The 56029-nt window shown below is 76.1% G+C and carries 46 protein-coding genes and 6 pseudogenes (1 of these 52 running past the window's edge); 30 read left to right on the forward strand and 22 right to left on the reverse strand.

All coding sequences use genetic code 11. The features are described from left to right. Positions 1 to 985 carry the 3' portion of a threonine aldolase family protein gene (locus tag VSR01_RS36645; protein WP_326453278.1) on the forward strand. Its footprint begins 107 nt before the window's first position, so only the last 985 of its 1092 coding nucleotides appear in the window; the start codon falls outside the window, past its left edge; the stop codon is at positions 983 to 985. A gap of 90 nt (positions 986 to 1075) precedes the next feature. Here the strand turns inward: VSR01_RS36645 and VSR01_RS36650 are convergent, their stop codons facing one another. Further along, the gene (locus VSR01_RS36650; protein ID WP_326453279.1) at positions 1076 to 1492 is read right to left on the reverse strand and encodes a DUF4395 domain-containing protein; all 417 of its coding nucleotides are present in this window, start codon (positions 1490 to 1492) and stop codon (positions 1076 to 1078) included. Between the two features lie 170 nt (positions 1493 to 1662). Between VSR01_RS36650 and VSR01_RS36655 the strand changes: the two genes are divergently transcribed. From VSR01_RS36655 to VSR01_RS36670, 4 genes are all read left to right on the forward strand, one after another. Then, entirely contained in the window at positions 1663 to 2085 is a 423-nt protein-coding gene (locus VSR01_RS36655; protein WP_326453280.1) for a thioredoxin family protein, read from the forward strand. Between the two features lie 244 nt (positions 2086 to 2329). Beyond that, entirely contained in the window at positions 2330 to 3115 is a 786-nt protein-coding gene (locus VSR01_RS36660) for an electron transfer flavoprotein subunit beta/FixA family protein (RefSeq protein WP_326453281.1), read from the forward strand. 145 nt (positions 3116 to 3260) lie between these two features. Further along, entirely contained in the window at positions 3261 to 4241 is a 981-nt protein-coding gene (locus VSR01_RS36665) for an electron transfer flavoprotein subunit alpha/FixB family protein (protein WP_326453282.1), read from the forward strand. A 181-nt stretch (positions 4242 to 4422) separates the two neighbouring features. Further along, positions 4423 to 5727, forward strand: a complete 1305-nt coding sequence (locus VSR01_RS36670; RefSeq protein WP_326453283.1) for a DUF6986 family protein — start codon at positions 4423 to 4425, stop codon at positions 5725 to 5727. 122 nt (positions 5728 to 5849) lie between these two features. Here VSR01_RS36670 and VSR01_RS36675 read toward each other — a convergent pair whose 3' ends face one another. Next, on the reverse strand, positions 5850 to 6839 hold the full coding sequence (locus VSR01_RS36675) for a LacI family DNA-binding transcriptional regulator (RefSeq protein ID WP_326453284.1): 990 nt from the start codon (positions 6837 to 6839) through the stop codon (positions 5850 to 5852). Positions 6840 to 7045: 206 nt separating this feature from the next. On the opposite strand from VSR01_RS36675, the gene VSR01_RS36680 reads away from it, so the two are divergent. Both VSR01_RS36680 and VSR01_RS36685 read left to right on the forward strand, forming a co-directional pair. Continuing rightward, on the forward strand, positions 7046 to 8023 hold the full coding sequence (locus tag VSR01_RS36680) for an ROK family protein (RefSeq protein ID WP_326453285.1): 978 nt from the start codon (positions 7046 to 7048) through the stop codon (positions 8021 to 8023). A gap of 296 nt (positions 8024 to 8319) precedes the next feature. After that, a pseudogene (locus VSR01_RS36685) lies at positions 8320 to 9353 on the forward strand (NUDIX domain-containing protein). A gap of 50 nt (positions 9354 to 9403) precedes the next feature. Here the strand turns inward: VSR01_RS36685 and VSR01_RS36690 are convergent. Next, the gene (locus tag VSR01_RS36690) at positions 9404 to 10777 is read right to left on the reverse strand and encodes a dipeptidase (protein WP_326453286.1); all 1374 of its coding nucleotides are present in this window, start codon (positions 10775 to 10777) and stop codon (positions 9404 to 9406) included. Positions 10778 to 10966: 189 nt separating this feature from the next. Between VSR01_RS36690 and VSR01_RS36695 the strand changes: the two genes are divergently transcribed. The 3 genes from VSR01_RS36695 (at position 10967) to VSR01_RS36705 (ending at position 14400) form a co-directional block, all read left to right on the forward strand. Next, positions 10967 to 12259 carry a geranylgeranyl reductase family protein gene (locus VSR01_RS36695; protein WP_326453287.1) on the forward strand — a complete coding sequence of 431 codons (1293 nt, stop codon included), beginning with the start codon at positions 10967 to 10969 and terminating at the stop codon, positions 12257 to 12259. A gap of 180 nt (positions 12260 to 12439) precedes the next feature. Continuing rightward, positions 12440 to 13738, forward strand: a complete 1299-nt coding sequence (locus VSR01_RS36700) for a sensor histidine kinase (RefSeq protein WP_326453288.1) — start codon at positions 12440 to 12442, stop codon at positions 13736 to 13738. Continuing rightward, positions 13735 to 14400: a response regulator transcription factor gene (locus tag VSR01_RS36705; RefSeq protein WP_326453289.1), complete on the forward strand. Its 666-nt coding sequence runs from the start codon at positions 13735 to 13737 to the stop codon at positions 14398 to 14400. Before VSR01_RS36700 ends, VSR01_RS36705 begins: the two co-directional genes overlap by 4 nt. Positions 14401 to 14618: 218 nt before the next feature. Here VSR01_RS36705 and VSR01_RS36710 read toward each other — a convergent pair whose 3' ends face one another. Further along, positions 14619 to 16142 (reverse strand): MFS transporter, encoded by a 1524-nt coding sequence (locus VSR01_RS36710; protein ID WP_326453290.1) that lies wholly within the window; start codon positions 16140 to 16142, stop codon positions 14619 to 14621. Between the two features lie 87 nt (positions 16143 to 16229). On the opposite strand from VSR01_RS36710, the gene VSR01_RS36715 reads away from it, so the two are divergent. Further along, positions 16230 to 16649 carry a MarR family winged helix-turn-helix transcriptional regulator gene (locus VSR01_RS36715; protein WP_326453291.1) on the forward strand — a complete coding sequence of 140 codons (420 nt, stop codon included), beginning with the start codon at positions 16230 to 16232 and terminating at the stop codon, positions 16647 to 16649. A gap of 74 nt (positions 16650 to 16723) precedes the next feature. Here VSR01_RS36715 and VSR01_RS36720 read toward each other — a convergent pair whose 3' ends face one another. The 3 genes and pseudogenes from VSR01_RS36720 to VSR01_RS36730 form a co-directional block, all read right to left on the reverse strand. Then, positions 16724 to 17458: a maleylpyruvate isomerase family mycothiol-dependent enzyme gene (locus tag VSR01_RS36720; RefSeq protein ID WP_326453292.1), complete on the reverse strand. Its 735-nt coding sequence runs from the start codon at positions 17456 to 17458 to the stop codon at positions 16724 to 16726. A 125-nt stretch (positions 17459 to 17583) separates the two neighbouring features. Further along, positions 17584 to 17868 (reverse strand): annotated as a pseudogene (locus VSR01_RS38175) (SCO4225 family membrane protein); the annotation flags it as partial. 73 nt (positions 17869 to 17941) lie between these two features. After that, positions 17942 to 19222, reverse strand: coding sequence for an MFS transporter (locus VSR01_RS36730; RefSeq protein WP_326453294.1), 1281 nt, complete (start codon positions 19220 to 19222; stop codon positions 17942 to 17944). Positions 19223 to 19239: 17 nt separating this feature from the next. Here VSR01_RS36730 and VSR01_RS36735 point away from each other — a divergent pair. Next, a pseudogene (locus tag VSR01_RS36735) lies at positions 19240 to 20459 on the forward strand (ROK family protein). 170 nt (positions 20460 to 20629) lie between these two features. Here VSR01_RS36735 and VSR01_RS38180 read toward each other — a convergent pair. Continuing rightward, positions 20630 to 21808: a DUF2797 domain-containing protein gene (locus VSR01_RS38180; RefSeq protein ID WP_442785621.1), complete on the reverse strand. Its 1179-nt coding sequence runs from the start codon at positions 21806 to 21808 to the stop codon at positions 20630 to 20632. Positions 21809 to 22145: 337 nt separating this feature from the next. On the opposite strand from VSR01_RS38180, the gene VSR01_RS36745 reads away from it, so the two are divergent. Together VSR01_RS36745 and VSR01_RS36750 are read left to right on the forward strand one after the other, a co-directional pair. Next, positions 22146 to 22451 (forward strand): SHOCT domain-containing protein, encoded by a 306-nt coding sequence (locus VSR01_RS36745; RefSeq protein WP_326453295.1) that lies wholly within the window; start codon positions 22146 to 22148, stop codon positions 22449 to 22451. Then, complete coding sequence (locus tag VSR01_RS36750; protein ID WP_326453296.1) at positions 22448 to 22717, forward strand: hypothetical protein; 270 nt, start codon at positions 22448 to 22450, stop codon at positions 22715 to 22717. Before VSR01_RS36745 ends, VSR01_RS36750 begins: the two co-directional genes overlap by 4 nt. 110 nt (positions 22718 to 22827) lie before the next feature. Here the strand turns inward: VSR01_RS36750 and VSR01_RS36755 are convergent, their stop codons facing one another. Then, the gene (locus VSR01_RS36755; protein WP_326453995.1) at positions 22828 to 23331 is read right to left on the reverse strand and encodes an ATP-binding protein; all 504 of its coding nucleotides are present in this window, start codon (positions 23329 to 23331) and stop codon (positions 22828 to 22830) included. Positions 23332 to 24084: 753 nt separating this feature from the next. On the opposite strand from VSR01_RS36755, the gene VSR01_RS36760 reads away from it, so the two are divergent. The 4 genes and pseudogenes from VSR01_RS36760 (at position 24085) to VSR01_RS36775 (ending at position 28820) form a co-directional block, all read left to right on the forward strand. Beyond that, positions 24085 to 24750 (forward strand): molybdopterin-dependent oxidoreductase, encoded by a 666-nt coding sequence (locus VSR01_RS36760; RefSeq protein WP_326453996.1) that lies wholly within the window; start codon positions 24085 to 24087, stop codon positions 24748 to 24750. Then, positions 24731 to 25345 (forward strand): annotated as a pseudogene (locus VSR01_RS36765) (cytochrome b/b6 domain-containing protein); the annotation flags it as partial. The gene VSR01_RS36760 and the pseudogene VSR01_RS36765, both read left to right, overlap by 20 nt. A 484-nt stretch (positions 25346 to 25829) precedes the next feature. Then, positions 25830 to 27239, forward strand: coding sequence for a hypothetical protein (locus tag VSR01_RS36770; protein ID WP_326453297.1), 1410 nt, complete (start codon positions 25830 to 25832; stop codon positions 27237 to 27239). A 339-nt stretch (positions 27240 to 27578) separates the two neighbouring features. After that, positions 27579 to 28820 (forward strand): hypothetical protein, encoded by a 1242-nt coding sequence (locus tag VSR01_RS36775; protein ID WP_326453298.1) that lies wholly within the window; start codon positions 27579 to 27581, stop codon positions 28818 to 28820. Positions 28821 to 28890: 70 nt separating this feature from the next. Here VSR01_RS36775 and VSR01_RS36780 read toward each other — a convergent pair whose 3' ends face one another. After that, positions 28891 to 29385, reverse strand: coding sequence for an SRPBCC family protein (locus tag VSR01_RS36780; protein ID WP_326453299.1), 495 nt, complete (start codon positions 29383 to 29385; stop codon positions 28891 to 28893). Between the two features lie 9 nt (positions 29386 to 29394). Further along, the gene (locus VSR01_RS36785; protein ID WP_326453300.1) at positions 29395 to 30297 is read right to left on the reverse strand and encodes a DeoR/GlpR family DNA-binding transcription regulator; all 903 of its coding nucleotides are present in this window, start codon (positions 30295 to 30297) and stop codon (positions 29395 to 29397) included. A gap of 279 nt (positions 30298 to 30576) precedes the next feature. Between VSR01_RS36785 and VSR01_RS36790 the strand changes: the two genes are divergently transcribed. Next, on the forward strand, positions 30577 to 32985 hold the full coding sequence (locus VSR01_RS36790) for a hypothetical protein (RefSeq protein ID WP_442785622.1): 2409 nt from the start codon (positions 30577 to 30579) through the stop codon (positions 32983 to 32985). On the opposite strand, the gene VSR01_RS36795 is transcribed toward VSR01_RS36790, so the two are convergent. The 4 genes from VSR01_RS36795 to VSR01_RS36810 all read right to left on the reverse strand — a co-directional run bounded on the left by VSR01_RS36795 (position 32955) and on the right by VSR01_RS36810 (position 37891). Then, positions 32955 to 35384: a right-handed parallel beta-helix repeat-containing protein gene (locus VSR01_RS36795; protein WP_326453302.1), complete on the reverse strand. Its 2430-nt coding sequence runs from the start codon at positions 35382 to 35384 to the stop codon at positions 32955 to 32957. The two genes, VSR01_RS36790 and VSR01_RS36795, sit on opposite strands and share 31 nt — an antisense overlap. A gap of 180 nt (positions 35385 to 35564) precedes the next feature. Beyond that, positions 35565 to 36215 (reverse strand): Rv1733c family protein, encoded by a 651-nt coding sequence (locus VSR01_RS36800; protein WP_326453303.1) that lies wholly within the window; start codon positions 36213 to 36215, stop codon positions 35565 to 35567. 50 nt (positions 36216 to 36265) lie between these two features. Beyond that, the gene (locus VSR01_RS36805) at positions 36266 to 37201 is read right to left on the reverse strand and encodes an MOSC domain-containing protein (RefSeq protein ID WP_326453304.1); all 936 of its coding nucleotides are present in this window, start codon (positions 37199 to 37201) and stop codon (positions 36266 to 36268) included. A 132-nt stretch (positions 37202 to 37333) separates the two neighbouring features. Further along, positions 37334 to 37891 (reverse strand): DUF6643 family protein, encoded by a 558-nt coding sequence (locus VSR01_RS36810; protein WP_326453305.1) that lies wholly within the window; start codon positions 37889 to 37891, stop codon positions 37334 to 37336. 206 nt (positions 37892 to 38097) lie between these two features. Here VSR01_RS36810 and VSR01_RS36815 point away from each other — a divergent pair, with 206 nt between their 5' ends. Next, complete coding sequence (locus VSR01_RS36815) at positions 38098 to 39387, forward strand: TerD family protein (protein WP_326453306.1); 1290 nt, start codon at positions 38098 to 38100, stop codon at positions 39385 to 39387. A gap of 67 nt (positions 39388 to 39454) precedes the next feature. Here VSR01_RS36815 and VSR01_RS36820 read toward each other — a convergent pair. Then, positions 39455 to 40693: pseudogene (locus VSR01_RS36820) on the reverse strand (glycosyltransferase); the annotation flags it as partial. 94 nt (positions 40694 to 40787) lie between these two features. Here VSR01_RS36820 and VSR01_RS36825 point away from each other — a divergent pair. From VSR01_RS36825 to VSR01_RS36845, 5 genes are all read left to right on the forward strand, one after another. After that, positions 40788 to 41606, forward strand: coding sequence for a glutamate racemase (locus tag VSR01_RS36825; RefSeq protein WP_326453307.1), 819 nt, complete (start codon positions 40788 to 40790; stop codon positions 41604 to 41606). A gap of 45 nt (positions 41607 to 41651) precedes the next feature. Then, complete coding sequence (locus VSR01_RS36830) at positions 41652 to 42197, forward strand: hypothetical protein (protein WP_326453308.1); 546 nt, start codon at positions 41652 to 41654, stop codon at positions 42195 to 42197. Between the two features lie 54 nt (positions 42198 to 42251). Beyond that, on the forward strand, positions 42252 to 42740 hold the full coding sequence (locus tag VSR01_RS36835; protein ID WP_326453309.1) for an NUDIX hydrolase: 489 nt from the start codon (positions 42252 to 42254) through the stop codon (positions 42738 to 42740). A 144-nt stretch (positions 42741 to 42884) separates the two neighbouring features. Further along, a complete protein-coding gene (locus VSR01_RS36840; RefSeq protein ID WP_326453310.1) occupies positions 42885 to 44618 on the forward strand; it encodes a DHA2 family efflux MFS transporter permease subunit in 1734 nt (577 codons plus the stop codon). 100 nt (positions 44619 to 44718) lie between these two features. Further along, positions 44719 to 44991, forward strand: coding sequence for a hypothetical protein (locus tag VSR01_RS36845; RefSeq protein ID WP_326453311.1), 273 nt, complete (start codon positions 44719 to 44721; stop codon positions 44989 to 44991). A gap of 70 nt (positions 44992 to 45061) precedes the next feature. Here VSR01_RS36845 and VSR01_RS36850 read toward each other — a convergent pair whose 3' ends face one another. From VSR01_RS36850 to dhaK, 3 genes are all read right to left on the reverse strand, one after another. After that, positions 45062 to 45526, reverse strand: a complete 465-nt coding sequence (locus tag VSR01_RS36850) for a PTS-dependent dihydroxyacetone kinase phosphotransferase subunit DhaM (RefSeq protein WP_326453312.1) — start codon at positions 45524 to 45526, stop codon at positions 45062 to 45064. Further along, on the reverse strand, positions 45523 to 46188 hold the full coding sequence (gene dhaL / locus VSR01_RS36855) for a dihydroxyacetone kinase subunit DhaL (RefSeq protein ID WP_326453313.1): 666 nt from the start codon (positions 46186 to 46188) through the stop codon (positions 45523 to 45525). The genes VSR01_RS36850 and dhaL overlap by 4 nt, the downstream gene beginning before the upstream one ends. Before the next feature lie 230 nt (positions 46189 to 46418). Continuing rightward, complete coding sequence (gene dhaK, locus VSR01_RS36860; RefSeq protein WP_326453314.1) at positions 46419 to 47411, reverse strand: dihydroxyacetone kinase subunit DhaK; 993 nt, start codon at positions 47409 to 47411, stop codon at positions 46419 to 46421. Between the two features lie 450 nt (positions 47412 to 47861). On the opposite strand from dhaK, the gene crcB (VSR01_RS36865) reads away from it, so the two are divergent. From crcB (VSR01_RS36865) to crcB (VSR01_RS36875), 3 genes and pseudogenes are all read left to right on the forward strand, one after another. Further along, positions 47862 to 48284, forward strand: a complete 423-nt coding sequence (gene crcB / locus VSR01_RS36865) for a fluoride efflux transporter CrcB (RefSeq protein WP_326453315.1) — start codon at positions 47862 to 47864, stop codon at positions 48282 to 48284. Beyond that, positions 48275 to 48604, forward strand: a pseudogene (locus VSR01_RS36870) (DUF190 domain-containing protein); the annotation flags it as partial. The gene crcB (VSR01_RS36865) and the pseudogene VSR01_RS36870, both read left to right, overlap by 10 nt. A 212-nt stretch (positions 48605 to 48816) precedes the next feature. Next, entirely contained in the window at positions 48817 to 49191 is a 375-nt protein-coding gene (crcB, locus tag VSR01_RS36875) for a fluoride efflux transporter CrcB (protein ID WP_326453316.1), read from the forward strand. 54 nt (positions 49192 to 49245) lie between these two features. On the opposite strand, the gene VSR01_RS36880 is transcribed toward crcB (VSR01_RS36875), so the two are convergent. Together VSR01_RS36880 and VSR01_RS36885 are read right to left on the reverse strand one after the other, a co-directional pair. After that, positions 49246 to 50034 (reverse strand): SDR family oxidoreductase, encoded by a 789-nt coding sequence (locus VSR01_RS36880; RefSeq protein WP_326453317.1) that lies wholly within the window; start codon positions 50032 to 50034, stop codon positions 49246 to 49248. Between the two features lie 148 nt (positions 50035 to 50182). Next, complete coding sequence (locus VSR01_RS36885; protein WP_326453318.1) at positions 50183 to 51733, reverse strand: LCP family protein; 1551 nt, start codon at positions 51731 to 51733, stop codon at positions 50183 to 50185. 181 nt (positions 51734 to 51914) lie between these two features. On the opposite strand from VSR01_RS36885, the gene VSR01_RS36890 reads away from it, so the two are divergent. Further along, positions 51915 to 52781, forward strand: coding sequence for an oxygenase MpaB family protein (locus VSR01_RS36890; RefSeq protein ID WP_326453319.1), 867 nt, complete (start codon positions 51915 to 51917; stop codon positions 52779 to 52781). Between the two features lie 79 nt (positions 52782 to 52860). Next, complete coding sequence (locus VSR01_RS36895) at positions 52861 to 55227, forward strand: serine/threonine-protein kinase (protein WP_326453320.1); 2367 nt, start codon at positions 52861 to 52863, stop codon at positions 55225 to 55227. Positions 55228 to 55252: 25 nt separating this feature from the next. Here the strand turns inward: VSR01_RS36895 and VSR01_RS36900 are convergent, their stop codons facing one another. Next, positions 55253 to 56008: an SGNH/GDSL hydrolase family protein gene (locus tag VSR01_RS36900; RefSeq protein WP_326453321.1), complete on the reverse strand. Its 756-nt coding sequence runs from the start codon at positions 56006 to 56008 to the stop codon at positions 55253 to 55255. Between the last annotated feature and the right edge of the window lie 21 nt (positions 56009 to 56029).

Consider the following 56029-nt stretch of genomic DNA (forward strand, 5'->3'; position numbering starts at 1 on the left):
CGAGGTGCTCACCGCCCTCGCCCTCGCCAACGGCGGCCACCAGATCTCCTACGGCGGGGACGTCTACACCGCCCACCTCCAGGACCTGTTCCGCGACCGCTTCGGCCCCGACACCGAGGTCTTCCCGGTCTTCAACGGCACCGGCGCCAACGTCACCGCCCTCCAGGCGGTGACCGAGCGGTGGGGCGCGGTCATCTGCGCCGAGTCCGCGCACGTCCACGTCGACGAGTGCGGCGCGCCCGAGCGCGTCGGCGGCCTCAAGCTGCTCACCGTGCCCACCCCGGACGGCAAGCTCACCCCCGAGCTGATCGACCGGCAGGCGTACGGCTTCGACGACGAGCACCGCGCCCAGCCGCAGGTCGTCACCCTCGCCCAGACCACCGAGCTGGGCACCTGCTACACCCCCGAGGAGATCGCGGCGATCTGCGCCCACGCCCACCAGCTGGGCATGACCGTGCACATGGACGGCTCGCGGATCGCCAACGCCGCGGCGACCCTCGGCGTCCCCTTCGCCCGCTTCACCAGCGAGGCGGGCGTGGACATCCTGTCCTTCGGCGGCACCAAGAACGGGCTGCTGTTCGGCGAGTGCGTGGTGGTGCTCAGCCCCGAACGGGTCCGCTCGATCCGCTACCTGCGCAAGATGTCCATGCAGCTGGCCTCGAAGATGCGGTTCGTCTCCGTGCAGTTCGAGGCGCTGCTGGCCGGCGACCTGTGGCAGCGCAGCGCCGCGCACGCCAACGCGATGGCCCGCCGGCTGGCGGACGCCGTCCGCGCCGTCGACGGCGTCACGGTGAGCTACCCGGTGGAGTCCAACGCGGTCTTCGCCGTCCTGCCGCGGGAAGTCACCGAGCGGCTGCAGAAGCGCTTCCGGTTCTACACCTGGGACGAGTCGACCGGTCAGGTGCGCTGGATGTGCGCCTTCGACACCACCGAGGCGGACGTCGACGCGTTCGCCGCCGCGGTCGCCGAGGAGATGGCGGCCTGAAGGCCCGGCACGCGGGCCCGCGGTGGGCCGGCCCGCGATGCCCGGCCGCCGGTGTCCGGGCATCGCGCCCGGGCCGTCAGGGCCCGGCTCTCAGCGGGCAGGACTCGTCGCACGCCTGAGCAGCAGATACATCTCGCAGCCCAGGCAGTACGCGAACACCGTGTTGAGGAAGGCGGCGGCCAGGGCGCACCCGGTCGCCGCCAGGCCCAGCCACCGCGGCCCGGCCAGGTAGCCGACCGTGCCGAGGGCGGCGAAGAGCAGGCCCACGCCCTGCGCGAAGCGCGGGGGCGCGGCGTCCTCGGTGGCCGGCGGCGGCCCCAGCCGGGGCCGTACCAGCGTGCGGAACACCCAGCCGTACGGCGACCGCTGCACCCCGGCCACGGCGCCCACCGCGAACACCGCGGTCTGCGCGAGCAGCAGCCAGCCGCTGCCCGTCAGCAGGACCGCGACCAGCACCACGGTCGTGAGGGCGGCGCCGAACCGCGGCCCCCGGACGTCGATCTCCATGCCGTGCATCATCCCCCGGGGACGGCCCGCCGCCGCCCGGGGAATCATTGCGGTCGTGTGAACGCTGGACGTGCGGGGATGGACGGGAGGTCCGTCCCCGGGGTGAGGTGGACCGAGGCGCCCGCGCACGCGCCCGCGACGAGGCGCTCCGGCGCGAGGAGAGGACGGCGATGACGGGACTGGTCGTCTGCGCCGCCGTGCTCGCCCTCGCCACCGCCTTCGGGATCGTGCACCGGCGCGGGAACGGGAGGGTTCGAGTGCGGGCCAAGGACAGCGGCGAGCGGCTGACCGCCGCGGAACTGGGCGGACCGCTGGGGGAGCGGGCCACCCTGGTGCAGTTCTCCACCGCCTTCTGTGCGCCCTGCCGGGCCACCCGCCGGGTGCTGTCCGACGTGGCCGGCATGGTCGACGGCGTGCGGCACGTCGAGATCGACGCGGAGGCGCACCTCGACCTGGTGCGCCGCCTCGGCGTCGTGAAGACCCCCACCGTCCTGGTGCTGGACGCGGGCGGCGAGGTGGTCCGCCGCGCGGCCGGCCAGCCGCGCAAAGCCGACGTCATCGCCGCGATCGCCGCGGCCCTGCCGGCCGCCTGACCGGCCGCATCACCGACCGCCTCACGGGCTGTGGGCCGTGCCGTGCCCGACGCCGTCGCGGCGTCGGGCACGTCACAGTCCACAGCCCTTGCACGTGCGGCGCCGCCTCGATGTACTGACGAGTAATATATCCGTCGGGGCACTCGCCGCGTCCCGGTCGGGACCCGCGGTGGCGGACGCCTATGCTGCCGATGACCGGGCAGTGGACGAACACGTGCAGGACGACGACGCAGTAGGAGCTGACGTGAGCTTGAGGATCGTAGTGGCTGTGAAGTATGTGCCCGATGCCACGGGTGATCGTCGTTTCGCTGAGGATCTGACGACTGATCGTGAGGCTGTGGACGGTCTGCTGTCGGAGTTGGACGAGTATGCGGTGGAGCAGGCGTTGCAGATCGCGGAGTCGGCGGGGGATGCCGAGGTGACCGTGGTGACGGTGGGTCCTGGGGATGCGCGGGACGCGGTGCGCAAGGCGTTGTCGATGGGTGCGGACCGGGGTGTGCATGTGGAGGACGAGGGGCTGCACGGTACGGATGTGATCGGTACGTCGTTGGTGCTGGCCAGGGTGGTCGAGCGGGTGGGGTTCGATCTGGTGGTGACGGGGATGGCGTCGACGGACGGGACGGGGGGTGTGGTGCCGGCGTTGTTGGCGGAGCGGTTGGGGGTGCCGCAGGTGACGTTGCTGTCGCGGGTGTCGGTGGCCGGTGGGGTGGTGTCGGGGCGGCGGGACGGTGATGCGGCCAGTGTGGAGTTGGAGGCGGCGTTGCCGGCGGTGGTGTCGGTGACCGATCAGTCCGGTGAGGCGCGGTATCCGTCGTTCAAGGGGATCATGGCGGCGAAGAAGAAGCCGGTGGAGTCGTGGGGTCTGGCCGATCTGGGGATCGATGCCGGTGAGGTGGGGCTTGCGGGGGCGTGGAGTGCGGTGGAGTCGGTGGCGGCGCGTCCGGCGCGTACGGCGGGCACGATCGTGAAGGACGAGGGCGAGGGCGGTAGGCAGCTCGCGGAGTTCCTGGCGAACCAGAAGTTCATCTGAGCCGTCGAGGCCGACGGCCGAAGCCGGCCCGTTCGGCCCGGCTGATCTGTCTCACCCCGATCCATCCCCCGTATGGCCCGACCCCGAGTTGGCTGCGGCGGCGCAGGCCGCCGGCCCTCCCTGAATGCGCAGGAGAACGATTCTGATGGCTGACGTGCTGGTTGTTGTCGATCATGTTGATGGTGTGGTGCGTAAGCCGACGTTGGAGTTGTTGACGTTGGCGCGGCGGTTGGGTGAGCCGGTGGCGGTGCATCTGGGGCCGGGGGGTGGGGCTGCGGCGCGGGTGCTGGGGGAGCACGGGGCGGTGCGGGTTCTGGTGGCGGATGCGCCGGAGTTCGCGGAGTTCCTGGTGGTGCCGAAGGTGGATGCGTTGCAGGCGGCGGTGGAGGCTGTGGGGCCGGTGGCGGTGTTGGTGTCGTCGTCGGGGGAGGGCAAGGAGGTCGCGGCGCGGTTGGCGTTGCGGCTGGGGTCGGGGGTGATCACCGATGCGGTGGACGTGCGCCCCGGTGACGGTGACGGTGGGGGTGGGGGTGGTGTGGTGGCGGTGCAGTCGGTGTTCGCTGCGTCGTTCACGGCGGTGTCGCGGGTGACGCGGGGGGTGCCGGTGGTGGCGGTGAAGCCGAATGCGGCGCCGGTGGAGGTTGCTGCTGCCGCGGGTGTGGTGGAGGAGTTGGCGGTGGAGTTCGGGGAGTCGGCGCGGGGGACGCGGGTGGTGTCGCGGACGCCGCGGGCGTCGACGGGGCGTCCGGAGCTGACGGAGGCGGCGATCGTGGTGTCGGGTGGTCGGGGGGTGAACGGTGCGGAGAATTTCGCGGTGATCGAGGCGTTGGCGGATGCGCTGGGGGCTGCGGTGGGTGCGTCGCGGGCGGCGGTGGACGCGGGGTGGTATCCGCATGCGAACCAGGTGGGGCAGACGGGTAAGTCGGTGTCGCCGCAGTTGTACATCGCGAATGGTATTTCGGGGGCGATCCAGCATCGTGCGGGGATGCAGACGTCGAAGACGATCGTGGCGGTGAACAAGGACGCGGAGGCGCCGATCTTCGATCTGGTGGACTTCGGGGTGGTGGGTGACCTGTTCCAGGTGGTCCCGCAGCTGACCGAGGAGATCACCGCCCGCAAGGGCTGACCCCACAACACGCCACCCGGGCACACCACCGCCCGTGTGCCGCACGGCCCCCGTACGCCTCCCGGCGCACGGGGGCCGCGGCATGTCGCCGAATCCGCCCGCGGCCAGTTGACCCGCCTCCGGGCCCCGGCTAGCGTCCGCTTCAACGAACTGTTGAAGTTCTTGAGAGGCGGAGGCACCCATGGCCCAGGCGGGCGGCACCACGCTGGCGGATTCCGTACGCGAACGGCTCGGCGCGGCGCTCGCCGCCACCGACGCCGAACTGGCCCGCCGCTACCCCGGCGAGCCGCCCACCCGGCAGCCCGTGCACACCGTCTACGTGCCGGCCGACGTCTACACCGCCGCCACCGTGCGCTCCTGGGGCGACCAGGCGCTCGCCGCGCTCGACGCGCACGCGCCCGACGCCGCGGCCCTCGCCGCCGTGCTCGGCCTGCCCGACGCCCTCGCCGCCGAGGTCCACGACCGGATGCGCGCCAAGCTGCGCCGCGAGCCCGTCGAGGACCTGCGCATCGACTTCGAGGACGGCTACGGCCACCGCCCCGACGCCGACGAGGACGCCGCGGCCCTCGCCGCCGCCCACGCGGTGGCCGCGACGAGCGCCGACGGCACCGCGCCGCCGTACGTCGGCATCCGTCTGAAGAGCATGGAGGCGGCCGTCCGCGACCGGGGCATCCGGACCCTCGACCTCTTCCTGACCGCCCTGCTCGACCACGGCGGCCTGCCCGGCGGGCTCACCCTGACGCTGCCCAAGGTCAGCTTCCCCGCCCAGGTGGCCGCGATGGCTGAGCTGTGCGCGCAGTTCGAGCAGGCCGCCGGCCTGCCCGAGGGGCGGATCGGCTTCGAGATCCAGATCGAGACCCCGCAGGCCGTGATCGGCCCCGGCGGTACCGCGACCGTGCCGCTGCTCATCGACGCCGCGCGGGGGCGCGCCACCGCACTGCACTACGGCACCTACGACTACAGCGCGGCCTGCGGCGTCGGCGCCGCCCACCAGTCGCTCGACCACCCCGCCGCCGACCACGCCAAGGCCGTCATGCAGGTCGCCGCCGCCGGGACCGGCGTACGGCTGTCCGACGGCTCCACCAACGTCCTGCCGATCGGGCCCGCGCGACAGGTGCACGCGGCCTGGCGACTGCACTACGGCCTGGTGCGGCGCTCCCTGGCCCGCGCGTACTACCAGGGCTGGGACATGCACCCCGGCCACCTGCCGACCCGCTACGCCGCCGTCTACGCCTTCCACCGCGAGGGCCTGCCCGCCGCCGCGGCGCGCCTGGCGGCCTACGTCGCCAGGACCGCGGGCGACGTCATGGACGAGCCCGCCACCGCCCGCGCCCTCAGCGACCAGCTGCTGCGCGGCCTGGACTGCGGCGCGGTGGACGCCGCCGAGGTCGCCGCCGCGACCGGACTCGACCGGGCCGCCCTGGACGACCTGGCCGGCCGCCGGACCGCCTCCCGGCCCGCCGCCGCCCGCGCCGACGGCCGGTGAGCCGCAGGCCGGCCGGTCGCGGACCGGCGGCCCCTGGATCGACGGCCCCTGGACCGGTGCCGTGTGGACCGGTGCCCTGTGGACCGGTGAGGGCGCGGCCGGTCAGACGGCGGCCCGCCCCCTCACTCCGCCGGCGGGATCTCGCCCGAGCCGCGGGCGATCAGCCGCGCCGGCAGCTCGGTGCGGGTCGGGGCGTCGGTGGTGAGGCCGTCCAGCCGCCGGAAGAGCAGCTGCGCCGCGGTGCGGCCGAGGCCGGGGGAGTCCTGCGCGACCACCGTCACCGCCGGGTTGAGCAGGTCGGCCAGCTCGAAGTCGTCGAAGCCGACCAGGGCGACCGGGCGCGGCCTGCCCGACAGCACCCGCACCGCGGTGACCGTGACGCGGTTGTTGCCGGCGAACAGCGCGGTCACCGGCTCGGGTCCGCTGAGCATCGAGTTGAGCACCGCGCGCACCCGGTCCGGGGTCGTCGGCCCCATCGCGTACCACTCCGGCCGGACGTCGATGCCGGCGGCGGCCATCGCCTCGCGGTAGCCGCGCAGCCGCTCGCTCGCGGTGTGGATGCCCGGCTGGTCGCCGATGAAGCCGATCCTGCGATGGCCGTGGGCGATGAGGTGCGCGACGCCGTCCCTGGTGCCGCCCGCATTGTCGGTCAGCACCACGTCCGCGTCCACCCGGCCGGCCGGGCGGTCGACGAACACCGTGGCCACCCCCGCGTCCATCTCCGGCACCAGATACCGGTGGTCCTCGCTGGCGGGCACCACCACCAGGCCGTCCACCCGGCGCGCGCAGAACGCCAGCACCAGCTCCTGCTCGCGCCGCGGGTCCTCCGCGCTGGAACCGGTGAACAGCAGTGCGCCGTGCGAGCGCGCCACGTCCTCCACCGCGCGGCTCAGCGGCGCGTAGAAGGGGTCGGCGAGGTCCTCGAGCACCAGCCCGACACTGGAGGTGCGCCGGGTGCGCAGCAGGCGGGCGCTGTCGTTGCGCCGGAAGCCGAGCGCGTCGATGGCCGCCTGGACCCGGGCGACGGTGTCGGGGGTGACGCCCGGCTCCTCGTTCACCACACGGGACACCGTCTTGAGTCCGACGCCCGCGCGGGCGGCGACATCCTTCATGGTGGGCCGGGGGGTACGTCCAGGTGTTTGGGTCACGATCGTAGTATTCCCTGCGGCAAGAGATGGACAACGTTGTCAGGGACAGGCGAGACTACTCCTGGGTTTTCCACTGGGGAACCCTGGCGGTACGAAACCGCTTACCGGCATGTTTTCCGCGGTATGCCAGCGGCTACAGACGGATGACGGAAGAAGGAGAACCCCGAGCGATGCACCCCCACGGCGCGACCGGTCCACTCGTGGCCGCATTGGACATCGGCGGCACGAAGATCGCCGGGGCGCTCGTCGACGCCGAAGGGCAACTCCTGGTCAGAGCGCTGCGGCCGACGCCGGTGACGCCGGACGGCGAGACCGTGCTCGGCGCGGTCACCGAGGTGCTGGACGAGCTGCGGGCCGCGCCGGTGTGGCCGGCCACGATCGCGGTCGGGATCGGCAGCGCGGGCCCGGTGGACGCCCAGCACGGCACGGTCAGCCCGGTCAACGTGCCCGGCTGGCGCGACTTCCCCCTCGTCTCCCGGATCGAGCACGCCTCCGGCGGGCTGCCGGTGGCGCTCACCGGCGACGGCGTCGCCATGACCGCGGCCGAGCACTGGCAGGGCGCGGCGCGCGGCTACGACAACGCGCTGTGCATGGTCGTCTCCACCGGGGTCGGCGGCGGTCTGGTGCTCGGCGGCGCGCTGCTGCCCGGTCCGACCGGCAACGCGGGCCACATCGGGCACATCAGCATCGACCTCGACGGGGACCTGTGCCCGTGCGGGTCGCGCGGCTGCGTGGAGCGGATCGCCAGCGGGCCGAACATCGCGCGGCGCGCGGTGGGCGCGGGGTGGCGCCCGCCGGCGGGCGTCGCGCCGACGGCCGCGGCGGTCGCGGAGTCGGCGCGGGCGGGGGACCGGGTGGCGCTCGCGTCCTTCGACCGGGCGGCGCAGGCGCTGGCGGCGGGGATCGCGGCGACGGCCACGCTGGTGGAGATCAACGTGGCGGTGATCGGGGGCGGGGTGGCCAACGCGGGGCCGATCCTCTTCGATCCGCTGCGGGAGCATCTGACGCGGTACGCGACGTTGTCCTTCGCGGCCGGCGTGGAGGTGGTGCCGGCGAAGCTCGGGACGGATGCGGGGATGGTGGGGGCGGCGGCTGCCGCGGCGGAGTCGCTCCGCCTGGACGGGTTCACGCCGGCCGCCGCGGCCTGACCTCCCCGACCGCCTCGGCGTCGCGCCCCCGCCCCGGGGCGGTGTCCGCGCTGCCTGCGCGTCGAGCCGCCGCTCCCGGGCGTCGCCCGTTTTTTCCTGCCCCCGCCCGTTGAACTCGCGGGTCTGGTGCGCCTGGTTCTCGCAGGGGTCGGGCCCGACCGGCACAGGGGGGCGTCAGCAGAACGCTGGATGTTCCAGGGGGTGGGCGGGCGGCCGGGGACCGGCGAGACGAGCGCGGCGTTTGGTGGGGCCGATGATCCGGGCAATTCGTAGGGGTCTACGGAGAAGGGGGCACCGTGATCATCTGGCTGAACGGGGCGTTCGGCGCCGGCAAGTCCCACGCCGCGCGCGAGCTGCTGGACCTGGTACCGGACAGCACGCTCTACGAGCCCGAGGCCGTCGGCGACTGCCTGCGCCGCCTGCTGCCCGAGAAGCGGCTCGAGGACGTCACCGACTACCAGGACCTCCCCGTCTGGCGCCGCCTGGTGATCGAGAGCGCCGCCGCGCTGCTCGACGAGGTCGGCGGCGTGCTGGTGACGCCGATGACCCTGCTCGCCCAGGAGCACCGCGACGAGATCTTCGGCGGCCTCGCGGCGCGCGGCATCGATGTCCGGCATGTGCTGCTGGAGCCAGGAGAAACGATTTTGCGCGAGCGGATCGCGGCGCGGCCGGCCGATCCCGGCCAGGCCCCGGCCGCCGCGGAGGCGGCGCGCCGGTGGGCGCTGGAGCGCATCCCCGACTACCGGGCCGCGCTGGGCTGGCTGGCCCGCGACGCGTACACCGTGCGGACCGCGGACCTGACCCCGGCGCAGACCGCCGCGCGGATCGCCGAGGCGGTGGGCGGCGGGGAGGGCTCGTGCGGAATCGTGCAGACGCCGCAGCCGCGCGCCGAGACGCTGGCCGCCGGGGTGCTGCTGTTCGACGACGACGACCGGGTGCTGCTGGTCGACCCCACCTACAAGCCGGGCTGGGAGTTCCCCGGCGGCGTCGTCGAGCGCGGCGAGTCGCCGCTGCGGGCCGGCGGGAGGTCGCCGAGGAGCTGGGCCTGGAGCTGACCGGCGGCCTGGAGCTGCTGGTCGTGGACTGGGAGCCGCCGCGCCCGCCCGGCTACGGGGGGATGCGGCTGCTGTTCGACGGCGGCCGGGTGCCCACCGCCGACATCGGCCGGCTGCTGCTGCCGCGCTCGGAGCTGCGCGACTGGCGGTTCGTCACCGAGGACGAGGCGGCGGACATGCTGCCGCCGGTGCGCCTGGACCGGCTGCGCTGGGCGCTGCGCGCCCGCGAGCAGGGGCGGCCGCTGCACCTGGAGGCGGGCCACCCCGCCGAGTGATCGGCTCGGGCGGCGTCGGTCCGGCCGCCGGACCGGCGCCGCCCGCGGCCTCAGACGCCCTGGGTCGCGGAGTGCGCTGCGGCGTAGCGGCGCAGGAACAGCGCCTCGGTGAGCGCGAGCTTCTCCAACTCCTGCGGCGAGACGCTCTCGTTGACCGCGTGGATCGCCGCCTCGGGCTCGCTCAGCCCGATCAGCAGGAACTCGGCGCGCGGGTAGAGGCCCGCCAGGGTGTTGCACAGCGGGATCGAGCCGCCGTTGCCCGCCTCGGCCATCTCCCGCCCGTACGCCTCCCGCATCGCCTCGGCCATCGCCGCGTACGCCGGGCTGCCGGTGTCCGCGGCGAACGGCTGGCCGCTGCCGCCCAGCGTCACCTCGACCTTGGCGCCCCAGGGGGCCGCGGCGGTCAGGTGGGCGCGCAGCGCCTCGCCGGTGCGGACCGCGTCCACCCCCGGCGGGATGCGCACGCTGACCAGCGCGCCCGCGCTGGCCTGCACCGACGGGGTCGCGCCGACCACCGGCGGGGCGTCGATGCCCAGGACCGTCACCGCCGGGCGGGCCCACAGCCGGTCCGAGACGCCGCCGGTGCCGATCAGGCCGACGCCGTCCAGCACCTTGGCGTCCTGCCGGAAGTCCGCCTCGTCGTAGGCGATGCCGGGCCACTCGCCGCCCCCGTCGAGGCCGTCGATGGTGGTGGCGCCGGTCTCGTCGCGCAGCGAGGCGAGCATGTGGATCAGGGCGGCCAGCGCGTCCGGCGCCGCGCCGCCGAACATCCCCGAGTGGAGGTTGCCCTGGAGGGTGTTCACCCGCACCTCGGCGACCACCATGCCGCGCAGCGCGGAGGTCACCGTGGGCAGGCCCAGCCGGAAGTTGCCCGCGTCGCCGATGACGATCGCGTCGGCGGCCAGCAGCCCCGGGTGCTGCTCGGCGTAGCGTTCCAGGCCGCCGGTGCCCTGCTCCTCGGAACCCTCCACGATCACCTTGACGTTGACCGGCACGCCGCCCTGCCCGCGCAGCGCCCGCAGCGCGGTCAGGTGCATCAGCACGCCGCCCTTGCAGTCCGCCGCGCCGCGGCCGTACCAGCGGCCGTCGCGCTCGGTCAGTTCGAACGGCGGCGACAGCCACCGCGACTCGTCCAGCGGCGGCTGCACGTCGTAGTGCGCGTACAGCAGGACCGTCGGCGCGTCGGCGGGGCCGGGCAGGTAGCCGTAGACCGACTGGGTGCCGTCGGGGGTGTCGAGCACCTCCACGTCCCGGAAGTCCTCCGCGCGCAGCGCGTCGGCGATCCAGGAGGCCGCCTTCTGCGACTCGCTCTTCGGGAACTGCCGCCAGTCGGCGACCGAGGCGAACGCCACCAGTTCGGCCAGTTCGGTCTTGGCCCGCGGGATCAGCGCGGCCACGGCCTCGGAGAGCGGAACGGACGACATGAGAACTCCTTGCACGGTGGGCCGGGTGGGGCGGTCCGGGGAATCCCCGGGGCGCCGCGGCGGTTGGCGTCCGCGACGGCACCCTGCCGATGGTGCCACAGCGAGGAGTTCTCCTCGGGCGCATAGGATGCGTGAACAGCCAGGTCAGCACGAGGCGGCCGAACGGGCCGATCAGGAGCGGAAACAGACGTGAGCGGTGAGCAGGCGGCGCAGGACGGCGGCACGGAGGACGGCGGGGCCCCCGTGGTCTGGGACGTCGTGGTGATCGGCGCGGGTCCCGCCGGAGCCTCGGCCGCACACGCGGCCGCGGTGACCGGCCGCCGGGTCCTGCTGCTGGAGAAGTCCGAGCTGCCGCGTTACAAGACCTGCGGCGGCGGGATCATCGGGCCGTCCCGGGACTCGCTGCCGCCCGGCTTCGAACTGCCGCTGCGCGACCGGGTGCACGCGGTCACCTTCAGCCTCAACGGCCGGCTGACCCGCACCAAGCGCTCCCGGCAGATGCTCTTCGGGCTGATCAACCGCCCCGAGTTCGACGCCGGGCTGGTCGACGCCGCGCGCGAGGCGGGCGCCGAGGTGCGCACCGGCGTGACCGTCTCCCGGGTCGAGCAGCACGGACCGGGCGTCCCCGACCGGCGCACCGTCGCCGTCGTCCTGACCACCGGCGGGAACGGCCGGGCCGACGGCGAGGAGGACGCCCCGGCCGACGGCCGCAAGGACGGCCGGCAGGAGGAGATCGTCTACGCCCGCGCGGTGGTCGGCGCCGACGGCAGCGCCAGCCGGATAGGAGCCCATGTCGGGGTCAAGCTCGACCAGGTCGACCTCGGCCTGGAGTTCGAGATCCCGGTGCCGCCGTCGGTCGCCGACGACTGGGCCGGCCGGGTGCACATCGACTGGGGGCCGCTGCCGGGCAGCTACGGCTGGGTCTTCCCCAAGGGCGACTCCCTGACCGTGGGCGTGATCTCGGCCCGCGGCGACGGCGGCGCCACCAAGCGCTACCTGGACGATTTCATCGCCCGCCTCGGCCTGGCCGGCTTCGAGCCGAGCGTCTCCTCCGGGCACCTGACCCGCTGCCGCACCGACGACTCGCCGCTGTCCCGCGGCCGGGTGCTGGTCTGCGGCGACGCCGCGGGCCTGCTCGAACCGTGGACCCGCGAGGGCATCTCCTACGCGCTGCGCTCCGGCCGGCTCGCGGGGGAGTGGGCGGTGCGGATCGCCGAGTCCCACGACGCGGTGGACGCCCGCCGGCAGGCGCTCAACTACGCCTTCGCGGTCAAGGCGGGCCTCGGCGTCGAGATGGGCGTCGGCCGCCGCATGCTGGCGCTGTTCGAGAAGCGGCCCGGGCTGCTGCACGCGGTGCTCACCAACTTCCCGCCGGCCTGGCGGGCCTTCGCCGGGATCACCCGGGGCAAGACCTCGCTCGCGGAGCTGGTCCGCACCCGCCCGCTGGCCCGCCGCGCGCTGGAGGCGTTCGACCGCGCCTGACCCGGCCGCCCGCGGGGGTACGACGCGGCACGCCGCTGTCGCGCCCGCGCCGGTCGCCCGCGGAATCCGGCCGCCGTGCCGCGGTCGGCGCGCGCCCGGGCCCGTACTCTCCGGGTAGTAGCCGGGAAGCCCCCGGCCGGCGGACGCCACGCGGGGCCGGGCACGTCTAGCGTGAGAGCCATGACCTATCAGGAGCCGGCCGCCCCGCCGCGGCGTCGCCGGGGGTCGGCGGGGCGGCCGGTGTGGCTCGCGCCGCTCCTGCTGGCCGTGCTCCAGGTGGTCGGCAGCAGCGTGGCCGGCCGCCACCAGAGCCAGCGGGTGCCGCTCGACGGCCTCGGCTACGCCCTGCTGCTGGCCGGGCCCGCGCTGCTGCTCCTGCGCCGCCGCCGGCCCGTCCTGGTGACCGCGGGCGTCGGCGGGGCGACTTTGCTGTACGTCGCGCTCGGCTACCCGTGGGGTCCGGTGTTCGCGAGCTTCGTCGTCGCCGTCTTCACGGCGGTCGCCGCCGGGCGGCGCAGGGCCGTGTTCGCGGTGGCCGCGGCGGTGCTGGCCGGTCATGTGGCGGTGGGCGCCTGGCTCTACCGCTGGCTGCCGCCCGCCCACGACCGGGCCGCGTCGTGGACCACGCTCTCCGGCGGCGCGGCCTGGCTGCTGGCCGTGCTCGCCGCCGCCGAGCTGTACCGGGTGCGGCGCGAGCGGATCGCCCGCGAACGCCGGGAGCGCGCGGAGGCCGAGCGCCGCCGCGCCGACGAGGAGCGGCTGCGGATCGCCCGGGAGCTGCACGACGTGCTCGCCCACAGCATCTCGCTGATCAATGTGCAGGCGGGCGTCGCATTGGCCCTGATGGACGAACGCCCCGAGCAGGCCCGCACCGCGCTGACCACGATCAAGGCCGCGAGCAAGGAGGCGCTCGGCGAGGTCCGGCAGGTGCTGGGCACGCTGCGCGCGCCGGGGGACGCGCCGCGGGCGCCCGCCCCCGGCCTCGACCGGCTGTCCGAGCTGACCGAGCAGGCCGCGGCGGCGGGTCTCGTCGTGGACGTCGCGGTCGAGGGCCGGCGCGGGCCGCTGCCCCCGGGCGTCGACCTGGCCGCCTTCCGCATCGTCCAGGAGGCGCTGACGAACGTCGTGCGCCACTCGGGGTCGCGCACCGCGCGGGTCCGGATGCGCTACGACGCCGGGTGCGTCGAGGTGCGGGTGGACGACGACGGTCCCGCGGCGGCCGGCGGGGACGGCGGCGGCGGGAACGGCCTGGTGGGGATGCGCGAGCGGGCCGCGGCGCTCGGCGGGGCCGTCGAGGCGGGCCCGCGCGCCGACGGCGGCTTCGCCGTGCGGGCCACGCTTCCGTTCGCCCGGCCCGAGCCGGCCCCTGAAGGGCCCGGGCCGGAGCCGGAGCCGGTTCGGGCGGAGCCGTCACCACAGCCGTGGCAGGAACCGGAGCCGGGGCGGCCGGAGCCGGGCGACACCGAGGAGCGACGATGATCCGCGTCGTGCTGGCCGACGACCAGGCGCTGGTCCGCGCCGGGTTCCGGGCGCTGCTGGACGCGCAGCAGGACATCGAGGTGGTCGGCGAGGCGGCGGACGGCGAGGAGGCGCTGCGCCAGGTGCGCGCGCTGACCCCGGACGTCGTGCTGATGGACATCCGGATGCCGCTGACGGACGGGCTGGCCGCGACCCGGCGGATCACCGACGACGCGGCGCTTGCCGCTGTCAGGGTCGTCGTCCTGACCACCTTCGAGCTGGACGAGTACGTCTTCGAGGCGATCAGGTCGGGCGCCTCCGGCTTCCTGGTCAAGGACACCGAGCCGGCCGAACTCCTGCGGGCCGTCCGCGCGGTGGTCGCCGGCGACGCCCTGCTGTCGCCCGGAGTGACCCGCCGGCTGATCGCCGAGTTCGCCGCGCGCTCCAAGGAGCCCGCGGCGGCGGCCGGCCTGGACCGGCTCACCGAGCGCGAACGCGAGGTGATGGCCCTGGTCGGCATCGGTCTTACCAACGAGGAGATCGCCCGCCGGCTGGTGGTCAGCCCGCTCACCGCGAAGACCCACGTCAGCCGGACCATGGTCAAGCTCGGCGCCCGCGACCGGGCGCAACTGGTCGTGCTCGCCTACGAGTCCGGCCTGGTCCGGCCCGGCTGGCTGGGCTGACGGGGCCCGGCTGGACGGGCTGACGGGTGCCGCCTCGCGCGGACCAGGGACCCTTCCGGTCGCCCGGGGGTCCCGCCTCCCGCCGGCCCCGGACATGCGCGGTCGCCGCCGCGGGGGACCGCGACGGCGACCGGTGGAACGGGACGGATCAGGTCACATCAGGGACGGATCAGGGACGGACGGGAGGGTGCGGGCACGCCTCCCGCGCGGGCGCCGGGTCAGTCGCGCGCGGCCACCTGCGCGTCGTCGCGCGTCGCGTCGACCTGCTGCTCGCGGATCGGCTCGGTCGCGGAGGAGGCGACCAGCAGGCCGTACGAGGGACGCCGGCGGCGCAGGCCGGAGACGGTCACCAGCAGACCCAGCACTCCGATCCCGGTGATCACCCACAGGCCGGGCCGGTAGCTGTCCAGGACGGCCTGCTTGCCGCCGCCGTGACCGGTGTGGGCGGTGACCACGGCGGTGACGACGGCGAGGAAGATCGCGCCGCCGACCTGGAAGGAGGTGTTGAGCAGGCCGGAGACCATGCCCTGCTCGTTGTCCTTGACGCCGTTGGTGGCCTGAATGTTCAGGGACGGGAAGGCCGTGGCGAAGGCGGCGCCGAGCAGCAGCATCGAGGGCAGGATGACCGCGGCGTAGCTCGGGTGCAGGTTGATGCGCAGGAACAGCACATAGCCGACGACCAGGGCGGTGAAGCCGAAGGTGATCACCCGCGGGGTGCCGAAGCGGTCGACGATCGGGCCCATCCGGGTGGACAGGATCGCCACCAGCGCGCCGGCCGGCAGGAACGCCAGGGCGGTCTGCATCGCGCTGTAGCCCAGGACGTTCTGCAGGTACTGCGTGACCAGGAACTGGAAGGCCACGTAGGAGCCGAAGAAGGTGGCCGCGCCGATGTTGGCCCGGACCTGACCGGCGACGCGGAACACACCGAGCCGGATCAGCGGGTGGGACGACCGCTGTTCCACGGTGACGAAGGCGGCGAGCAGCACGGCCACCGCGGCGAAGGAGCCGAGGGTGCGCAGCGAGGCCCAGCCGGCGTCGGCCGCCGAGACGACCGTGAACACCAGGAGCAGCATCGCCCCGGTGCCTGTGACCGCCCCCGGGAGGTCGTAGCCGCGGCCCTCACCGCGCTCGCGGGGGCTCTTCGGGATCAGCTTCAGACCGGCGAGCAGGGCGATGACGGCGACGGGGGCCGGCAGCAGCATGGTCCAGCGCCAGCCCGCCTCGGTGAGGAAGCCGGAGAGCACCAGGCCCATCGAGAAGCCGGTGGCGCCGCAGCTGGAATAGATGGTCAGCGCCCGGTTGCGGACCGGGCCCTCGGCGAAGCTGGTGGTGATGATGGACAGGCCCGCGGGCGCGGTGAACGCGGCGCTGAGGCCCTTGATGAAGCGGGTGGCGATCAGCAGCTCGCCGGAGTCCACGAGGCCGCCGAGCAGCGAGGCGACGGCGAAGACCGCGAGCGCGGTCAGGAACACCCGGCGCCGGCCGAGCAGGTCCGCGGCCCGGCCGCCGAGCAGCAGCAGGCCGCCGTAGCCGAGGACGTAGCCGCTGACGACCCACTGGAGGGAGGACGTGGACAGGTCCAGGTCGTGGCCGATGGAGGGCAGTGCGACGCCGACCATGGAGACGTCGAGGGCGTCGAGGAACAGGGCTGCGCACAGCACGAAGAGGGTGCCCCACTGCAGGGCGGTCCAGCGCTCTTCGGCGCGGGGGACGGTGGTTGACGTTGATGACGGAGAGGTCATGGGTGACACACTTACATGCACGCGCATCGAATGCAAGCGCATTTAATTCTCGTGCATACGGGTCCGTTTTCTGCTACCCTCGGCGACATGACCGGCGACAAGGGTGCGCGTTCGCTTGAGGCGGAGTGGCGGGAGATCCTCGCCGTTCACGCCCGCACGGCATGCGAGATCGACCGCGAGCTGCACAGGTTCGGACTGGGCGCCAGCGACTTCGAGGTGCTCGACGTGCTCGCCGCCGGAGACTCGGCCGACTCCGAGGACTGCTCCTTCCGCGTGCAGGAACTCGCCGACCGCGTCCATCTGAGCCAGAGCGCGCTGTCCCGCCTGGTCGCCCGCCTGGAGAAGGAGGGCCTGGTCGAGCGCTGCATATGCAGCGAGGACCGGCGCGGCGTGCGGGTCGCCCTCACTCCGGCCGGCCGCGAGCGCTACGAGAAGGCGCGCCCCGGCCACCTCGCCGTCCTGGAGCGGATGCTCCCCGGCGGCCTGGCGGCAGCGCCCCGGGGCTGACGGCCCGGAGCCCTCGCCGCGGTAGCCGGCCGCCGGGCGCGCCCGTGGGTGCTGCGCCGGGCGCGCCCGCGACTTCAGTTGATCGCGCCGGTCCGGCGGAACGCCTCCAGCAGCGCCGCGTCGCCCTCCACCGTCAGCGACTCGCCGGGCGTCCTGTTCCACAGCGCGACGTACAGCTCCGCCGCCGTGCCGCTCACCGTGCAGTCCGCGTGCCCGCCCGCGCCGGGCTCGATCACCGGGGACTGCGGCGACAGCCGCATCAGCCAGTCGGCGCCGGTGTCCGTCGCGCGTACCCGCAGCGTGCCCGGATGCGGCGTGCGGAGCTTGCTGTGCCTCCTGCCGTGGAAGCCGCTGAGCAGTTCGTCCACGCCGTCCGAGGCGAAGTCCGCGTCGACCGGGGAGATCGGGTCGCCCAGCGCCGCCTGGGCGTCGGCCCGGTGGACGGTCACCTCGTGCGCCTGACGCCGCGACCAGAAGGCGAGCGCGGACGGCGCCCGCAGGAAGTACCAGCACTCCAGGTCCTGCGGGGCCGCCCCGAGCGCGTCGACCAGCTCCTCCAGTCGCTCCCGGTACCACCGCGTCAGCTCCGCGTCGCCCGGGGCCGAGTCGTCGAAGGCGCCCGGTTCCTTGCGCCCCTCCGCGACGAACCCGGTCGCCCAGCGGTGCACCGCCCCGGTGTGCCGCACCAGGTCCCGCACCCGCCACCCCGGGCAGGGCGGCACCGGTGCGTCCAGCCCGGCCCTGTCGGCGGTGTCGGCCAGCAACAGGCCCTCGCGGCGCAGCACTTCGATGAATCCGGCAGTCTCCATGAGCGCGGATCCTGCCGGCTGCAGGAACGGGCACCGGCGGAGTTCCGCCGAGTTCCCGCCACCGGCGCGCGCCGCCGCCGCACCCGGGCGGCCCAGCCCAGCAGCACCGCGTTGAGCAGCGCGGAGACCACGGCCGCGACCAGCGTCACGGTCCAGCCCGACCAGCCGTACGCGGTGGACTGCGCCGAGGCGCCGCTGACGGCCGCGTACAGCGCGAAGAGCGCCGGCGTCCAGGGCAGCGTCAGCAGCAACAGCAGCACACCGGTCAGGGACGTGCCGCTGCTGGAGAGCACCGCGCTGTCCAGCAGCATCAGCACCAGGGCGACCGCCACCACGCCCAGGTAGATTCGGGACACGCGCTCGCGGTGGACGGGCCGGACGGCGTGGACCGCCCAGGCGGGTAGGCGCATCGCTCCTCCTCGGGCCTGCGGGTGGGTTCACCAGCATGCCGCCGGATCGCCGCCCGGGCGCCTGTGATGTTCGTCAAACCCGGACGTGCGCGGCGGACCGGCGGCGTGCCGCGGCGCCGCCGCCCCGCGTGGTGAAGGCTATGAGGGCGGCCAGCGCGGCCAGCGCGGCGACCGTCGTCAGCGCGGTCGGCAGGCCGAACGCGTCGGTGAGGAAGCCGATCGAGGGCGGGCCGAGGAGCATGCCGCCGTAGCCGAGGGTGGAGGCGGCGGCCACCCCGCTCGGCCCGGTCAGCTCGCCGGCCCGCGCGATGGCGGTGGGGAAGAGGTTGGCGAGGCCGAAGCCGGTCACCGCGAACCCGGCCATCACCAGCGGGGTGTACGGCGCGAGCGCGCCGACCAGCATCCCCGCGCACGCGGTGAGCCCGCCCAGCACCAGCGCCCGGGTCTGCCCGAACCGTTCGAGCAGCGCCGTGCCCGACAGCCGCCCGATCGCCATCGCCAGCGCCACGCACGCGTAGCCGGCGGCGGCGACCCCGGGGCCGCCGTGCAGGTCCTGCTGGATGTGCAGCGGCCCCCACTCCGCGAGGGCGCCCTCCCCGTACGCCGTGCACGCGGCGATCAGGCCGAAGACCGCCACCAGCAGCGTCGCGCCCGGCACCCGCGCGCGGGTCGCCGCCCCGGCGGCGGCCCCCTCCGGGGCGCCGGCCGGCCGCGACCGTCCGCGCGCGGCCGGCCCGCCCAGCGGGTTCGCTAGCAGGACCCGCCCGGCCCAGGCCACCGCCAGCAGCCCGACCGGCGTGAGCAGCAGCAGATGGGTGCCGGGGGACAGGTGCGGGGCCAGCAGGCCGCCGATGCCCGCGCCCAGCAGTCCGCCCAGGCTGTAGGCGGCGTGGAAGCCGGACATCACCGGGCGGCGCAGCGCGGCCACCAGGTCCACGGCGACGCTGTTCATCGCGACGTTCAGGCCGCCGTAGGCGACGCCGAAGACCAGCAGCACCAGGCCGAGGGCCGGCGCGGTGTGGGCCCTGGGCGGCAGCGCGATGCTGAGCGAGAGGAGCACGCCCGTGCCCACCGTCACCCGCTCGCTGCCGAACGCCCGGCACAGCCGCCCGGTGAGCACCATCGTCGCCACCCCGCCGGCCGACACGCCGAGCAGCGCGAGCCCCAACTGCCCGGCGGACGCGCCGACGTGTGCCTTGATGGCGGGAATGCGCACCACCCAGCCCGCGAAGAGGAAGCCGTCGACCGCGAAGAAGACCGTGAGCGCGATCCGCAGGCGGCGCAGTGCGGGATCGGCGGCGGGAGTGTGGTGGGATCGGGACAGCGCTGTCCCTATTTTGTTTAGTGTCGGCACAAAGTCAGAATAGAGGGGTGACACAGATTCGGACAAGGCTGGAGCGGGGACGAGGCGCACTCGGCCCGGCGCTCTCTTTGGTGCACACCGGACGCGCCGCCACCCGCGCGCTGCTCACCGCGGAACTCGGGGTCACCCGGGCCACCGCGGGCGCGGTCGCCGCGGAACTCGAGGCCCTCGGCCTGATCCGGGTCGACACCCGGCCGGCCCCTCCGGCGCCCAGGGGCGGCCTTCGCACCGGCTGGAAGTCGCCCCCGAGGGGCCGGTGGCGCTGGCCGCGCAGGTCCACGCGGACGGCTTCCGCGCGGCCCTGGTCGGACTCGGCGGCGAGATCGTCGCCACCGCGCCGGTCTCCATGACCGTGCCGGCCGACCCCGCGCACGTGCTCGGCGCGGTCGTGGATGCCGGGGCCCAACTGCTGCGCTCCTCGGGGCGGGTCTGCGTCGGCGCCGGCCTCGCCGTGCCGTCCGCCGTCGCGGAACCCGAGGGCACCGCGCTCAACCCGCTGCACCTGGCCTGGCCTGCGGGCGCGCCGGTCCGCGAGGTCTTCGCCGGACAGGTCGCCCGCGCCGGCATCCTCGCGCCGGACGGCACGCCCGTGCCCTCCTTCGTCGGCAACGACGTCAACGTCGCGGCGCTCGCCGAGCACCGGCACGGCGCCGGGCAGGACGCGCAGCACCTGCTGGTCGTCGCCTCGGGCCACCGAGGCGTCGGCGGCGCGCTCGTGCTGAACGGACGCCTGCACACCGGGAGCGCCGGGCTCGCCCTGGAGGTCGGCCACCTCACGGTGGTGCCGGACGGGCGGCCCTGCCACTGCGGCTCCCGCGGCTGCCTCGACGTCGAGGCCGACCCGCTCGCCTTCCTGGAAGCGGCCGGACGCGAACCGGGCCCCGAGGTCTCGCTCCTGGAGCAGGCCCGCGACCTGCTCCGCACGGAGTACGACGACCCGGCGGTCCGGCACGCCGCGGGCGTCCTCGTCGACCGCCTCGGACGCGGGCTCGCCGGCCTGGTCAACGTCCTCAATCCCGACCGCATCCTGCTGGGCGGCCTGCACGGGAACCTGCTGGACGCGGACGCGGAGAAGCTGCGCGCGGTGGTGGCCGACCACAGTCTGTGGGGGCGCAGCGGCAGCGTGCCGGTGCTGGCCTGCGCGCTGAACCACAACAGCCTCGTGGGAGCGGCCGAGTTGGCGTGGCAGCCGGTGCTGGACGACCCGCTGGCGGTGCTGGGCGGCTGACCGACCGGGCCGCCGCTGTGTGCGGCGCCGGTACGGTGCCGGCACGGCGGTGATCCGGCGCCGGCACGGCGGTGGTCCGGCGCACGGCCCGGTCGGGCGGTCCGCGCGGCTGGGCGCCGGCCGCGGGCCGCCGCGGGGAGACGGGTCCGCAGGGCCGCGGGTCCGCGGGGCTAAGGGTGGGCGCGGGGGAGCGGCGTCGGCAGCGCGAACAGCGGATCGGGCGCCGGCGCGGGCACGGCGAGCGGACGGGTGGACGGCAGCCGGGCAGCAGCGGCGCCCGGCGCGTCCGGCGGCCGCGGCGAGCGCAGGAACGTCCAGCCGGACAGCAGCCGGGCGTCCACGAGCAGCACCCGGCCGTCGTCGGCCAGCACCTCCAGGTCGTGGCCCACGGCCGCCGTCACCACGCCGGCCAGCGTGTCGCCCGGCCGGAGCGCGGTCACCTCCGCCACGGGAAGCCGCCGCCCCCGCCCCCGCCCGGACGCCGCCGCGGCACCGGCCTCCGGCCCGGACGTCACGCCGAGCCCCGGACCGGGCGCTACACCGGCCCCCGGCCTCGACGGCGCATCGGCCCCCGGCCCGGACGCCGCATCGGACCCCCGCTCGGGCGCCACGCCTGACCCCCGCCCGGACGCCGCCGCACCGGCCGCCGGCCGGGACCTCGCGACGGTCTCCGCTCCGGGCCCGGACCCCGCACCGATCTCCGGCCCGGGCGCAGACTCCGCGCCGAGCCCCGGCCCCGCATCCGGCCGGCGTTCCAGGCCGAAGCGCTCCGCGTGGTCGGTGACCGCGAACGGGCGGGGCCGCAGCGCACCGGGCAGTGACCCGTCCGACGCCAACTCCAGCGCCGCGGCGTGCAGCCTGCGCAGCGCCGCCGCCCGGTCCGCCGCGGGCGGCAGGTCGAGCCGGGCGGCGCGCTTGGCGGCCGAGCGGACCCGGTCGGGGACGCCGAGCGCCGCGCCGAGCACCGCCTCGGTGCGGCGCGCCGCCATCAGCGGGCCCTCCCCGAGGAAGGCGAACGCCACCGCGCCCTGCTCCAGCAGCCGCGCCGAGCCGCGGGCCACCGCGGTGATCCCCACCTTGTGCAGGCCGGGCCCGAAGTACGCCAGATAGACGGCGTACGGGCGCGGGTCGTCGGCGCGGGTGTCCGCGGCGACCGACCAGGAGCGGTCCAGCGCCGCGCAGGCCTCGCACTGGTCGCGCCGCGCGTCGTACGGCAGCGCCGCCGCGTCCGCGCACGCGATGCGCCGACCGGCCCGCCACACCCCGGCGCAGCGCCGGTCGGCGTCCGGCGCCAGGGCCGTGGTCAGCCGGCCGCCCACCGGCTGCGCGCTGGTCCGCTCGCCGTGCACCGGATGCCACCACGACCAGACCGGCCCGCCGTCCCGCCACCGGAGCCCCGCACACCGCCACATCCCCCTCACCCTAGGCGCCGCCTCCGACAACGCCCCCCGGCAGCGGCCCGGCCCGCGCCGTCCGCCGGCTCCACGCGCCGTCGTCACCGCCTGCCGCGCCGTGGAGCCGCCGGGCCCTGGTTCGCGTGCCGCCCGCGGAAGCAGGCCGCTCGCCGCCGCGTACTCCCCGCGGAGCAGGCCGGATGCCGCTGGCCGTACGACGATTCCCGGACGCCGGACCGCCAGGCTCGGACGTATCGGAAACACCCCGCACCGATGGAGGAGATGAGTGGCGATGACCACGCTGGCATGGCACGACGGCGGACCCGGGCCGTGGATCCTGTTCTTCCCGCTGATCTGGGTGGCCGCGATCGCGCTCGTGGTCACCGTGCTGCGGCGGACCGCCTGGCGCGGCGGCCGGGGACCGTGGCACATACGCGCCGCGACCGCCGAGCACTCGCCGATCGCCGTGCTGGGCCGCAGGTTCGCAGCCGGCGAGATCGACGAGGACGAGTACTGGCGGCGGCTGTCGGTGCTGGACGAGCAGTTCGGCCGCGACGTCCGCGGCGAGTCCCGCGGCGGCAAGGGCGGCGCGGCGTGAACGGCGCGACCGCGGACCCCGGGCCCGCCGCCGCGCGGGTGTCGGACGCCTCGATGGCGCACGGCGCCGGCGACGCGCGGGTCCGGGTGCTCGACGCGGTGAGGGTCGGCTTCCCGGCCACCGGCGGGGACGGCGCGTTCGCCGTCGCGCCGCTGCGGCCGGCGGTCGTGCTGGTGGCGGGCGTCGTCGCCGGAGCGCCAGCCGGCCGGCGCTCCGGCGCGGCGGTCGGCCCGGCCGACGTGCTGCGGGCGATCGCGGCGGAGTGAGGACGCGGTGAACCCCGGAGCGCCGGGCGCGACGACCGGCCGCCGCCCCCCTCGGCAGGGGGGCGGCGGCCGGTCGGGTCAGCCGCTACGGCCGGGCCCGGCGCCACGCGTCAGGCGACGGAGGCCACCGCCGCGACGCGCTCGGGGGCGGGCCGCTCGATCGGCAGCACCGCGGTCCGCAGCGGCACCAGCGTCGGCGCGGCGACCGGTGTGCGCAGCACGAACCAGACCACCTTGCCGGCGTCCTGCGGCAGCAGGTCGGTGCCCCAGCTGTCGCTCATGGCCTCGACCAGGGTCAGCCCGCGGCCGGTGGTGGCCGTCGGCTCCGTCGGCTGCACGAACGGCAGCCGGGGGTCGTGGTCGGCGACGGCGACGGTCAGCCGGTCGCCCGCCAGGGTCAGCTTCACCGCGCACTGCTTGTCGGGCTTGGCGTGCCGGTGCACGTTGGCCAGCAGCTCGCTGATTCCGGTCGACGCCGCGTCGATGAGCGGGTCGAGACGCCAGTAGCGCAGTTGCGCCGACACGATGCGGCGGATCTGCTGGATGCGGTAGGGATGCGCCTCGAGTTCGAGCGCACACTCCCTGGCCGCTGGATCGGCTTGGTCTTCTTGCATGATCACGGCTGCGACTCCCTCCGCGGCGAGGGCCGGACACCGCGTCTGAACGCGGCCCGGGGCCTGTGCGCCGCTCCGATGGGAACACCTGAGCGAAAATGCGTAGAGTCACTGCGGCAGTACTCCGTGATGCGTCTTCAGGGTGACCCGGGGGGAACCGGAGCGCAAGTCGTCACATTGCCCGGCGCGCCGGGACCGGGGGCGCGCGGGGCGGTCGGCGTCCCCCGGATGCGCCGGGAGCCGCCCCCCGTACGGATGGCGCACGGGCACCCCTTCGACCGCGGCACGTGGGCCCCGCAGGTGCGGACGCCGGACGGCCGGCGCCGGCCGATCGCGCCCGACCTGCGCGGCTCCGGGGAGAGCACGGTCGTGCCGGGCACCACCCGGCTGGACGCTTGCGCCCGCGATCTCGCCGCGCTCCTGGACCACTTGGGGATCGCGGGCGCCGCGCCGTGCGGGCTGACCATGGGCGGCTGCGCTGCGCGGCCGGGCCGAACGCCCCGACCACACCCCGACGCCGCCGAGCGCTCGGCATGCCGCCGGCACAGACATGCCCCCGCATTTATGACGGATTGCTGACGTCCACCGCGGGGCCTGGTTCCCCGGGCTTCCGCGTGTTCGAATCGAACCATGGACGACACCACGGCCGGACCCGCGGCCGGACTTGGGCCGAGGGACACAGCCGAGGGCGCGAAGGACACGGCCGAGGGCGAGGGGCGCGGCTCGCCGGTCGGCCGCCGCGTGGTCCTGGGCATGCTCGGCCTCGGCGCGCTCGGCGTCGCCTTCGGCAGCGGCGTCCAGGACCGGATCGACAACGTGCTGGCGTCGGTCAACGCCAAGGACCCCACCGGCGTGACCGGGCTGCTGCCGGGCGGCGGCGGGTTCCGCTTCTACTCGGTGTCGAACAGCATCCCGCACCGCGGTGAGAACGACTACCGGCTGACCGTCGGCGGCCTCGTCGACCGGCCGGCCACCTACACCCTCGCCGACCTGCGCGCGCTGCCGCAGACCCGGCTGGTGCGCGACGTGCAGTGCGTCACCGGCTGGCGGGTGCCCAAGACCGCCTTCTCCGGGGTGCTGCTGTCCACCCTGCTCGACCACGCGGGCGTCAAGGACAAGGGCGCCGCGCTGCGCTTCACCTGCTTCGACGGCGTCTACACCGAGAGCCTGACGATGGACCAGGCCCGCCGGCCCGACATGCTGGTGGCGCTGACCATGAACGACAAGCCGGTCTCCGCGGCGCACGGCGGCCCGGTGCGGCTGTACGCGGCGCCGATGTACTTCTACAAGTCCGCGAAGTGGCTGTCGGGCATCGTGGTCACGCCGGACGTCCAGCCCGGCTACTGGGAGCACTACGGTTATGACGTCGACGGATGGGTCGGGAAGTCGAACGGCCGCGATGACGAGCCGACGTCGTGACCCCCGCGGCGCCGAGGCGGTGCGCCGCTTCGCCCGCGCCGAGACGTGGGCGCACCGCGGCCTCGCGGTGATCATGGACGTGTGCGTCGGCACCGCCGCGATCCTGTACCTGCCGCCGCTGGCCGAACTCGTCGGCCGCCGCCGCCTCGTGGTCACCGTGCACGAGTGGTCGGGCATCGCGCTGCCCGCGCCGCTCCTGGCGGCGCTGGTCTCGCGGGCGTTCCGCGCGGACGCCGGGCGGCTCGGCCGGTTCTTCCCGCACGACTGGCGCTGGCTGCGCACCGCCCTGCGCACCCGCCGGCGCGAGCCGGGCCTGGCGGGGAAGTTCAACGCGGGCCAGAAGCTGTACGCCGCGTTCACGGTCGGCGCGATCCTCGTCATGATCGGCTCCGGGCTGCTGATGTGGTTCCCGAGGCTGACGCCGCTGGTCTGGCGGACCGGCGCGACCTTCGTGCACGACTGGCTCGCGCTGGCCATCGGCCTGGTCATCGCCGGCCACGTGTGGTTCGCCGCCGCCGACCCCGAGGCGCGCCGCGGCCTGCGCACCGGCTACGTGCCCCGCTGGTGGGCCCGGTCCGAGCACGCGCTGTGGCGGTTCGAGGCCGAGCAGGAGCCCCGGCGCGGCCGGCCTGCGCACGCGCCGCAGCGCCGTCGACCGGCGGACGAGGCGTCGCAGCGCCGAAAGACGGCGGACGAGTCGCAGCACCGCGAAGCGGCGGACGAGGCGTCCGGCCCGACCGGCCACGCGCCCCAGCCCTGACCGGGGCCGGCCGCCACGGACCCGGCCCGTCACACGCTCCAGCCGTCACACCCCAGGGCGCATGTCAACGCCGCCCGCACCCGTCCCGCGCCGCCGCCCGCGCACCCACGGTCCGCCGCCCGCGCGCGTCCCGCCCGCACCGCCCGCGCGCGTCCCGCACACGCCCGGCACACGCCCGGCCCGCACCGCCCGCCTGCACCGCCCGCGCGCGTCCCGCCCGCCGTCGGCCGACCCCCCCGTGTCGTTCCGTTACATCACGGACACCCGCCGTCCGTTCAGGGGCCACCGCGGCGTGGCCGCCCGCTCCTAGCGTCGTGGCATGACGACCTCTCAGGTGGCGACGATGCCACCGGACGCGCAGCCGCGGCCCGCCGGCCGGGTCGCGGGGACGGCCGCGCCGCCGCCCCCGCTGGAGGCGTACCGGGCGGGTCCGCGGTCCGCGCCCGGCCCCCGGCGGCTGACGGCGCAGGCGCTGGTGGCCGTCGCCCTGGTCGTGCTGCTGGGCGTGCTCGCCGCGGTCGCCGCGGTCACCGTGCGCGCGGACGCCGAGGATCTGCGCACCGTGGTCACCGGGCGCGCCGCGGTCGCCGCCGACCTGCGCTTCGCCCTCGCCGACCTGGACGCGCAGCGCGCGGACGCCCTGGCGCCGGGCGAGGCCGCGGACGACCCCGACACCGTCGTCGGGAACGAGCTGAACGCCCTGATCACCGCGCAGCAGCGGCGCGCCCAGGTCAGCGATCTGCTGCGGCGGTTGGGCGGCGACGGTTCGCAGAGCGCGCGGGTGCGGGCGCTGCTGGACGGGCTCGGCCGCTACGACGACCTCAGCGGCCGCTCGGCCTTCGTCAGCGAGCAGGACCCGAACCGGGTGGCCGGCCACCCGCCGGTCGTCTCGGTCTCCATGAACGTGCAGGCCGGCGCGCTGATGCACGACACGCTGCTGCCCACCGCCGCCGCGCTGTCCGCCGTCTACGCGCGACAGGCCGACGCCGCTCACGCGCACGCCCACGACACCGCGGTGCGCTGGGCGCTGGTGCTCGGGCTGCTGGCCGCCGTCACCCTCCTCTACCTGCTGTGGTGGCAGCGTGCGCTGGCGCGCGCCTACCGCCGGCTGCTCAACCCGCCGGTGCTCGCCACCACCGCGGCGGTCCTGGCGATCGCGCTGGCCGGGCTGGTGGCGCTCGGCGCGACCGCGAGCGCGGTCGACGCGGCGAGCCGCGAGGGCCTGCGGCCGTGGTCCAGGCTCGCCGAGGCACGCGCGGTCGCGGCGCAGGCCGCGGCCGCCGAGAGCCGCTGGTTCGTCCACGAGTCCTCGCTCGCGGTCGGCGACGAGCAGGAGTTCACCGAGCTGACCCGCAGGCTCGACACGCTGCTCGCGCCCGGCGGCGACGCCGACGCGCGGGAGCGCGCCGCCTACCGGGACGTGTCCGCCCGCTACGGCCACTTCCGCGCCGACGACCGCAGGCTGCGGTCGCTGAAGGACGCGGGCAGGACCGAGGAGGCGGTCGCGGTGCTCACCGAAGTGGGCCGCGGCGACGTGGCGTTCGACTTCTGGGACTTCGCCACCACCCTGGACGGCCTGGCCGCCCGGCAGCTGGCCGACTTCGACGCGCACGCGCGGGACGCGAGCGGCTCGCTGGCCGGCTGGCCGGGCGTGCCCGCGGGCGTGCTGGCGGCCGGCGCGCTGCTGGTCCTCGCCGGCATCCGTCCCCGGCTGGCCGAGTACCGCTGAGCCGGCGCGCCGCCGGGCGCGCGGCCCGGACCGTGCCGCCGGGCGCACCCCGCCGGCGGGAGGCGTGTGGCCCGGTGCACCCCGCCGGCGGGCGGCGTGCCGCCGGGCGGCGTCCGTACCGCCCGGCCCCCCGCCACCTCGCACCCGAGAGCCGTCTCCTCCCGTGCCGTTCCGCCGGATCGGGCAATCCAGCGACCCCATAGAGCAATAAGGCGACTAGCGGGGGGTCCCCGGCGGACGCCTCAATAGGTGCCGAAGCTGTCGATCGCCCGCGGGGGCGGCGGCGGAACGCTGCCTCGCCGCCCCCGTTCCTGCCCGGACGAGACGGGGGAGTGCATCGTGACGCGCGGATCTTGGCCCGGCCCCGAGGACGGGTCGTCCGGTTCGGCCTATCCCGAGGAACTGTGGGAGCGGTTCCTGACCGACAACGAGCGGAACATCGCCGCCACCGCCCCCAAGGAACTGTCCGCCCGGGCCCGCGTCGCCGCCCGGCGGATCAGGGAGGAGAAGGAGCGCGCCGCGGCGAGAGGCGACCGGCGCCCAGGACCACCCGGCCGTCCCCGTCCCGCGCAGGACCGCCTGGACCTCTCCTCCGCCACCGCGGCCGCCCGCCGCGCGGCCCGCGCCGCCGAGGACGCCAAGGAGCGCCGCAAACGGCGCTGGATCAACGCCGTCGGGGTGCTGCTGGTGCTCGCCACGCTGGCCTTCGCGCTCACCGCCGGCCGCGTCTGGCCGGTCGTCACCGGCGAGGGCGGTCGCGGCTCGACGGCCGCGCCGACCTCGACCCTGCCGCCCGAGACCGCCCGGCCGGCCGGGCCGCCCGCCGCCGTGCCCGAGCAACGCGCCACCCTCCAGCGGCCGTTCGCCGGATCACCCGCCGAGGTGTGGGGCGACGGCGCCGCCGCCATCGTGCCGCCGGCCGCGATCCCGTACTTCGCCGTGACCAGGGACCGCGTCGCCGACGGCCTGCGGCTGGCCAAGGACCTGATGGTGGCCACCGGTCTCGACCCCGCGGTCCTCGCCGGCGGGAGCACCGACGCGGTCAGCAAGCTCATCGACGCGCACTCCGGCGGCGCGCGCGGCACCCTGGCGGACGGCCTCGCCCACCCGACCGCCGCCGACGACCCGACCGCGCTGCTCAGCAGGTTCGGGCCCGAGGCGCGCCTGGTCGGCGACACGGTGAAGGTGCGCGGCCGGATGACCCTCGGCGTCGGCGACACCTACGGAGGCGCCCGCATCCTGGCCGACTACACCTTCGTCTACCCGGTGCGCAGGGCCTCCGACACCGGCGCGTCCCCGGAGATCACCAGGACCGTGGTGCGGCGCACCGTCACCGTCGAACTCCCCGCCGACGTCCAGCGCCCGGCCCGCATCGACTCGCTGCTGCTCGCCGGCTGGACCGCGCAGATCGCGGGCGTCGACTGCGGCGTCCACGACGGCTTCCTGCACCCGCGCTTCGACGGCGGCGGCGCCCGCGTCGCCGCGCCCGCGCACGGGCCGGGCGTCGATCCCTACGACCGCAGCAAGCCGGTCGCCGACGGCACGGGCACCCTCGACTGCGTGCGCGCACTGCGCGTCTGACCGTCCCCGCCCCCCGGCGCCGCCCTCGCCGGGGGCTCCGGGGCGCCACGCGTGCCAGGGCGTCGGCGTGTCAGGGCCTCCGGGCCGTCAGCGCCGCGCAGCGCAGGTCCAGGCCGTGGGCGGTGCGGCGGAAGACCGACCGCAGGCCGGGGCGCAGCGCGCGCAGGAAGGCCCGCGCCACCGGTGTGCCGTCGGCGGCGATCGTCCACCGCACCATGGCGCCGCCGGCCACCGGCTCGATCCGCCACTCCTCCATCAGCGCGCAGAGCCCCGGGCGGTTGACGGTGTCGGCGCGGTAGGCGTAGCGGCGGGGGCGCTCGGCGACGAGCACGGTCTCCTCGGTGCGGGTGCCGCCGGACACCACGACCGTGCGGCGGCCGTCGCCGTGGGCCTCCGCCCGTTCGACCCCGGCGAACCACGACGGCCAGGCGCCGGTCTCGTCGGCGAGGACGTGGTAGACCTCGCCGGGCGAGGCGGCCAGGACGGCGCTGAATGCCATCCGCACCGGGGCCTCGTCGAGGAAGCCGGGTTCCACGGGGCGCAGTCGGCGCGGGGCACGGGCCATGGCGGCAGGTTACGCCGTGCCGCCGCCGTTGTCCGCCGGTCCGGCTCCCGGCCGGGAACCGGCCGTGGCGGCGCCCGCCGCGCCGTCGGCGGACGCGGGCTCCCCGGCGACGATCAGGTGGGCGAGGTGCTCGGCGATCTCCTCGCGCAGCACCTCGGGGATGCCGGCGTCGGTCACCAGCGTGTCCACGTCCTCCAGCGAGGCGAACGAACTCAGGCCCACCGTCCCCCACTTGGTGTGGTCGGCGATCACCACGACGCGGCGGGCGGAGCGCACGAACCGCCGGTTGGTCTCGGCCTCGGCGAGGTTCGGGGTGGACAGGCCCGCCTCCACCGAGATGCCGTGCACGCCGAGGAACAGCAGGTCGAAGTGGAGCGACTGGATCGCCCGGTCGGCGACCGGCCCGACCAGCGTCTCCGAGGGGGTGCGCACGCCGCCGGTGATCACCACGGTCGCCGTCGCCTCGGCGTGGTTGGCGCCCGGCCGGCGCTGCCCGGACTGGAAGACGTCGGCGACCCGCACCGAGTTGGTCACCACCGTCAGGTCCGGGACGTCCAGCAGGTGGTGGGCGAGCGCGAAGGTGGTGGTGCCGCCGGCCAGCGCGATCGCGCTGCCGGGCGCGACGAGCGTGGCGGCGGTCCTGGCGATGGCCTCCTTCGCGCCCAGCTCCAGACCCGACTTGGCCTCGAAGCCGGGCTCGTGGCTGCTGGCCTCCACCACCGGCACCGCGCCGCCGTGCACCTTCTCGACCACGCCCTGGCGGGCCAGCGCGTCCAGATCGCGGCGGACGGTCATGTCGGAGACGTTCAGCCGCCGGGTCAGCTCGTTGACCCGCACCCCGCCGCGACGCCTGACCTCGTCGAGGATCAGAGCACGCCGCTGTTCCGCGAGGAGGTTCTGGTTGTCGCTCACCCGTGACCCCGTCCCGTCCGTGTCGTTGTCCACACCGTCCGCACCGGCGCCCGCCGGTGCCCGGCTGACGCCGGTGCGCTGCCGCCATCCTTCCACGCATGGCCCCGCCGGGTGTACGCCAGGTGACCGATCCGCCACCGCTCCGGCACCCGGGGCGCCGCCGGCCCCGCGGGCCCGGCGGACGGGGACCGGGCGACCGGCCCGGGGAGCGCCGCCCGGGCCCGGTGGCTCGCGGTCCCGGAACGGTCGCCGTGCGTCACGATTGCGGCACGGTTCGCCATGACCGCGACTAGCGCGCCGCGCGACCGGGCACCACCCCGGCACAGCACACGAGGAACGGGGGCACCAGTGGCCACCGCATCGCACACCCACCCCGCCGCCCGCACCGAACTCGCCCTGGAACTCCTCGTGCACGGCGTCGGCGGCACCACCCCGCAGCAGATGCTCGGCGACCCGCGCACCGTACGGCTGGCCGGCGACGAGACGGCCGGCATCCACCGCAGGGCCCGCGACGCCGACGCCGAGCAGCACCCCGAACGCCACCGCGACGAGCCCGTGCCCGAGGCGTACTGCTGGTCCAACCTGACCTCCGGCAACGCCGGCCGCGCGCTGTGGCTCCTGCTGCTGCCCTTCATGATCGCCAACCTCGCGCACTGGATGCGGCCGCCCTCGCTGCGCACCCGGCTCGCCCGCCTCTACGAGCTGATCGTCCGGCTGCTGGCGCTGACGCTGACCGTGCTGCTGGTCGCGGCCGTCTGCGAGGTCGCCCTCGACATCGTCGGCTGGCAGTGTGCCGGCCGGACCGGCTGCTCCCACGGCAAGTCCTGGATGGGCTTCGCCGCCGCCGCGCACGGCGGCTGGTGGAGCCTGCCGGGACGCCGGCTGCTGCTCGGCGCGAGCGCGCCCGTCGCACTGACCGCGCTGCTGTGGTGGCTGTCCCACCGCACCTGGTACGCCTACGAGTCGCAGCGCCCCGCCGCGCGGCCGGCGCCGCCGCCCGGCACTCCCTCCCTGGCGATGCCCGGATTCTGGTACGGCCGCCGGGCGGTCGCCCGGCTGCGCACCGCCCACACCGCCGCCGGCCTGCTGACCGTCGCGACCGCCCTCTACCTGCCCGCCCTCGCCCACGACACCGGGCGCGGCGGCCACGGCGGACCGCTGCCGGTGCTCGGCTGGACCGTCGCCGCGGCCACCACGGCGCTCGCGGCCGTCAGCGCGGGCGTGGTCTGCCGGGCCGACCGCACCCTCGACAACCTCGACGACACCCCCGACCTGCGCACCACCCGGCTGCTGCTCACCGGATCGCCCGCCGTCCTCGTCGCCGCCGCGGTCTACGGCGCCTGGGCCAGGCCGGGCTGGACCTCGGACGGGCGGCTGCCCTCGGCCCAGGCGTTCTCCGCGCTCACCGTCGTCCAGGGCGCCCTGATCGCCGCGCTCGCCGTCGTCGCCGTGCTGCTGCACCGCACCCCGCCCGCCGACTTCGAGGACTGCGGGGTGGCGCTGCGCGGGCTCGCCGGGCCCGCCGTCGCCCTGCTCGGCTGCGCCCTGGGCGGCGTGCTCACCGGCGGCGTCGCCCAGCGCTGCGCGGACTGGCTGGACGGCGGCCGCACCCCGGGCGACCACGGCAGCCCCCTGGTCGGGCCGCCCGCCGTGCTCACCTGGGAGGCGTCGGTGATCCCGGCGATCCTCGGGCTGCTCGCCCTCGGCGCCGGCGTGCTCGGGTGGCGGCTGACCCGGCGCGAGCACGCGCTGCGCGCGGACGTCGAACGGCTCTACCCCGGCGAAGAGCACCACGCGGGCCGCACCCGGCAGATCGCCCGGGCCATCGCCCGCGCCGGACTCACCGACTCCGCGCCGATGCTCGTCGCCGTCTTCTGCGGCGCGGCGTTCGCGCTCGGCGCCGGGGCGGTGGCCGGCGCCTGGGCGGGCGGCGGCACTCCCGACGAGGTCGCCGCGCACGCGCCCCGGGTGCTCTCGGCGACCGCCGACGCCTGCCAGACGCTGGGCTCCTGGCTGGTCGGCGCCGGGGTGCTGGCGCTCGTCGCGCTCGGCCGGCGCGCCTACCGCGACGCCTCGGCCCGCCGCACCGTCGGCATCCTGTGGGACGTCGGCACCTTCTGGCCGCGCGCCGCCCACCCCTTCGCGCCGCCCTGCTACGCCGAGCGCGCGGTGCCCGACCTGAGCTGGCGGATGTCCACCTGGACCGCCCAGACCGGCGGACGGATCGTCCTGTCCGGCCACTCCCAGGGCAGCGTGCTGTCGGCCGCCGCCGTCTGGCAGCTCGACCCCGAGGTGCGCGGCCGGGTCGCGCTGCTCACCTACGGCTGCCCGCTCGCCCGGCTCTACGGCCGGTGGTTCCCCGCCCACTTCGGCACCGCCCGGCTGCGCTCGCTGCACGAGGACATGCACACCTGGAGCAACCTGTGGCGCAGCACCGACCCGATCGGCGGCCCGGTCGACCTCAAGCCCACCCGTCCCGGCGCCGAGGACGTCGACTGCGGGCCGCTGCTCGACCCCGCGGCCTACGGCCGCAGCGCCCGCCACCCGCTGCCCGAGCCGATCCTCGGCCACTCCGACTACCAGGCCGACCCGGCCTTCGCCGAGCAGCGCGCCCTGCTGCTCGCCCGGCTGCCCCAGCCGGCCCCGCGGCTGCCCGCTCAGGGCAGCTCGGGCAGATCCTCCGGGTAGAGCAGCTGCAGTTCCTCGTGCGTGGGTTCGTCGACGTGCGCGAGCCGCACCGCGTGCCGCTCCACCATCGCCTCGAACGTCTGCCGCGCGGTGCGGCCGTTGCCGAAGCCCGGCCCCTTGGGCAGCGCGGTGAAGAACTTCAGCAGCGCCTCGTCGGTGTCCTCGCCGAGCGCGTACTCGTGCTCCGCGGCCTGCGAGCGCACGATCCGCAGCAGCTCCTCGGAGGTGTAGTCGCCGAAGGTGATGGTGCGTGAGAACCGCGACGCCACGCCGGGGTTGGAGGCCAGGAAGCGCTCCATCTCCGCGGTGTAGCCGGCCACGATCACCACCACCGCCTCCCGGTGGTCCTCCATCAGCTTCACCAGCGTGTCGATCGCCTCGCGCCCGAAGTCCCGGCCCGCGTCCTCCGGCGCCAGCGCGTACGCCTCGTCGATGAACAGCACGCCGCCGCGGGCCCGGTCGAACGCCTCCTGGGTGCGGATCGCCGTCGAGCCGATGTGCTCGCCGACCAGGTCCACCCGGGAGACCTCGACCAGATGGCCGCGCTCCAGTACGCCGAGCGACGCCAGGATCTCCCCGTAGAGCCGGGCCACGGTGGTCTTGCCGGTGCCGGGGGAGCCGGTGAACACCAGGTGCCGGCGCGCCGAGGGCGCCTTCAGGCCCGCCTTCTCCCGCCTGCGGCCGACCGAGATCAGGTCGATCAGTGTGCGCACCTCGCGCTTGACGCCGTCCAGGCCGACCAGCGCGTCCAGGTCCGCCAGCACCTCGTCGCCCTGCCGGGCGGCCGGCGCGGGAGCGGGCGGCGGCGCCTGCTCGGGGACCCCGGCCAGCAGGCCGTAGGACGCCTGCTGTCCGGACGGCTGCCCGGCCGTCAGCCGGGACGCGGACCCGGCGGGCGGCGCCGACCCCGGAACGGGCGCCGGCACGTCGTCGGTGGCGGCGCGGTCGCTGGTGCAGTCCTCGGTCACCGGACCCGGCTCGGCGAACTCGTACCCACCGCGCGCGCACCGTTCGGTACGGCAGCGGGTCAGCGTCGAACGGCAGCCGTCGATGACGTGGAAGCCGTAGCCGCGGCTGCCGACCACCCGGACGCCGGTGAACGAGCCGCGACCGCCCGCCGACACGTACACCCCGGCCTCCGCGGGTCCGGTGACCGTGCAGCGCTCCAGCGCCGGGTCCGCGCCCTTGGTGACGATCACGCCGGTCGCGGCGCCGTCTATGGACACCTGCGCCAGGGTGCCGCCGCTGCCGTGGTCGCGGAACCACGCCCCGGTCGCCGCCTCGCGGATGCGGCAGTCGTCCAGCTGGACGTTCGCCCCGTCGCTCACCGACACCGCGGTGTTGCGGATCTGGCTGAAGTCGCTGTCCACCACGTCCGCGCGCGACCCGCGGTCCAGCACGAACAGCGCGTCCGGCACGTCGTGCACGCGGCAGCCGTCCAGTATGGCCACCGCGCCGTCGCTCACCCAGACCGCCGGGTAGTCGCCGGTGCTGTCGTGGATCTCGCACTGGTTGGCGTCCGCCCGGGTGCCCGGGTCCCACACCGACAGGCCGTTGCGTCCGAAGCGGCGCACGCTGGAGCGGGTCAGCGTCAGCACCGAACGGGCCCGCAGGTCGACCGCGTTCTCCGGGATGTCGTGGATGTCGCAGTCGGCCAGCGCCAGCACCGCGTCGGTGTCCAGGCTGATCCCGTCGCCCGTGGTGCGGTGCACCTGGCAGTCGGTGAACTGGCCCGCGCCCTGCTGCGAGATCTGCACACCCGCGCCGCGGACCTCGTACACCTCGCAGCCCACCGCCTCCAGCGAGCTGTTCTCCCCGGTCACCGACAGGCCCGCGCCCGACGCGTGGTGCACCCGGCAGCGCACCAGCCGCGGCGTGGCGCCGCCGCGCACCGACACCCCGCTCTGCGCCGCGGCCACCACCTCGCACTCCTCGAACAGCCCGCCCGCGCCGTCCAGCACGCTGATGCCGACCCCGCCGGGGTTGTCCACCGTGCAGCCGCGCACCGTCGGCCGGGCACCGTCGCGCACCTCGAGACCCACCGCCGAGCGGGTGTTCAGCCGCAGCCCGGACAGCTCCGGCGCGCACGCCTCGACCAGCAGCGCCGCCGAGGAGATGTCCTGACCCTCCACCAGCAGGTCCTGCACAGTGGCCGCGGCCCGGACGGTCAGCGCGACCCCGGAAGCGGGCGCGATCCGCACCGTCCCGGGACCGTCCGCGCAGCGCAGCGTCACCGCGCGGTCCAGCACCAGATTCTCCCGGTAGGTCCCCGAACTGACCGACAGCACGTCACCCTCGGCCGCCGCGGCGATCGCGGCCGCCACGGTCTCGTACTCGCCGGTGCGGCGGCGCCACCGCGAGTTGTTCGGGTTGGTGACCTGCACCACGCCATGTGCCATCGGGAAGCTGTACCCCACCTCTTGCGTCGGCCGACCGGGGGTCAACCGTAGCGCGCGCGACGGGCGTTGCGTGACGCCCGCCCGTCCGCCGGACACCGCCGGGACACCTCCCGCGGCCGGAAAACGGCGGCGCGTGCGCCACCGCCGCGCGGCAGCCGGCGTACGCGTCCGGCGCGGGACTCAGCCGCCCGCGCCCGCCCGACCCCAGTCCTGGCCCACCCTGGCCCACTCGCGCTCCCAGGAGTCCAGCCGGCGGCGCATCAGACGCCACATCACCAGCGCGCGACCGATCAGCACCACGCCGCACGTCGCGGCGCCGACGGCTATGCCGGCCAGCACCGCGTGGGTGGCCGCGGTCGGCCCGTCCAGCGGCGCCGGCACCAGGTCGCCGCGGCGGTCGGTCCACACCTGGACCTTGCCCGTGCGCCACACCTCGACATCGGCGGCGACCTTCTTGGTGCGCGGAGTGCCGTCGGGCGCGGTCCAGCGCAGGATGTCGCCCTTGCGGCCGTCGTCGACGGCCTGGGAGGCGCCGGCGCCGCGGTCCGAGGAGGCCGACATGATGGTGGCCGTCACCAGCGTGCGCGAGGCGCGCTGGCTGCGCACGACGCCCTGCAGGGTGCGGTCCACCGACTGTCCGGCCCACCAGCCGACGAGCGGGGACAGGCAGAAGAGCACGGTGGTCACCACGCCGAGGCAGGCCTCGACGACATCGGTCCTGCGGCGCAGCGCGTTGCGCCGCCACCGCCAGCCGGCCTTCCTCAGCCGGACCCGGCCCGCTCTGCCGGACCCCGGTCGGCGACGCGCCGACGGGCGCCTCGACGGTCCCACGTGCGGCCACCCCCTTCACCCGCGCACCCCGCGTACGCCTGCCGAGTCACTCACTCCACCAGTGACAACGCGTCGCCGACGCGCAGGGTTCCGGAATGCTCGGGAATCAGATTCTGGCCGAAAAGCAGCTGCGAACCGACGTTGCGGTGCCGCGCCAGTGTCCGCAGCGGCTCCGCGCCGCGCGCCGCGGTGCGCTGGTCGGTCGTGGTCACCACGCACCGCGCGCACGGCTTGGGCACCCGGAAGACCACCTCGCCGATCCGCACCCGCCGCCAGCCGTCCTCGGCCCAGGCGGGGGTGCCGTCGATCACCACGTTCGGCCGGAACCGGTCCATCGGCAGCGGTCCCTCGTGGGCCCGGTCGCCCGCGGCTATCAGCGTGTTGAGCGCGTCCAGCGAACCCGTCGTGGTCACCAGCAGCGGATAGCCGTCGGCCAGGCTCACCGTCTCGCCCGGCAGCGCGAACCCCGGTTCGATCGCCCGGCGCACCGCGGGCTCGTCCAGATGCATCAGCCGCACCGGCGCGTCCAGCCACGCGCTCAGCCACCGGTCGGCCGCGGCGCCCGCGGGCAGCAGGTCGATCTTCTTCCCGAACAGCAGCACCGTCCGCAGCGGCCCCGGCGGCGGCACGGCGACGTCCAGCGGCTCGCACCCCGGCGCGGACAGCCGCAGGCCCCCGTCCGCGGCACGTCCGTCCGCGGCACGTCCGTCCGCGGGGTCCACGCCCGCCGGATGTCCGCCGCCCGTGGGCCCGTGCGGCGCGCCCGCGGCTGCCGGCTCGTCCCCGCGCCGTGCGTACACGGCCGACACCAGCGCGAGCCGCGGCTGCTCCCGCTGCGTGACCACCTTCCCCGTGTCCGCGTCCACCAGCATCCAGCGGCGGTCCCCCGCGAGCCCCCAGGGCTCCACGGCCGCCTCCCGCACGCCGGTGGCGCGCAGCGACTTGACCGGGTACACGTGCAGCGCGCTCACCTGGGCTGTCGTCATACGGCCATCTTCCCCCGCGAAGGCCCCCGTTCGCTCCCCGTTCGCTCCCCGTCCGTTCCCGTCCCGGTGCCTGTCCCGGTGCCTGTCCCGGTTCCTGTCCCGTCGCGTGGTGCCGGCGGTTCCCGGTCGCCGTCAGCCCTGGTAGTAGCCCTGCCCCAGATTCCGCCGCGGGTACTGGTACTGCTCCTCCGGGTGGCCGCCGGGCGCCTGCCTGGGCGGCACCGGGCGCGGCGCCACCGGGCGGGCCGCCTCGTAGCCGCCGGGCGAGGGCTGCGGCGCCTGCGCGGGGTAACCCGCCCCGTTCGGGGCCCCGTTGCCGTAGGCGGTGTAGCCGCGCGGCGCGGCGGCCTGCTGCGGGATGTACGGAGCGGGCGCCGGCTGCGGGTAGTGCGGCGGCTGCGACTGCATCTGCTGCTGCGGCGGCTGCTGGAACTGCGGCTGGTGGCTCTGAGCCGACGGGCCGGCTGGCAGGGCCGGGAGCGCCGGCGGGAGAGCGGGCAGATTCCCGCCGCCGAAGGCGTTGAAGCCCGACGGTTCGTAACCGGAGTAGGGCGAGGGAACTCGGATGGGGGCGATCTGTGGTGTGCCTCGTTCGGCGACGAGGCTGTCGTAGATCGGGGTGTCCGGGAAGGACGCAGACGAGGGGTAGCCGCCATAGCCGCCACCGTACGAACCGCGGGGGGTGGTCATGGGCCATAAGTTAAGCCCACGATGTGGTCGTTGGGGAGACCGATTAGAAGGTTGTTTTGCGTGCAGTGAGTTACCCTCGGCCTCCAATATGAGCGAATCCGAGGAAATCGGTCGGCGCCTCATGATGTGATCAGGTAAAACGCAGGCCACGAGGGCGTCGCCGGGGGCCCGTACCCGCCGGTACGCCGCCGCCCGGGGGGAGTCGCATGACGCTGCGCAAGGGGGAGAACATCCCGCTGCCGACGACGGCGGTACGGCTGGAGTTCGAGCGCCGCGCCGAGCCGGGAACGCCGGCCACCGACGTCTGCGCGCTGCTGCTCGGCGCGGACGGCACGGCCCTCGGCGGCGGCGCCCTGGTCCACCGCGCCGCGCCGCGGCACAGCGGCGGCGCGGTCCGGTACGACGGCGCCGCGGTCCGGGCCGGAACGGCCGTCGACGCCCTCGCCGCCGACCTCGCGGCGCTGCCCGCGGGAGCCGAGCGCGTCGTGCTGTTCGCCCGCGGCGACGGCGGGGCCTTCCGCGACGTGCGGGAGATGCGGGTGCGAGTGCTGGCCGCGCCGGCCGCTGCGGGCGGTCCGGGCGGTCCGGGCGGTCCGGGCGGTCCGGGCGGCGAGGAGATCGCCCGGTTCGACTGCGGCGAGGCGGGCGCGGAGACCGCGTACGTGCTCGGCGAGTGCTACCGCCGCGGCGGCGGCTGGCGGTTCCGGGCGATCGGGCAGGGGTACGAGGCCGGGCTGCCCGCGCTGGCCGCGGCGTACGGACTGGGCGCCGACGAACTGCCGCCGCCGGCAGGGCCGTCCGCGCCGGCCGCGCCCGGACCGGCGCCCGCTGCCGAGCCGCGGTCCGCGCAGCCGCCGCCCGCGCCCGCGCCCACCCTCGCTTCCGCCCCTGCCCCCGTCGCGCTGACCAAGGTCACGCTGACCAAGGCCGCGCCGGCCGTCTCGCTCGCCAAGCAGGGCGGTACCTCCGGAGCCCTGCGGGTCAGCCTCAACTGGCAGTCGGCCAAGCGCCGTTGGGGAGGAGCGCAGGTCGACCTCGACCTGTGCGCGCTGTTCGAGCTGACCGACGGCAGCAAGGGCGTGGTGCAGGCGCTCGGGCGCGCCTTCGGCTCGTACCACCGGCCGCCGTTCCTGCTCCTGGACGGCGACGACCGGGCCGGCGGCAGCGGCGAGAACATGACCCTCAACCTCGACCACGCCGAGCGCTTCCGGCGGGTGCTGTTCTTCGTGACGATCTATCAGGGCGCGCGCAGCTTCGCCGGGCTGCACGCCACCGTGACGCTGCACCCCCAGCACGGCGCCCCGATCGACTTCGCCCTCGACGAGTGCACCGACGCCTCCACCGTGTGCGCGCTGGCCCTGCTGGTGCGGGAGGGGCCCGACCTGGTGGTCCGGCGCGAGGCCCGCTATCTGGTGCCCCGGCGCGGCATCAGCCCGCAGCGCACGGTGGACTACGCGTACGGCTGGGGGCTCACTTGGCGGCCCGGCCGTAAGTGAGGCCGTCCCCGGCGTCCGCCCCGTCCTCGGCCCCGGCGGCTTCCGCCGCCTGTCCGTCCTCGCGCACCGGCCGGTCGTAGGTCCGGCCCTTCCACGCCGCGCCCCGGCCGCGGTAGTGCTGCACCGCGGAGTCGACCGTCATCAGCAGGTAGAGCGCCGCCGTGTACGGCAGCAGCGGCGCGAGCCACCACGGCTGGCCGTAGTACCGCAGCATCGGCAGGTACGTGCCAGGCCATCACCGCCCACGCGGCCAGGCCCAGCGCCGCGACCGGCCACGCCCCGGCGACCGCGCCGCCCACCGCCGCGACCGGCGGCACCAGGTAGATCAGCGCCAGGCCCAGCACCGTCCCGGCCAGCACCGCGGGGTTGTGCCGCAGCTGGGCGTACGCGCTGCGCGAGACCATCCGCCACAGTTCGCGCAGGTCCGGGTACGGCCGCACGCTGTCCACCTGCTCGGCCAGCCCCAGCCAGATCCGCCCGCCGGACCGCTTGACCGCGCGGGCCAGCGCCACGTCGTCGATCACCGACTGCCGGATCGACTCCGGCACACCGGCCGCGACCGCCGCGCCGTCGCGCAGCAGCACGCACCCACCGGCCGCGGCGGCGGTACGGCCGCCCGGCCGGTTGATCCAGCGGAACGGGTAGAGCTGCGCGAAGAAGTACACGAACGCGGGCACGATCAGCCGCTCCCAGCCGGTCTCCACCCGCAGCCTGGCCATCTGGGACACCATGTCCAGGCGGTTGCCGCGGGCCGCGGCGACCAGGTCGCGCAGGCTCCGCGGCCGGTGGGCGATGTCGGCGTCGGTCAGCAGCAGGAAGTCGGGCGCCGTCCGCTGCCGGGCGAGCGCGATGCCGTGGCGCACCGCCCACAGCTTGCCGGTCCACCCCGCGGGCGGCTCGCCGGGCGAGGTCACCGTCAGCGGCAGCCCGCCGTGCCGCTCGGCCAGCTCCCGGGCCAGCGCGCCGGTGCCGTCCGTGGACCCGTCGTCCACCAGCACGATCTCCGCGCGGCCCGGGTACTCCTGGGCCAGCAGCGACGTCAGGCTCAGCGGCAGCACCTCGGCCTCGTCCCTGGCGGGCACCACGACGGCGACCGACGGCCAGCCGTCCGCGCCCTCGCCCGCCACGGGCTCCCGCGCCGGCCCCCGGCCCGCGGGCCGGCCGCCCGCGGGTCCGCGGCCACCGGAGGCAGCCGCACGTCCGTACGCCAGAACCCGCCCTGGGCCGTCAGCAGCCACAGCCACGCGGCCAGGGACACCGCCGCCACCACGATCGTCGTCAACGTCACCCCGGCAGTCTGCCGCACGCCCGCCCGCGCGGCGCACGTGACGCCGCTGTCACCCCCGGACCGGAGCGGCGCGCGCCCCGGCAGCGCGGGCGCCCCGGTTAGAGTGGGCGCCGTGAAGATCGGCTTCGTGGACTCCGGAATCGGCCTGCTGGCCGCCGCGGCGGCCGTGCGGCGGCTGCGCGCGGACGCCCACCTCGTCCTGTCCTCGGACCCGGCGGGCATGCCGTGGGGGCCGCGCGCCCCGCAGGACGTGACCGCCCGCGCCCTGGCCTGCGCCCGGGCCGCCGCCGACGAGGGCCTCGACGCGCTGATCGTCGCCTGCAACACCGCCTCTGTGCACGCGCTGCCCGCGCTGCGCGCCGCGTTCGAGCCCGGCCTGCCGGTCGTCGGCACCGTCCCGGCGATCAAGCCCGCCGCGGCCCGGCACTCCGCGGTCGCCATCTGGGCCACCCCCGCCACCACCGGCAGCCCGTACCAGCGCGGTCTGATCGCCGAGTTCGGCAACGGCGCGGACATCACCGAGGTGCCCTGCCCGGGCCTGGCCGACGCCGTCCAGCACGCCGACGCCGACGCCGTGCGCGCCGCCGTCGAGGCAGCCGCCGCGCTCACCCCCGCGGGCGTGGGAGCGGTCGTCCTCGGCTGCACCCACTACGAGCTGGTCCGCTCCCGCATCGCCGAGGCCGTACCGGGCGCCGAGCTGTACGGCTCCGCCGACGCCGTCGCCGCCCAGGCGCTGCGCCGTCTGGTGGGCGCCGGCGCCGTGGGTTCCGGCTCCGGCACGCAGCCCGGCGCCGCGCCCGGCGGGTCTCCGGACGCCCCCGCCGTCGGCGCCGTCGACGTGCTGCTCGGCGGCCGCCGCGCCGCCATGCCCGAGGCCGCGCTCGGCTACCCGGAAGGCGCCGCGCTGGCGGGTTCCCCCGCGACGGCGTGACGCGGGACGCTGCCGTTCCGCCGGAGGATGAGTACGCTTCGTCCCATGACGGACGCCTCCCAGCCGGAGACCGGCGCGTCCCGTGAGTGGACGGGCCGAGCCGACAACCGTATCCAGTGGGTGCTCGCAGCGGCGGGCGCCGCCTGCCTCGCGCTCGGCATCCTGCTCGCCGTCGAGGGGCCCGACCGGTCGGGCCTCGCGCCGCTGGTGATGTCGGTGGTGGGCTGCCTCACCGTCGGCCTGCTGGTGCTGTTCGGCACGATCGCCTTCACCCACGTGCACGTACGGATCGACCGCGACGCGGTGCTGGTCCGGTGCGGGCACATCGGGGTGCCACGGCGGCGGATCCCGCTGGACCAGGTCAGCAGCGCGCAGCTGGTGCCGCTGGTGAGTCCCCGTGGCTGGGGCGGCTGGGGCTACCGCTGGCGGCCCGAGAAGGGGACGGCGGTCGTGGTGCGCCGGGGCCCCGGGGTGGTCTTCGAGCTGATCGGCGGCCAGCACAGGTTCACGGTGACGGTCGACGACGCGGAGGGGGCGGTGGAGATGATCCGCGACCTCCTGCTCCTGCGCACGCGCCCCGGCCGGGCGTAGGGACCGTCGTCCGGATCTCCGCGGCGGCGTCGCCCCGCCCCGTAGGCTCGGGCCATGGCGATTCCCCAGTTCATCCAGGACATCCGCGCGAAGGCGGGCGACACCCTGCTGTTCCTGCCCGGCGTGGTGATGGTGGTCTTCGACGACCAGGGCCGCATCCTGCTCAACCGGCGTGCCGACACCGGGCGCTGGGCGCTGATCAGCGGGATCCCCGACCCGGGCGAGCAGCCCGCGCAGGCCGCGGTGCGCGAGATCGAGGAGGAGACCGGGGTGTCGGCCGTCGTCGAGCGGGTGCTGAGCGTCTTCACCAACGAGCCGGTGGTCTACCCCAACGGCGACCACGCGCAGTACATCGACATCGTGCTGCAGTGCCGCGCGGTCGGCGGCCGGGCGCGGGTCAACGACGACGAGTCGCTGGACGTGCGCTGGTTCGCCCTCGACGAACTGCCGCCGCTCGGCCCGATCGCGCGCAGCCGCATCGACCTGGCGCGCGCCGACCGGCCCACCTGGTTCGTCCCCGCGCAGCCCCCGGCCGCCCGCTGAGGTCCCGGCCGCCCCTCCCGCCGGCCGACGGGAGGGGCGGCCCGCGCGCGGACGCCGCCGCCATGTCACAGCCTCCGCCGCTGCCCGCCTCCCAGGGGCGGACAACGGAATCGAGCCGCGGACATCCGCGGCGAGGAGGCGAACGTGCACAAGTTGCGGGGCAACCCGTGGGCGACGCTGGCGGTGCTGTCCCTCGGGTTCTTCATGACGCTGCTCGACCTGACCATCGTCACCATCGCCATCCCCGACATGGTCGGCGGCCTGGACGCGTCGCTCGACCAGATCCTGTGGATCGGCAACGCCTACACGCTCGCGCTCGCCGTCCTGATGATCACCTCGGGACGGCTGGGCGACCTCATCGGCAAGCGCGACCTCTTCCTGTACGGCGTCGCGCTGTTCACCGTGGCCAGTCTGGCCTGCGGCCTGGCCGGCGATCCCGCCCAGCTGATCGCCTTCCGCGCGGTCCAGGGCGTGGGCGCGGCGATGCTGCTGCCGCAGACCCTGTCGCTGGTCGTGGACGTCTTCCCGCCCGGCAGGCGGGGCGCCGCGCTGGGCATCTGGGGCGTCGTCGCGGGCGTGTCCGGGGCCGCGGGGCCGACCGTGGGCGGACTGCTGGTCACCCGGCTGGAGTGGCGGTGGATCTTCTTCGTCAACGTGCCGATCGGAGTGCTCACCGTGATCGGCGCGGCACTGTGGCTGCCGCGCCCGGTACGGGCGGTGCGGCACCGGTTCGACCTGACGGGCGTGGCGCTGTCCTCGGTCGCGCTGGTCCTGCTGTCGCTCGGGCTGATCGAGGGCGAGCGGTACCACTGGAACGGCTGGATCCGGGCGGCGCTCGGCGCCTCGGCGGTGGTGGCCGTGGTGTTCCTCGCGCAGCAGCGCCGGCGGCAGGACGCCGAGCCCCTGGTGCCGTTCGCGCTGTTCAAGGAGCGCAACTTCACCCTGATGAACGTCGTCGCGGTCGCCATCGCCTTCGGCATCGTGGGCCTGTCCCTGCCGCTCACGATCTATCTGCAGTCCGTGCTCGGCTACAGCGCGCAGAAGGCCGGGCTGGTGCTGCTGTCGCTGTCCCTCGGGACCTTCGTGACGGCCGGGCCCGCCGCGGTGCTCGCCGAGCGGCTGAGCGGCCGGTGGATCCTCACCGGCGGCCTGTCGCTGTTCGCCGGCGGGCTCGGATGGATCGTGGCGGTCGCCGACGTCGGCGGGGGTTGGACGTCGATCGCCGTGCCGCTGTTCGTGATGGGCGTGGGCGCCGGATGCACCTTCGCGCCCATGGCCGCCGAGGTGATGCGCAACGTGCCGCCCCGCCTGACCGGCGCCGCCTCCGGCGTCAACAACGCGCTGCGGCAAGTGGGTTCGGTGCTGGCCGGCGCGGTGGTGGGCGCGGTGCTCCAGGAGCGGCTGGTCGTCTCGCTGAGGGAACAGGCCGAGCGGCGGTCCGCCGGGCTGCCGCCGGCCTACCGCTCCTCCTTCGTGCGCGGTTTCGAGGGCGCGGCCCGGCACCTGGACGTGGCCGGCGGCGGCTCCACCGCGCCCCGGCCGCCCGCCGGGATGCCCGCTGCCCAGGCGCACCGGCTCCAGGACACGGCGGCGGCGGTCTTCGGCCACGGCTTCGTCGACGCCATGCGCCCCACGATGCTCGTCGCGGTGGTGGTGACCGGGCTGGGCGCGCTGTCCTGCCTGCTGGTGCGGCGGTTCGAGGGCGCGTCGGCCAATCCGCACGGGCTGCCCATGACCGAGGCCGAGATCGCGGCGGCGGAGGAGGCGGAGGAGGCGAAGGCGGCGACGGCTGAGGAGGCGGCGACGGCTGATGAGACGGCGGCGGCGACGGCGCGGCCGGGCGCGGTCGGGCCGGCGGCCGTCGACGGACGGACGTGACGGGCCGTCATATGTGCTCTGGCCAGGGCGTTGTGTCAGTGGCGGGAGGTAAAATCGACAGTGTTCGAAAGGGTTGGCCGACGCCTTCTGGAGGATGACGATGGCCGTTGCCGCACTGCCGCTGCCCCTGCCCCCGACCAGGTCCCTGCCCAAGAAGCCGCTGCCCGCCGGACGGCCGCGCGAGTGGTACATCGCGCACAACCGGCGGCTGAAGACGATGCGCCTGGCGATCGCCCTGCTCGACTCGGGCGTCTACGAGCCGGCTCAGGCCGGTGACCGGCGGATACGCGCGACCGCCGAGCGGATCGGCGTGCACCGGCCGTCCGACGTCACGTGCCGGATGGTCCGCTCGATGATGGCCTACGGTCGCTGACCTGCCTTCCTCCGGTTTCCGGCCCCCTCCGCCCGCCGCGCCGCGGCGGAGGGGGCCGGAGCGCCTCGGCTCAGCCCTTGCGGAACTCGTACGCGTCCGCGGCCGCCGCCGCGACCGCGTCGAGGTCCGCGCCGGTGGAGGCGGTGACCACCGCGGCCACCGCCCCCTCCAGGAACGGCGCGTCCACCAGCCGCGCGCCCGCGGGGAGCTCGCCGTCCGCGAGCAGCGCCTTGACGGTGAGCACGGCGCTGCCGAGGTCGGCGATGACCGCCACGCCGGCGCCCCGGTCGACCGAGCGGGCCGCCGAGGCGATCAGGTCCGAGCTGGTGCCCAGGCCGCCGTCCGGGGCGCCGCCCGCCGGGGCCACCGCCACCGCTGTGCCGCCGCCGGTCAGCCCCTTCGCCAGCTCGGCCACCGCCGCGGCCACCGCGGCGCTGTGCGAGACCAGCACGATGCCGACCGTGCCCGCCGCCGCGCCGCCTCCGTCGCCGCTCGTGCCCGACGTGCCTCCCGCCGTCCGGTCCGCTGCGCTCATGCCGCCGCCTCCCGCACGGTGTCCGCGAGCACGGTGAGCAGCAGCGCCGCCGAGGTCGCGCCCGGGTCCTGATGGCCCACGCTGCGCTCGCCCAGGTAGCTGGCCCGTCCCTTGCGGGCGCGCAACGGGATCGTCGCCTCCGCGCCCTCGGCCGCCGCCGCCGCGGCGGCGGCCAGCGACTCCGCCGCGGAGCCGCCGGCGTCGAGCGCCCCGGTGAAGGCGTCGACCGCCGGCAGCAGGGCGTCCAGCATGGTCTTGTCGCCGGCCGCGGCCCCGCCCAGCTGCGCCACCGCGTCCACGCCCGCCTTCAGCGCGTCCCGCAGTCGCGCGGCCGACACCGCGGATTCGTCGCCCAGCTCCTTGCCGGCGCGGCGCAGCAGTGTCCCGTAGAGCGGGCCCGAGGCGCCGCCGACCGTGGAGATCAGCTGCCGGCCGGTCGCGACCAGCACCGCGCCCGGCGTGTCCGGCGGCTCCTGCTCGACCGCGGTGCGCGCGGCCAGGAAGCCGCGGCGCATGTTCGTGCCGTGGTCGGCGTCGCCGATGGGGGAGTCCAGCTCGGTCAGCCGGGCCGCCTCGCGGTCGACCGCCTCGGCCGCGGCGCCCAACCAGCGGCGCAGCAGGGCGGCGTCTATCGCCAGGGCGTCGGGGGGAAGCGCGTTCATACGGTGCCTTTCGCAGGTCGCGGGTGCGGGTCGCAGGGTCGTCTCAGGTCACGGGTCACAGGACGTGAACGCGGGTCTCGGGCCGGCCACGGGTCTCAGGCCGCGGGGCCCAGGTCACGGGGTCTCAGTCCACTGGTCTCAGGCCACGGGTCACGAAGTCGTCGGAAGGGGGCGGAGCCGTCGGCCGCCGCGCGTTCGCGGAGCCTGCCGCCGGCCGCGCCGGCCGTCGCTCAGCAGCCCCAGCGCAGGGCCGGCGTCGCCACGGGCGCGTCCCACAGCCGCAGCAGTTCCTCGTCGGCCTGGCAGATGGTCACCGAGCAGCCCGCCATGTCCAGCGAGGTCACGTAGTTGCCGACCAGGGTGCGCGCGACGGCGATCCTGCGCTCGGCCAGCACCCGGTGCACCTCGGCCGCGAACCCGTACAGCTCCAGCAGCGGGGTGCCGCCCATCCCGTTGACCAGCAGCAGCACCGGCGCGTCGGGGCGCAGGTCCTCCACGACCGCGTCGACGGCGACGTCCGCGATCTCGCCGGAGGTCATCATCGCCCGCCGCTCGCGGCCCGGCTCGCCGTGGATGCCGACGCCCAGCTCCAGCTCGCCCTCGGGCAGGTCGAAGGTGGGGCCGCCCTTGGCCGGGGTGCTGCACGCGGTCAGCGCCACGCCGAAGCTGCGCGACGCCTCGTTGACCCGGCGGGCGATGCCGGCCACCCGGTCGAGCGGCGCGCCCTCGTCGGCCGCCGCGCCGGCCAGCTTCTCCACGAACAGCGTCGCGCCGGTGCCGCGGCGGCCCGCGGTGTAGAGGCTGTCGGTGACCGCCACGTCGTCGTCGACCAGGACCTTGGCGACCTGGACGCCCTCGTCCTCGGCGAGTTCCGCGGCCATGTCGAAGTTGAGCACGTCACCCGTGTAGTTCTTGACGACGAACAGCACGCCGGCCCCGCTGTCCACGGCCGCCGCCGCCCGCACCATCTGGTCGGGCACCGGGGAGGTGAACACCTCGCCGGGACAGGCCGCGTCCAGCATCCCCCGCCCGACGAAACCGCCGTGCAGCGGCTCGTGCCCGGAACCGCCGCCGGACACCAGGCCCACCTTGCCCTCGTAGGGGGCGCCCTTGCGTATGATCACCCGCCGCTCGACGTCCACCGTCAGATCCGGGTGCGCCGCCGCTATGCCGCGCAGCGCGTCCGCCACGACGGTCTCCGGGACGTTGATCAGCATCTTCATCGGTACCTCCAGGTGAGACAGCCGTGCCCGCCGGTCCGCACCCGTCCAGTATCTGACGATCGCCGGTCCGCGGCACGGAGGAGTCGGGGAGAGGCCCGAAGACGGCGCCGGAGTGGTAGGCGCCGCGCGGGCGCGGGGCCGGGCGCGGGGCCGGGCGCGGGGCCGGGCGCGGGGGAGGGCGCGGGGGAGGCGCGGGGGCTGGGGGCAGCCGGTAAAGTGGGGGCCGTCGGCGCGTTCGCGCGCCGCGCGGCGGTGGGGCCCGCCGTACCCGAACCGCGGCGACGCCGCCGCCAACGGTCCCTGCTTGCGACGTGCACGTCGTGTCATTGCCCGTGCCTGCGAGTAGGAGACGCGTCCCATGGCAGAACCCCCCACGTCCACGGTCGGTGAGGCGGTCGGCCCCGACGACCCCGTCCCGGTCCCGGACACCGCCCCGGCTCGGCCGGGTCCGTGGCAGAGGCTGCGCGCGGGGGACAGCTCCCGGTCGTCGCCGCGGTGGCGGTCGGCGGCGCCATCGGTTCCTGCGCCCGCTACGGCGCCGCGCTCGCCTGGCCCGCCCCGGACGGCGGCTTCCCGTGGGCCACCTTCACCGTCAACGTGACCGGGTGCGCTGTGATCGGCGTGTTCATGGTGATCATCACCGACGTGTGGGCCGCCCACCGGCTGGTCCGCCCGTTCTTCGGCACCGGCGTGCTGGGCGGCTTCACCACCTTCTCGACGTACGTCACCGACGTGCGGCGGCTGGCCGACGGCGGCCATCCGCGCACCGCGCTCGCCTACCTGGTGCTCACCGTCGCCGCCGCGCTCACCGCCGTGTGGGCGGCGTCCGCGCTGGCCCGCAGGACCGTCCAGTGGAGGCAGAAGTGCGACTGACCGGATCGGCACTGCGACTGACCGTGTACATCGGCGAGAACGACACCTGGCGGCACAAGCCGCTCTTCGCCGAGATCGTCCACCGCGCCCGCGCCGCCGGGCTCGCCGGCGCCTCGGTCTTCCGGGGCGTCGAGGGCTTCGGGGCGTCCTCGCTCATCCACACCTCCCGGCTGCTGTCGCTCAGCGAGGACCTGCCGGTGGCCGTCGTCGTGGTGGACACCGAGGAGCGGGTCCGCGCGTTCCTGCCCCAGCTCGACGGGCTGGTCACCGAGGGGCTGGTCACGCTCGACCCGTGCGAGGTGGTCCACTACACCGGGCGCGGGGCCGATGTGCGCCCGGGAGGGGACGCCGGCCGGGACCCGGACGGCGCCGTCCCGGCCGCCGGTCAGGCCGGCGATCCGGGCGGCCGTCAGGGCAGCGCGCCCGGCGGCCGTCAGGCCGGCGACCCGGGCGGCCCTCACGGCGGCCATGAGAGCGGCGACCAGAGCGGCGACCAGGGCGGCGACCATGACTCCGCCCCCGGGGAGGCCCGGTGAACTGGCTCCTGGTGATCGCCGGCGCCGCGGTGGGCGCCCCCCTGCGCTACCTCACCGACCGCAGCGTGCAGACCCGCCACGACAGCGTCTTCCCGTGGGGCACCTTCGCGGTCAACGTGGCCGGCAGCACGATCCTCGGCGTGCTGGCCGGGGCAGCCGCGGCGGGCGCCGCCTCCTCGCACGTCCAGCTCCTGATCGGCACCGGGCTGTGCGGGGCGCTGACCACGTACTCCACCTTCTCCTACGAGACCCTGCGGCTCACCGAGGACGGCGCGCGCTTCTACGCGGTCGCCAACGTGGTGGGCAGCCTCGCCGCCGGCCTCGGCGCGGCGTTCACGGGCACGGCGATCGCCGAGGCGATCTGGAACTGAACCGCCGGGCCGCGCCGGAACCGGCCCGCGACGCGCCGGGGCCGCCGGCGAGCCTCACCGGTGCGCGGGAACGCCGCGTCCGGCGGGTCGCCCGACCCGCCGGGCCTGCTCGGCGAGCCACTCGTCGAAGGTCTGCGTGCCGCGCGGCCCCGGGCCGTCCGGGAGCAGCGCGCCGCCCGCCAGGCCGCGGCCCGCGGTGCCGGGAACCGGCAGCGCCAGCACCGGGCGGTGGCTGCCGCGGACCCGCAGCAGCCTGCGGGCCATGTCCGGCACCGACTCCACCCGCGGCCCGGCCAGTTCCGGCGCGTACCCGGCGGGGGAGCCCACCGCCAGCTCCGCCAGCGCGTCGGCCGCCTCCCGTACCGCGACCGGCTGGGCGCGCATCCGCGGCACCACCGCCAGGGGGCCGGGCACCAGGTCGAGCACCTGCCCCGCGTACTCGTGGAACTGCGTCGCGCGCAGTACCGACCAGGACTGCGCGCCGGACCTGACCAGCTCCTCCTGGCGCAGCTTGCCCCGGTAGTAGCCCCAGTCGACGCGGTCGACGCCGACGATCGACAGCACCACGTGGTGGCGCACCCCGGCGCGGCGCGCCGCCGCGACCAGATTCCGCCCGGCCCGGTCGAAGAACGACAGCGCTGCCTTGCCGCTGGCCGTCGTGATGTTGGAGACGTCGACCAGGACCTCCGCGCCGGACAGCGCCGCGTCCAGCCCCGCGCCGCCGGCCAGCAGGTCCGCGCCGCGCGACCGCGCGACGACCACCACCTCGTGCCCCCGCGCCGTCAGCGCCGCCGCCACGTGCCGACCGGCCAGTCCGGTCCCGCCCGCCACCGCCACTCGCATGTGAGGTCACGCTCCTCTCCGGTCTGCGGCGAGTGCCTCTGTACTGAGTCCTTGCCCGTGTATGCCCGGTTATGGCATGGATCAACGGATTTCCCCACGCCCCACCGCCCACGGCCCCGCGGCACCGCGGCCGGCGGGCCCGCCCGCCTCAGCGGGCCGAGAGGGGCACCCGGCCGCTCGCCGCGAACGCCGCCGTGGGCGTCATCGCGACACCGCGCAGGCGCACCGTCGCCGTCCTGGCGACCCGCGCGCAGGCGAGCGGATCGGCCGCGGTGCGGCCCCGCGCGACATCCGCCGCCCCGCCCGCCCCGCCCGCCGCCCCCTCCCCGGCCGGGCGCAGCGGCACCCCGCCGGCGTCGCCGCGCTCCTCGCCGGGCTCCTCGCCGGGCTCGTCGAACGCCTCGTCGGCCGGTGGACCCGCGGCGGCGGCCGTGGGCCGGTCCGCGAAACGGGCCCTCGCCTGTTCGGCCGGCCCGGCCGCGGACCCGTCCGGGGAGGGCGGCGCGGCACCGGCCGCCGCCCGCGCCGCGGTCCCGGCCGGCGCGGCCACCGTCAGCCGCAGGTCCGAGGCGACCGCCGCGAAGAGCGGGCCGGCGGCGGGCGCCGGCACCAGCCGCGCCCGGTCCAGCGGGTCGGGACGCACCGGCATGGTGGTGAAGACCAGTCGCGCGGACGGCACCTTGCGCACGTCGGCCGCGAGCCCGGAGAGCCGGGACACCGAGCCCAGGCCGGGATCGACGGTCAGCGCCCTCGTCGCCGCGTCCGCCAGCGACAGCAGGCCCGCCGGGTCGCCGAAGGAGCCGGCCGAGCGCATCCGGCGGGCGAGCGCGGCCAGGAACAGGTGCTGGGCGTCGGCGCGGCCCAGGTCGCCGCCGTCGCCGAAGGCGTGCCGGGAGCGCAGGAAGGCGAGCGCCGCCCGCCCTTCCAGCGCGTGCCGCCCCGAGCGCAGCCGCAGGTGGGAGTACGGGTCGTAGAGGTCGCGGTCCACGCACACCGGAACCCCGCCGACCGCGCCGGACATCCGCACCACCCCCGCGAAGTCCGCCATCACGAAGTGGTCGACGGGAAGCCCGGTCAGGGAGTGCACCGCGGCGACCGTGCAGCCGGGGCCGTACTGCAAGGTGGAGTTGACCGCGCCGCGCCGGGCCGCCGCGACACCGCCGCCGGGCGTGCGGCAGGCCGGCAGGTCGGTGACGGTGTCCCGGGGGATGGTCAGCACCGCGCCGTGCGAGCGGTCCGCCGACAGGTGCAGCACCATCGCCACGTCCGCGTTCCGCCCGGGACCGCAGCCGCCGCCGAGCCGGCAGTCCGCGGCGTCCGCGCGGCTGTCCGAGCCGATCACCAGCACGTTGACCGGGGTGCGGCCGAAGGCGTCGGGCCGCTCGGCGCCCGCGTCCCCGCCGACCCCGCCGAACAGCGGCAGCTCGCGGAGGTTGCCGTCCAGGCGCAGGTACACCAGCGCGCCCGCCGCCGCGGCCAGCAGCACCGCCGCGGACAACCCCAGCAGCCCCCAGCGCAGCACCCGGCGCGCGGCCCGCCGCCGCGACCGCGCCCCATCCGTTCCCCGCACCCCGCTGCTTCCCCCCGCCCGGCCGCCTCCCCGGGCCCCGGCGCCGCCGCCCGGCTCGCCGCGCGGCGGGAGCCGCCGCGGGTCGCTCCAGCCGGAGTGACGGTGGGGGTCGTGCTGCCCGTCGGCCATGCGTGGATACGTCCTCGGGTCCGTCCGCGGACCGGCGGTCGGGGCGAGCGCCGGCGTCCAGGCAGTATCGCCCGGCCGCGCGGCGCGGCCCGGCTGGCGCGCGGCCGTGTCCCGCGCCCCGTTCCGCCGGTGCGGTCCCGCGGTTACCGTGGGGTCACCCGGACGGACGAAGGAGGGGCCGATGGGCGAGGCTGATCCGGGACTCTTCGGACCGGACTCGGTGACCTGGCAGCTGCACGGCGACCCGGTCATGTGGATCGCCGGCGTACGCGCCCTGTACCTGCAGGCCCTGCACCCGCGCGCGATCCGCGGCGTCACCCAGAACTCCGACTTCCGCGAGGACGCCTGGGCCAGGCTGCTGCGCACCGCGTCCTTCGTCGGCGAGATCACCTACGGCACCACCGCGGCGGCGGAGAAGGCCGGCGCCAGGGTCCGCGGCATCCACCGCAGGCTGTCGGCGACCGACCCCGACACCGGCGAGCGGTACCCGCTGGACGACCCCGAGCTGCTGCTGTGGGTGCACTGCGCGGAGATCGACTCCTATCTGCACGTCGCCCGCCGCTCCGGCTTCCCGCTCGACGACGCGCAGGCCGACGCCTACGTCGACGAGCAGCGCGAGGCGGCCCGGCTGGTCGGCCTGGACCCGGCCGAGGTGCCCGCCGGCACCGCGGAGCTGGCCCGGTACTTCGAGAAGGCGCGGCCCGACCTGTCGGCCACCCCCGAGGCGTACGACGTGGTCCGCTTCCTCCAGGCGCCCCCGGTCCCGGCGGCGCTGGTGCCGCTGCGGCTCGCGGTGTGGCGCTCGGTCGCGGGCGCCGCCTTCGCCGCGCTGCCGCCGTACGCCCACGAGCTGTACGGCCGCACGCCGCCGGGCGAGGCCGCCACGACGCGCCGGTTGCGGGCGGCCGGACGGCTGCTTCGGGCCGTCCCGGCCACCGTGCGCTGGCAGCTGCCGCCCGGCCACATCCTCAAGGCGGTCGCCCGGCTGGGCCCCGGCACCCGCCCCTCGGCCCGCCGGCTGCCGCGGATCGGTCCCGTTCTGCCCTGATCCGCTGTGCCCCCTCCCGCTCCCGACGGCCATACTGGTGGCGGGGAAGGACCGATGAGCACGGGGGCGGCGGCACGCGATGGCGGCGGGAGACCACGACGGACACCGGGACGAATCGCGCACGCCGGGGCCCGCGGCGGGCGCGCGCGGCGCCGCGCCCGGCGGCGCGGGCACGCTGATCCAGGGCCGCTACCGGCTGCACGAGCTGATCGGCCGCGGCGGCATGGGCGAGGTGTGGCGGGCGCTGGACGAGTCGCTGGGCCGGCGCGTCGCCGTGAAGTGCCTCAAACCGGCCGGCGGGGCGAACGACGCGGGCTTCGCGCACGTGCTGCAGGAGCGCTTCCGCCGCGAGGCCAGGGTCGCCGCCGGGCTGCAGCACCGCGGGATCACCGTCGTGCACGACTTCGGCGAACACGAGGGCCTGCTGTTCCTGGTGATGGAGCTGCTCGACGGCCGCAACCTGCTGCAGACCCTCGACGACGCCCGCCGCCACCCGCTGCCGGTCCCCGACGTCGTCGACATCGCGGAACAGGTGGCCTCCGCGCTGGCCTACACCCACGCGCAGGGTGTCGTGCACCGGGACCTCAAACCGGCCAACATCGTCCGGCTCACCGACGGCGGGGTGAAGATCTGCGACTTCGGCATCGCCCGGCTCGGCCACGACATCGGCTTCACCTCGCGGCTGACCGGCTCCGGCATGGCCATGGGCACCCCGCACTACATGTCGCCCGAGCAGATCGACGCCGCCGAGGTCGACCACCGCAGCGACCTGTACTCGCTCGGCTGCGTGCTCTACGAACTGGTCACCGGCGCGCCGCCGTTCGACCTCGGCGACGCGTGGGCGATCCTCGTCGGGCACCGGGACACCGCGCCCGAGCCGCCGTCGGCGCGCCGCCCGGAACTCCCCGACGACCTCGAACGGCTGATCCTCGACCTGCTGGCCAAGGACCCCGAGGACCGGCCGCAGGACGCCGCCGACGTGTGCGGGCGGCTCAAGGCGATGCGGGCCTCGGCGGGCGCCGCGCCCGCGCCGCCCCCGGCGCCGTCCCCTCCCGCGCCGCCGGTGACGCCCGTGTCGGGCCGGCCGGTCCCCCCGGTCCGGCCGGTGCAGTCGCCCCAGCCGGCCCGGCCCTCGTCGCCGGCCCCACGGCCCGGCGCCGCTCCCGCCCCCCTGCCCCCCTGGGCGGCCGGCGTGACCACCGGCGCCCCCGCCCACTCCACCCGCGCGGCGCCGCCGACCGCCGTCCGGCACGAACTGACCGGGGCGTGGTCCACCCGCGCCGCGCCGGGAGCCGCCGCCGGGCCCGGCACCCTCGCCACGCTGACCGCCCGCGAGGCCGAGGCCGGGGACCTGGCCAGGATCGGCAACTGGGCGCAGGCATACGACCTGTACACCGCGACGGCCGCGGAACGCGACCGGGCGCAGGGCGCGGACCACCCCGACGCCCTCGCCGACCGCTTCGAGGCCGCGTACTGCCTGACCCGGCTCGGCCGCACCGAGGAGGCCCTGCGGCTGTACGCCGACGTCGCCGAGGCGCGCCGCAGGGTGCTCGGCCCGGACCACGCGGACACGCTGGCCGCGCGGCACGAGGCGGCGTACGAGCTCGGCCGGCTCGGCCGCCATCTGGAGGCCCACCGCGAGTACACGGCGGTGCTGGCCGGCCTGGAGCGCACCGCGGGGCCCGAGCACCCGGACACCCTCCAGTGCAAGCACAACCTCGCGTTCAACCTGGGACAGCTGGGCCGCGACGAGGAGGCGCACGCCACCGCGGCGCAGGTCGCCGAGGCCCGCGCCCGGGTGCTCGGCCCCGACCACCCCGAGACGCTCACCACCCGCTTCGAGGTCGGCCACGCGCTGGGCCGGGCCGGTCGCTGGGCCGAGGCGCTCGACGTCCACCGTCAGGTCGCCGAGGCGCGCGCCCGGGTCCTGGGCGCGGACCACCCCGACACGCTCGCCGCCCGCTACGAGACCGGCATCTGCCTGGGCGGCCTGGGCCGCGGCGCCGAGGCGCTGACGCTGTACGAGGACCTGGTCGCCGCCCGCACCCGCACCGCGGGCTCCGCCGACGCCGAGACGCTGCGGGCCCGGCACGCGCTCGGCGTCAACCTCGGCCTGCTCGGCCACTGGGACCGCGCGCTCGCCGAGGCCCGCGACGTGGCCGCGGTGCGCGAACGCGTCCTGGGCGCCGCGCACCCCGACACCCTCGTCAGCAAGCGCGAGGTCGCGGTCTGCATGGGCTGGCTCGGCCGCTGGCCGGCGGCGCTGGCGCTCTACCACGAGGTCACCACCGCGCGCGAACGCGTCCTCGGCCCCGACCACCCCGACACCCTCACCAGCCGCAACGACGAGGCCCGCTGCCTGCAGCACCTCGGCCGCACGGCCGAGGCCCAGGCCCTCTACCGGCGCGTGGCCGCCCAGACCGACGGCGCCCCCCACCGGCTGTGACCCGCGGACCGGCCGCTGCCCCCGGCTAGCGCGCGGTGGCGGCCGCGGTGAGCGCGGGGAAGAAGGCGCGGGCGATCCGGGCGTACCCCGCGTCGTCCGGGTGCAGGCGGTCGGCCATCTGCGCGCGGGTCAGCGCCGGGGGAGCGACGTACCAGAAGGACCGGCCGCGGGCCCGCTCGGTGCGCTGGAGGGCGGCGGCCCCGCGGTTGTAGGCCTCGGCCTGCGCGGTGAGGCCGGGCGTGGTGGGGATGAGGCCCATGAGGACGACGCGCACGCCGGGCCGGTCCGCGTAGATGCGGTCCACCAAGCCGGCCAGCCGCTGCGGCGCGTGCGCGGGGTCGACGTGCCGGTGCAGGTCGTTGATGCCGATGTGGAGCAGGACGACATCCGGCCGGGCCGCCGCCGTCCAGCGGTCCACGCGGGCCCTGACCTGGCCGATGGTGTACCCGGGGTGACCCTCGTTCCGCGGCTCGGGCAGCTTCCCCGACACCTGCGAGCCGACGAACCGGATCGCGTACCGGGACTGCCCGGCGACCAGGTCCCACAGGTCCGCGCGGTACGACGAACGGGTGGGGCTGCCCTCGCCCCAGGTGATCGAGTCGCCCAGCGGCAGCACCCGCAGCAGCGGCCGGTGCGCCTGGCCCGCCGAGCCGCGTCCGGGCAGCGCCGCGACGAGCGCCGCCAGCACCGCGGTGGCCAGCACGCACGCCGCGATCAGCCAGCCGAGTCTGTCGCCGCCGGCCTCGTGCCGTACCCGGGCCCCGCGCGGCCTCGCACGCATCGCCCACCCCCTGCCCCGCCT

Source organism: Actinacidiphila sp. DG2A-62 (assembly GCF_035825295.1).
Classification (GTDB): domain Bacteria; phylum Actinomycetota; class Actinomycetes; order Streptomycetales; family Streptomycetaceae; genus Actinacidiphila.

Excerpts from the sequence above, each read along its gene's own strand:
- VSR01_RS36680 (WP_326453285.1), top strand. The coding sequence starts at position 7,046 with ATGCACCCCCACGGCGCGACCGGTCCACTCGTGGCCGCATTGGACATC.
- VSR01_RS36845 (WP_326453311.1), top strand. The coding sequence starts at position 44,719 with ATGGCCGTTGCCGCACTGCCGCTGCCCCTGCCCCCGACCAGGTCCCTG.
- VSR01_RS36715 (WP_326453291.1), top strand. The coding sequence starts at position 16,230 with ATGACCGGCGACAAGGGTGCGCGTTCGCTTGAGGCGGAGTGGCGGGAG.
- VSR01_RS36755 (WP_326453995.1), bottom strand. The coding sequence starts at position 23,331 with ATGCAAGAAGACCAAGCCGATCCAGCGGCCAGGGAGTGTGCGCTCGAA.
- VSR01_RS36805 (WP_326453304.1), bottom strand. The coding sequence starts at position 37,201 with ATGACGACAGCCCAGGTGAGCGCGCTGCACGTGTACCCGGTCAAGTCG.
- VSR01_RS36650 (WP_326453279.1), bottom strand. The coding sequence starts at position 1,492 with ATGGAGATCGACGTCCGGGGGCCGCGGTTCGGCGCCGCCCTCACGACC.
- VSR01_RS36745 (WP_326453295.1), top strand. The coding sequence starts at position 22,146 with ATGACCACGCTGGCATGGCACGACGGCGGACCCGGGCCGTGGATCCTG.
- VSR01_RS36670 (WP_326453283.1), top strand. The coding sequence starts at position 4,423 with ATGGCCCAGGCGGGCGGCACCACGCTGGCGGATTCCGTACGCGAACGG.
- dhaK (WP_326453314.1), bottom strand. The coding sequence starts at position 47,411 with ATGAAGATGCTGATCAACGTCCCGGAGACCGTCGTGGCGGACGCGCTG.
- VSR01_RS36830 (WP_326453308.1), top strand. The coding sequence starts at position 41,652 with ATGACGGACGCCTCCCAGCCGGAGACCGGCGCGTCCCGTGAGTGGACG.
- VSR01_RS36720 (WP_326453292.1), bottom strand. The coding sequence starts at position 17,458 with ATGGAGACTGCCGGATTCATCGAAGTGCTGCGCCGCGAGGGCCTGTTG.
- VSR01_RS36710 (WP_326453290.1), bottom strand. The coding sequence starts at position 16,142 with ATGACCTCTCCGTCATCAACGTCAACCACCGTCCCCCGCGCCGAAGAG.
- VSR01_RS36795 (WP_326453302.1), bottom strand. The coding sequence starts at position 35,384 with ATGGCACATGGCGTGGTGCAGGTCACCAACCCGAACAACTCGCGGTGG.
- VSR01_RS36655 (WP_326453280.1), top strand. The coding sequence starts at position 1,663 with ATGACGGGACTGGTCGTCTGCGCCGCCGTGCTCGCCCTCGCCACCGCC.
- VSR01_RS36760 (WP_326453996.1), top strand. The coding sequence starts at position 24,085 with ATGCTCGGCCTCGGCGCGCTCGGCGTCGCCTTCGGCAGCGGCGTCCAG.
- VSR01_RS36790 (WP_442785622.1), top strand. The coding sequence starts at position 30,577 with ATGACCGCGACTAGCGCGCCGCGCGACCGGGCACCACCCCGGCACAGC.
- VSR01_RS36900 (WP_326453321.1), bottom strand. The coding sequence starts at position 56,008 with ATGCGTGCGAGGCCGCGCGGGGCCCGGGTACGGCACGAGGCCGGCGGC.
- VSR01_RS36835 (WP_326453309.1), top strand. The coding sequence starts at position 42,252 with ATGGCGATTCCCCAGTTCATCCAGGACATCCGCGCGAAGGCGGGCGAC.
- VSR01_RS36890 (WP_326453319.1), top strand. The coding sequence starts at position 51,915 with ATGGGCGAGGCTGATCCGGGACTCTTCGGACCGGACTCGGTGACCTGG.
- VSR01_RS36810 (WP_326453305.1), bottom strand. The coding sequence starts at position 37,891 with ATGACCACCCCCCGCGGTTCGTACGGTGGCGGCTATGGCGGCTACCCC.
- VSR01_RS36880 (WP_326453317.1), bottom strand. The coding sequence starts at position 50,034 with ATGCGAGTGGCGGTGGCGGGCGGGACCGGACTGGCCGGTCGGCACGTG.
- VSR01_RS36895 (WP_326453320.1), top strand. The coding sequence starts at position 52,861 with ATGGCGGCGGGAGACCACGACGGACACCGGGACGAATCGCGCACGCCG.
- VSR01_RS36665 (WP_326453282.1), top strand. The coding sequence starts at position 3,261 with ATGGCTGACGTGCTGGTTGTTGTCGATCATGTTGATGGTGTGGTGCGT.
- VSR01_RS36705 (WP_326453289.1), top strand. The coding sequence starts at position 13,735 with ATGATCCGCGTCGTGCTGGCCGACGACCAGGCGCTGGTCCGCGCCGGG.
- VSR01_RS36885 (WP_326453318.1), bottom strand. The coding sequence starts at position 51,733 with ATGGCCGACGGGCAGCACGACCCCCACCGTCACTCCGGCTGGAGCGAC.
- VSR01_RS36770 (WP_326453297.1), top strand. The coding sequence starts at position 25,830 with ATGACGACCTCTCAGGTGGCGACGATGCCACCGGACGCGCAGCCGCGG.
- VSR01_RS36675 (WP_326453284.1), bottom strand. The coding sequence starts at position 6,839 with ATGAAGGATGTCGCCGCCCGCGCGGGCGTCGGACTCAAGACGGTGTCC.
- VSR01_RS36700 (WP_326453288.1), top strand. The coding sequence starts at position 12,440 with ATGACCTATCAGGAGCCGGCCGCCCCGCCGCGGCGTCGCCGGGGGTCG.
- VSR01_RS36850 (WP_326453312.1), bottom strand. The coding sequence starts at position 45,526 with ATGAGCGCAGCGGACCGGACGGCGGGAGGCACGTCGGGCACGAGCGGC.
- VSR01_RS36815 (WP_326453306.1), top strand. The coding sequence starts at position 38,098 with ATGACGCTGCGCAAGGGGGAGAACATCCCGCTGCCGACGACGGCGGTA.
- dhaL (WP_326453313.1), bottom strand. The coding sequence starts at position 46,188 with ATGAACGCGCTTCCCCCCGACGCCCTGGCGATAGACGCCGCCCTGCTG.
- VSR01_RS36780 (WP_326453299.1), bottom strand. The coding sequence starts at position 29,385 with ATGGCCCGTGCCCCGCGCCGACTGCGCCCCGTGGAACCCGGCTTCCTC.
- VSR01_RS36690 (WP_326453286.1), bottom strand. The coding sequence starts at position 10,777 with ATGTCGTCCGTTCCGCTCTCCGAGGCCGTGGCCGCGCTGATCCCGCGG.